We start from the raw sequence: 56,173 nt of genomic DNA, 5'->3' as shown, positions 1-56,173 counted from the left end.
CTGGAGCGCATCGTGGTGATCGACACAGTGGGAAAACGCTTCGGGGTGTTGCCGCGCCGTTGAGGCGATCGGCAACGATTTGACGCGACGCGAGCAAGGTCGCGTCGCTATGGTTGGCGCGGCTATGGTTGAAGCGGCTATCGCACGACGTTGTCACGCCGGCGAGAATCGCCACACACCTTTTTCGTCGCGCGCGCGCTTGAGTTCGCCCTTGCGCCAGAGCATGTGCAAATGCGCCAGCGCCTCGCCCATGGCAAACGTGGTCTGGTGCGCATCGAGCTTGCGGTGGAACATGATCGGCACGATGTCGCCCGCGCTTTGCGGCGACTTGGCGCACGCCTCGCGCACTTCCTGCAAACGGGCATCGTGGTGATCGCGCAATTGCCGGATACGCGTATGCAAACCGGTGAACGGGCGGCCATGCGACGGCAGCACCAAGCAGTCTTCCGGCAGATCGAGATACACGCCCAGCGAATCGAGGAACAGTTGCAGCGAGTTGGCCTCGGGCTCGATGTCGAACACGCTGACGTTGGTCGAGATGCGCGGCAGCACCATGTCGCCGGAAATCAGCACGTTGTGCTGTTCGCTGTACAACGCCATGTGTTCCGGAGAATGACCGAAGCCGGCAATCATGCACCAGTCGCTGCCGCCGATGCGCAACGTGTCGCCATCGCGCAAACGGTAGAAGCGTGACGGCACTTCGGGCACGAGATCGCTGAAATAGGTCTTGCGATGGCGAATCTGGTCGATCATCGCTTCGTCGGCGAGGCCATGCGCGATGAAGTGCGCCACGGCGAATTCGCCACCGGCGTTCGAGCTGTTGTTGTTATCGCCTGACGACATCAACCGGCCCCACGCGTAGTCGCCCTGCGACATCGCGAGGCGGGCGTCCCAGCGCTGCTTGTCGCCGCCCTTGCAGATCCAGTGGGCGAGGCCGAGGTGATCGGGGTGGCAATGCGTGACGAGCACACGCAGCACCGGCTCGCCGCCGAGCGCGGTGTCGAACACCTGCTCCCAGTACGCCTTGATTTGCGGATGCGTAATGCCGCAGTCGACAACTGTCCAGCCTTTGACGCCGTCCACTTCGTCGCGCAGCAGCCACAGATTGATGTGATCGAGCACGAACGGTAGCGGCATGCGCACCCAGAAGACGCCCGGCACGACTTCGTGCACGGTGCCGCCGTCGGGCAGGAGTTCACCAAAGGGGTAATTCAGTTGTTGTTCGAGGGCATTCACGGGGGCCACGCTCCAGATGGGCTTGTGCTGTTGTTCTTGAAGTAGACGCCGTCACCGATTGCATACGATGCAACTTGACGCTAACGTAAACGGCAATTCTATCTGCAATGGTAAGCGCCCGCTTAAACGCGGCAGCGCCGCAGCCGCGCCATCGTCATGCATAGCCACGCTTAGTTGCGCTCAGTCACGCTTAGCCACGCCTAGCCACGGATAGCCCCGCCCACACCATGTCTGCCAACCCGATGCTGACTTACACGATTACCGACCTCGCGCGCGAGTTCGACATTACGCCCCGGGCGATCCGCTTCTACGAAGATCAGGGGCTGCTCACACCCGCCCGCGAAGGCCCCGGCGGACGCCATCGGGTCTACACCGGCCAAGACCGCACACGCCTGAAGCTCACGCTGCGCGGCAAGCGGCTCGGCCTGACGCTCTCCGAGATCAAGACGATTCTCGATCTCTACGAATCGCCCAAAGACACCGTGCCGCAGCTCAAGGTGTTTCTGGAAACGCTCGCTCAGCACCGCGAAGTGCTCGAACAACAGCTCGAAGACCTCCACGCCACGCTCGATGAAGTCTCGCAGCACGAGGCGCAATGTCTGGCACTGCTCGAGGCGGCCGGAGAATCGGCACCGCCCGCCCTCTCGCGCCGTGTGAAGGTGCCTGCAACCTCGCATTAATCTGGAAAGTCCCTACTTTACGTTTACGTTAACGTAAAGTAGTATTTGCCGATCTGTGGTCTTGAAGCCGCCTATCGCCATGAACGTTTCCGTCTCCCATGCCGCGCCGCTCGACGACGCCATCGCCGCGAAAATTCGCGCCAGTTTCGACGTGCAAGGCGTCATGACCCACTGGGGCGCACAAATCACGCATCTGGCGGACGGTCACTGCGAGATCACCCTGCCTTTCTCGGACAAGGTCAACCAGCAGCACGGTTTCTTCCACGGCGGCGTCATCGGCGCGATTGCCGACTCGGCAGGCGGCTACGCCGGTTACACGCGCATTTCGCCCGAACACGAGCTGGTCACCGCGGAATACAAGCTGAACATTCTCGCGCCGGGCAAGGGCGATACACTGGTCGGACGCGGTCAGGTTGTCAAAGCCGGACGCTCGCTTATCGTCGCGACCGCCGAGCTCTTCGCCATCGACGGCGGCAAATGGACGCTGTGCGCACTTATGCAGCAAACGCTGTTCGTGCTGCCGCCCACGCGCTGATGCCGGCTCGGGCGGCCCTGCTGAACGTGGCTTAAGTCGCTTAGGTCGATTACGTCGATTACGTCGCACCCACGCTGCCGCGCCCAGCCGAATACTGCTTTAGACGCTACCCAACACCACCCCGAACATAAGCGCGAGCCACGAGCCACGCGCCCCCTCAGGAGACTGCCTCATGACTATGCTGCCCGGCCTCAACTTCATGCTCGGCGAAGACTTGGACATGCTGCGCGATTCGGTCGCGAACTTCGCGGCGAAAGAAATCGCACCGCGTGCCGCCGAAGTCGACCGCACCGACCAATTCCCGATGGACCTCTGGCGCAAGATGGGCGACCTCGGCGTGCTCGGCATGACGGTCTCGGAAGAATACGGCGGTGCCAACATGGGCTACGTCGCGCACATGATCGCGATGGAAGAAATCTCGCGCGCCTCGGCCTCGGTCGGCCTGTCGTACGGCGCCCACTCGAATCTGTGCGTGAACCAGATTCACCGCAACGGCACGGCCGCCCAAAAGGCGAAGTACCTGCCGAAGCTGGTCTCGGGCGAACACGTCGGCGCACTCGCCATGAGCGAGCCGAATGCCGGCTCGGACGTGGTGAGCATGAAGCTGCGCGCCGAAAAACGCGGCGACCGCTACGTGCTCAACGGCACCAAGATGTGGATCACCAACGGCCCGGATTGCGACACGCTGGTGGTCTACGGCAAGACCGATCCGGAAGCGGGCGCACGCGGCATGACGGCGTTTATCGTCGAAAAGGGCATGAAGGGCTTCTCGGTCGCGCAAAAGCTCGACAAGCTCGGCATGCGCGGCTCGCACACGGGCGAACTGGTCTTCGAGAACGTGGAAGTGCCGGAAGAGAACGTGCTGGGTCAGGTCGGCGGCGGCGTGAAGGTGCTGATGAGCGGTCTGGACTATGAACGCGCCGTGCTCGCCGGTGGCCCGCTGGGCATCATGCAGGCCGCCATGGACGTGGTGGTGCCTTACATCCACGACCGCAAGCAGTTCGGCCAGTCGATCGGTGAATTCCAGCTCATTCAGGGCAAGGTCGCCGACATGTACACGATTCTGCAAGCCAGCCGTGCGTATCTCTACGCGGTGGGCCGTCAGCTCGATTCGCTGGGCAGCGATCACGTGCGTCAGGTCCGCAAAGACTGCGCCGGCGTGATTCTCTACACGGCAGAAAAGGCCACTTGGATGGCCGGCGAAGCGATCCAGATTCTGGGCGGCAACGGCTACATCAACGAGTATCCGGTCGGGCGCCTGTGGCGCGACGCGAAGCTCTATGAGATCGGCGCCGGCACGTCGGAGATCCGCCGCATGCTGATCGGCCGCGAGCTGTTCGCGGAAACCATGTAAAGGGCGGATGTAAAACCCGGATGTAACACGCGGCTGTAACGCGCGGAAATTCACGCAATATCAGGGAGATAGCAGGGGCGACGCGATATCGATACGGGGGCAGACCGGAAGGCTACAATCAGCCGGAGATCGCCCCCTGCGCCCTTCCCGACCGGTATGAATCACTTTCCGAAACTCCTGTCGTCGCAGATCGCTTACGACGTCGCCCGCACGATGCTGGACGGCTTCGACAAGCACTACCGCATCTTTCGCGAGGTGTGCGTGTCGGCACAGGCATGTTTCGAAGCGGGTGACTTCACCGGCATTCAGAAGCTCCAGCGCAATCGCATCGCCTATTACGACGAACGCGTGCGCGAATGCGTCGAGACGCTGTCGAGCCGCTTCGATGCGCAAGCGCTCGACGACGATGTCTGGCAGCAGGTGAAGCTGCACTACATCGGGCTGCTCACGGAGCATCGTCAGCCGGAACTGGCCGAAACGTTTTTCAACTCGGTCTGCTGCAAGATCCTGCACCGCTCGTACTTCAACAATCGCTTCATTTTCGTGCGGCCCGCCATCGCGACGGAATACATCGAGAACGATGCGCCGGCTGCGAAGCCCACGTACCGGGTCTACTACCCGGCGCAGGACGGCATGGCCGCCACGCTCTCGCGCATCGTCACGAACTTTCAGCTCACGCGCCCGTTCGCCGATCTGCCGCGCGACGTGGCCTATGTGATGCGTGCCATCGACGAAGCGTTCGGTGAATTCGAACAGGCCCCGAATTTCCAGATTCACGTACTCGCGTCGCTGTTTTTCCGGAACAAGGCGGCGTACGTCGTCGGCCGGATCGTCAACGGCGATGTGACCACGCCGTTCGCGATGCCGATCGTGCACGACGCCGACGGGTATCTGGCAATCGACACCGTGCTGCTGCGCCGCGACGAGTTGCGTGTGGTGTTCAGCTTCACGCACGCGTACTTCATGGTCGACATGGAAGTGCCGTCGGCCTACGTGCAGTTTCTGCGCACGATCATGCCGAGCAAGCCGAAGGCGGAGATCTACACCTCGGTCGGCCTGCAAAAGCACGGCAAGAATCTGTTCTACCGCGATTTTCTGCATCACCTGAAGCATTCGAGCGACAAATTCGTCACCGCCCCCGGCATTCGCGGGCTGGTGATGCTGGTCTTCACGCTGCCCTCTTACCCGTACGTCTTCAAAGTCATCCGCGAGCGCTTTGCGCCGCCCAAGGAGACGACGCGCGAGCAGGTGAAGGCGAAGTATCTGATGGTCAAACAGCATGATCGCGTCGGCCGCATGGCCGATACGCTGGAGTTCTCGAGCGTGGCGTTTCCGCTCGCGCGTTTCGACGACGCGCTGCTCGCCGAGCTTCAATCGGAAGTGCCGTCGCTGCTGGAGGTCGACGGCGACGCGCTGGTGATTCGCCATTGCTATATCGAGCGCCGCATGACGCCGCTCAATCTCTGGCTGCACCAAGGCGCGTCGGACGCCGAGATCGATCACGCCATGCGCGAGTACGGCAATGCGGTCAAGGAACTGATGGCGGCGAACATCTTCCCGGGCGACATGCTGTACAAGAATTTCGGTGTGACGCGCCACGGCCGGGTGGTCTTCTACGATTACGACGAACTGGAATATCTGACGGATTGCCACATCCGTCGAGTACCAGAACCCCGTAACGAAGAAGAGGCGATGTCGGGGGAAGTCTGGTACCGTGTAGGCCCGCACGACGTGTTTCCGCAGACGTTTGAGACGTTTTTGACCGGCGACCCGCGCGTGCGGCACTCTCTGAGCCAGCATCATCCGGACTTCTTCGACCCGGCCCTGTGGCAAAGCCATCAGGAACGGGTACAAGCCGGACAGATGCACGACTTCTATCCGTACGATGTCTCGCTGCGTTTCGTCAATCGCTACGGCACCGGCAGCGGTGCCACGCACGCTACAGTCCGCCCCGCCCGGGCGGCCGTGGCTTGAGCGAATGACGCTGCCTAGCGCACGACACGCCCACCGGATGACACGATCATGACTGAAGACAAAGACCAACCCCTGATCCATCTGCTCGACAACAACCGCGCCTGGGTGGCCAGCGTGAACGCGGAAGATCCCGCATTTTTCGAGCGCTTGGCCAAACAACAAGCCCCGGAATATCTGTGGATCGGCTGCTCGGACTCCCGCGTCCCGGCCAACCAGATCACGGGGCTCGCACCGGGCGAGGTGTTCGTTCACCGCAACATCGCCAACGTGGTGGTGCACAGCGATCTGAACTGCCTCTCGGTGCTGCAATTCGCCATCGAAGTGCTCAAGGTGCGCCACATCATGGTGGTGGGCCACTACGGCTGCGGCGGCGTGGGTGCAGCGCTCGACGGCGCCAAGATGGGTCTCGTCGACAACTGGCTGCGCCATGTGCGCGACGTCTACGAGCGCCACCTCGACCAGATCGACGCCCTGCCCTCGCGCGACGCGCGCCACGACCGCCTGTGCGAACTCAACGCCATTGAGCAGGTAGTGAACATCTGCCACACGACGGTATTGCGCGACGCGTGGGCCCGCAACCAGCCGGTCACGGTGCATGGCTGGGTGTACGGCCTGCGCGACGGTCTGGTGCGCGACCTGCGCATGTCGGTCAACAGCCTTGAAGCCCTGCCGCGCGTGTATGAACGCTGCGTCGCGGCATTTGCAGAACTGCGTAATCCGCGCGCGTAATTCAAGCGCATTAGCCTCACTCGCGAGTGCCTTCGGGCACTCGCCAGCCCTTGCAGCGCTCGCGGACGACGGAACGACTGAAGCATTGGATATCCCGGTGCCGGCGGCAAACGCCGACGGCACCGGTCACCGATTACAGGAGAACTGCCATGCAAGACCCGATCGTTATCGTTTCCGCTGCCCGTACCCCGATGGGTGGCCTGCAAGGGGTGTTCGGCGACGTCGCCGCCCCGCAACTGGGCGCTGCCGCCATTCGTGCGGCCGTTGAGCGCGCCGGACTCAAACCCGAACAAATCGACGAAGTCGTGATGGGCTGCGTGCTGCCCGCTGGTCAGGGCCAAGCACCGGCCCGTCAGGCCACGCTCGGCGCCGGCCTGCCGCTCGCTGCCGGTGCCACGACGGTCAACAAGATGTGCGGCTCAGGTATGCGCGCTGCGATGTTCGCGCACGACATGCTCGTTGCCGGCAGCGCCGACGTGATCGTCGCCGGCGGCATGGAGAGCATGAGCAACGCGCCGTATCTGCTGCCCAAGGCCCGTGCCGGCATGCGCATGGGACACGGTCAGGTCATCGACCACATGTTCTTCGACGGTCTGGAAGACGCCTACGACAAGGGCCGACTGATGGGCACGTTTGCCGAAGAATGCGCCGACCGCTACGCCTTCACGCGCGAAGCACAAGACGCCTTCGCCATCGCCTCGCTGGAGCGCGCACAGAACGCCACCAAGGACGGCTCCTTCGCGTGGGAAATCACCGCCGTGACCGTGCCGGGCCGCAAGGGCGACACCGTGGTCGAGCACGACGAACAGCCGTTCAAAGCCAACCCCGAGAAGATTCCGACGCTCAAGGGCGCCTTCCGCAAGGACGGCACCGTGACGGCCGCCAACTCGTCGTCGATCTCCGACGGCGCCGCCGCACTCGTGCTCATGCGCGAGTCCACCGCCAAGCGCCTCGGCCTGACGCCGCTCGCACGCATCGCCGGGCACAGCACGTTCGCCCAAGCCCCGGGCCTGTTCACGACGGCCCCGGTCGGCGCGATTCGCAAGCTGTTCGAGAAAACCGGCTGGTCGGCAAGCAACGTCGACCTGTACGAAATCAACGAAGCCTTTGCCGTCGTCACGATGGCCGCCATGCACGAATTCGATCTGCCGCACGACAAGGTGAACATTCACGGCGGCGCCTGCGCCCTCGGCCACCCCATCGGCGCCTCGGGTGCGCGTATTCTGGTCACCTTGATCGGCGCGCTGCGCAAGACCGGTGGCAAGCGCGGCGTCGCCAGCCTGTGTATCGGCGGCGGCGAAGCGACGGCCATGGCGATCGAGCTCGTCTGATCATTTCCGGCTGCCGTTCGTTGTGGGCCACCAAGCTCACCAACCCACGGCAGCCCTCCAACTTAGGACTCACGCGTCATGAAAACTGCCCTCATCATCGGTGCTTCCCGCGGTATCGGTCTCGAATTCGTGCGGCAATACCGGGAAGACGGCTGGCGCGTGATCGGCACGGCCCGCAATGACGAGGGTCTGGCCGCGTTGCGCGATCTCGGCGCCCAACCGCTCAAACTCGACGTCACCCGTATCGAGTCGGTTGCCGGCCTCACGTGGCAGCTCGACGGCGAAGCACTCGATGTCGCGATCTACAACGCCGGTGTGAATTCAGAACGCACGACCGGCCTCGCACCGATTACCCGCGAGGAGTTCGACCGTGTGTTTCACACGAACGTGCTCGGGGCGATGCAGGTCGCGCCGCTCGTGTTGCCGTTCGTCGAAGAGGCCAAGGGGTCGTTCGGTTTTCTGTCGAGCCGCATGGGCAGCGTCGCCTTGATGGATTCGAACGGCAGCTGGTTGTACCGCGCCAGCAAGGCCGCCGTGAACTCGGTGGTCAAGGCTGCTTCGCTCGAAGCGCAGCAGGCGACGTGCGTAGCGATGCACCCGGGCTGGGTGCGCACGGACATGGGTGGCGAGAACGCCGACATCGACGTGCAGACGAGCGTTGCCGGCATGCGCCGCGTGCTGGCCCGCGCCCCGGGCGAGCGCGCCACGCACAACGGCGGGTTCTTCAATTACGACGGCAACGCGCTCACTTGGTAAGCCAGCACGTTGCAGAGCAGCACCGGAATCACTGTAGTCAACGTAGTCAACGAATAACAAGCTGTACGCCCTACCGCCGTATCTTTTGATAAGCGGGCCAGAAACGTCATTCTGAAACGGAGCCACCATGACGTCCGCCATCGACTTTTATTTCGACTTCGCATCCCCGTACGGGTATTTTGCGAGCACCTGCATCGACGAGATTGCCAACAAGTACGGACGCGGTGTCGCCTGGCATCCGATTCTGCTCGACATTGTCTACAAGGTGAACGGCACAGGCGCGCCGGTGCAGCATCCGATCAAGACCGAGTACATGCGTCGCGACGTCGAACGCACGGCCCGCTTCAAGGGCATCGCGTACAAGCGTCCGTCGCACTTCCCCATTCCGACGCAATGCGCCGAGCGCGCCGTGCTCTGGGTGGCGGACCATCGCGGCGGCGATCTCGCCGCAGAATTCGCCAAACTGATCTACCGCGCGCTCTACGTCGACGACGTGAACATCGGTGAGCCCGCCGAACTCGTCAGACTCGGCGAGACCCTCGGCATCGACGGCGCAGCACTCGACAAGGGCATGCACTCGCCCGCAGCCAAGGACCACCTCAAGGCGGAAATCGATCTGGCGATGGCGCGCGGCGTGTTCGGCTCGCCCTTCGTGATCGTGGACGGCGAGCCGTTCTGGGGCTACGACCGTTTCGGTCAGGTGGAAGCCTGCCTGCAAAACGGCAAGGTCTGACGGGGCACGACGACATGGCAAGCCCCAAATCGCCCCGTCCGAATGCCGCATCGGCGGCATCGACCACGGCGCCGGACCTCGATCGCGAAGGCTGCCCCTGTGGCGGCCTCGCGTTCGATTCGTGCTGCGGCCGCTACATCGACGGCGGTGAGCTGCCGCCGACGGCAGAGGCACTGATGCGCTCGCGATACACCGCGTTCGTGCGTCAGAACGCCCCCTACCTGATCGACACGTGGGCTGCGCGCACGCGCCCTGCGACGCTCGATTTCGACGACGCGCCGCAGTGGCTGGGCCTGCAAGTCAAAGCGCATTTGCAACGCGACGACGCGCACGCCGAAGTGGAATTCGTCGCGCGCTACAAAGTGGGTGGCCGCGCACACCGGCTGCATGAGCGCAGCCGCTTCGAGCGCACCGACGACGGCCGCTGGCGCTATATCGACGGCGATCTGTTCGACTGACCACAAGTCACGTTCGCACGCTCGCCGCCGACAAGTTTCTGATCCGAACCTAACGACAACTCACTCTCCACCGGATTTCGTCACATGCCGATTCTCGAAAGCAAGCTCAACCCGCGCGGCGAGGAATTTGCCCGCAACGCGGCCACGATGCAGACGCTGGTCGACGACCTGCGCGAGCGCATTGCGCAACTCTCGGGCGGCGGCGGCGAAGCCGCCCGCAAGAAGCATGTGGCCCGTGGCAAGTTGCTGCCGCGCGAGCGTGTGCAGCAACTGCTCGATCCGGGCTCGCCGTTTCTCGAACTCTCGCAACTCGCCGCGATCGGCATGTATCACGACGACGCCCCGGGTGCAGGCATCATCACCGGCATCGGCCGCGTGTCGGGTCAGGAGTGCGTGATTGTCTGCAACGACGCCACGGTCAAGGGCGGCACCTACTACCCGATGACGGTCAAGAAGCACCTGCGCGCGCAGGAGATCGCCGAGCAGAACCATCTGCCGTGCATCTATCTGGTCGACTCGGGCGGTGCCAACCTGCCGAATCAGGACGACGTCTTCCCCGATCGCGATCACTTCGGCCGCATCTTCTACAACCAGGCGACGATGTCGGCGCAGGGCATCCCGCAGATCGCCGTGGTGATGGGCTCGTGCACGGCCGGTGGCGCCTATGTGCCCGCGATGAGCGACGAGTCGATCATCGTGAAAGATCAGGGCACGATCTTCCTTGGCGGCCCGCCGCTGGTGAAAGCCGCCACGGGTGAAGAAGTCAGCGCCGAAGACCTCGGCGGTGCCGATGTGCACACGCGTCTGTCGGGCGTCGTCGATCACTTTGCACAGAACGATGCCCACGCGCTGTCGATCGCGCGCAGCATCGCCGCGAACCTGAATCGCCGCAAGCCGGCCACCGTCGCCGTGAAGACGCCGGTCGAGCCGAAGTACGACCCGCGCGAAGTGTATGGCGTGATTCCCGCCGACACAAAAAAGCCGTTCGACGTGCGCGAAGTCATCGCGCGTCTGGTCGACGGCTCGGAATTCGACGAATTCAAGGCGCGCTACGGCACCACGCTCGTGTGCGGCTTCGCGCACCTGTGGGGCTATCCGGTCGGTATCGTCGCGAACAACGGCATTCTGTTCTCGGAGTCGGCGCAAAAAGGCGCGCACTTCATCGAACTGTGCTGCCAGCGCAAGATTCCGCTGATCTTCCTGCAAAACATCACCGGCTTCATGGTCGGGCGCAAATACGAAAACGAAGGCATCGCCAAGCACGGCGCCAAGATGGTGACGGCCGTCGCCACGGCCAACGTGCCGAAGTTCACCGTCATCATCGGTGGCTCGTTCGGTGCCGGTAATTACGGCATGTGCGGGCGCGCGTATTCACCGCGCTTCCTGTGGATGTGGCCGAATTCGCGCATCTCCGTGATGGGCGGCGAGCAGGCGGCGTCGGTGCTGGCGACCGTCAAGCGCGACGGTATCGAAAGCAAGGGCGGTCAGTGGAGCGCCGCCGAAGAAGACGCGTTCAAGCAGCCGATTCGCGATCAGTACGAGCGCCAAGGCCATCCGTACTACGCCAGCGCCCGCTTGTGGGACGACGGCGTGATCGACCCTGCCGATACGCGCACGGTGCTCGGGCTCGGCCTGTCAGCCGCGCTCAATGCGCCGATTCCGGAAACGCGCTTCGGCCTGTTCCGCATGTAACGAAGACACCGGCCCCTTCCCTATATCGCTTGTTGCGTGAAAGGGGCCGTCAAGGATTTGCCGCCATGAACCTTGCCACGCTCAAACTCAGCGTCGACGCCCACGTCGCCACGGTCACGCTCAACCGTCCCGACGTTCGCAATGCTTTCAACGAAACGGTCATCGAAGAGCTGACCGGCACGTTCCGCGCGCTCGCCGATAACGACGACGTACGCGTGATCGTGCTGGCCGCCGAGGGCGTCGCCTTCTGCGCCGGTGCCGATCTGAACTGGATGAAGAAGATGGCCGGTTACTCGGACACCGAGAACCGTGCCGACGCGATGACGCTCGCCGTCATGCTCAACACCATCTACCGTTGCCCGAAGCCGATCATCGCGCGCGTGCAAGGCGATACGTATGCCGGTGGCGTGGGCCTCGCGGCCGTGGCCGACATCGTGGTGGCCGTCGACACGGCGCACTTCTGTCTGTCGGAAGCGCGCCTCGGGCTGATTCCCGCGACCATCGGCCCGTATGTGATTCGCGCGCTTGGCGAGCCCGCCTCGCGCCGCTACTTCCTCACCGCAGAGCGCTTTACAGCAGCCACCGCGCAGCGTCACGGTCTGGTGCATGAAGTGGTGAGCGCCGACGCGCTCGACGCCACCGTGCAAGCCCTCGCCAAAGCGCTGGCCGATAACAGCCCGAATGCCGTGAAGGAATGCAAACGCCTCGTGCAGGACTTCGCCAGCCGCACCATCGACGACGAGGCCATTGCCGAGACGGCTGACCGTATCGCCACGATCCGGGCGTCCGACGAAGGCCGCGAAGGGGTGCGCTCGTTCCTAGAGAAGCGCTCGCCGTCGTGGCGCGACGCGTCCTGAGCCTGAAAAAACCGGCAATTTCGTCGCGGAAAGTCGAAGTGAAGTCGAAGTGAAGTCGAAGTGAAGTCGAAGTGAAGTCGAAACATCGCGACATTGCCCGCAACACGGTTACAAATTTATTTTGGGAGGGGTGACGGCGGAGATGCCGCAACGTTATCGACAGGTTTTAAGAATTTATCGATAACGTCGAGCTATAGCTCGCAAGAGCACGATATTTCACGCCATTTCCGCCTATTGCCCTGCCAAATTGCTTTGCCTACCATGCGCCCATCCCCCACCTCCGGCCCCGTCCAGCAACGCACCTTGCGTATGCCTGACGACGGCCAGCCGGGCGAATCGACAACGGTGCATCCGCACCTGCGTCGCCCGCCCCGGCGCATGAAGGAGTCAATGATGGACGCCCCTATCCGGCAAGCTCAAGGGCACCCCCCCGCCATCGCCGAACCCACTGCACGCGTTGACGCGTCAGGCCCCGGCAATCTCGCGGCACGCAGTCAGCGGCAGGTCTGGCACCCCTGCACGCAGATGAAGCAGCAAGCGAAGCTTCCCCTCGTCGCGCTCTCGCATGGCGAGGGCCCGTGGCTGGTCGATACCGACGGCCAGCGCTACCTCGACGCGATCAGCTCGTGGTGGGTCAATCTGTTCGGTCACGCGAATCCGCGCATCAACGCGGCGCTGATCGACCAGCTCGGCCGTCTGGAGCACGCCATGCTCGCGGGTTTCACGCACGAGCCCGTTGTCTCGCTCGCCGAGCGCCTGTCGGCACTCACCGGCGGCGTGCTCGGCCATGCGTTCTTCGCGAGTGATGGCGCGTCTGCCGTCGAAATCGCACTCAAGATGAGCTTTCATGCGTGGCGCAATCAGGGCCACAGCGACAAGCGCGAATTCGTGTGCGTGAAAAACGGTTATCACGGCGAGACGCTCGGCGCACTGGCCGTCACCGATGTCGCCCTCTTCCGCGACGCGTATGACCCGCTGCTGCGCCACGCTCACGTGGTGGCATCGCCCGACGCACGTCTCGCCCGTGACGGCGAAACGGCGGAGGACGTGGCCTATCGCGCGGCGGCCGAACTCGATTCGCTGCTCACGCAGTGCGAGGGCCGAGTCGCCGCCGTCATCGTGGAGCCGTTGGTGCAGTGCGCCGCCGGCATGGCGATGCACGACCCGGCGTATCTGCGCGAAGTGCGCGCGCTGTGCGATCGCCACGGCGCACACATGATCGCCGATGAAATCGCCGTCGGCTGTGGCCGCACCGGCACCTTCTTCGCGTGCGAACAAGCCGATGTCTGGCCCGACCTGCTCACGCTCTCGAAGGGCATCAGCGGCGGTTATCTGCCGCTCTCGCTGGTGCTCTCGCGCGATGCCATCTACGACGCGTTCTACGACGACGACACCGCGCGCGGCTTTTTGCATTCGCACTCGTACACGGGCAATCCGCTCGCGTGCCGCGCGGCACTCGCCACGCTCGATATATTTGCCGACGACGACGTGCTGGCACGTAATGGCGCACGCGCCGAGCGCCTGACACAAGCCCTCGCGCCACTGGCCGACGATGCGCGCGCCATGCACTTCCGCCAACGCGGGATGATCTGGGCCTTCGATGCGAAGCTGCCAGAGACTCCCGGCGCCGCCGGTGCATTCACCAAGCAGTTCTACAGCGAAGCGCGGGCCCGTGGCGTGTTGCTGCGTCCGCTCGGCGCAACGGTGTATTTGATGCCGCCGTACGTGCTCGACGACAGCACCAGCGACTGGCTGGCGGAACAAACCATCGCCGCGTTCGATGCCACGATGCGTCAGGGCTTCGACAGCATGGGGAGGGCCGCATGAGCGCACATCCCTTGCTTGAACGCCTTGAAGCCGGTCTCGCCGAGATCGACCGCGCGCATCTGCGACGCACGCATCGCGTGGTCTCCACGCCGTGCCAGCCGCATTTGTGCGCAGATGGCCGCGACGTACTCGCCTTTGCCAGCAACGACTATCTCGGTCTCGCAGCACACCCGAAGATCGTGGAAGCGCTGATCGACGGGGCACGGCGCTACGGCGCAGGCAGCGGCGCCTCGCACCTGATCAGCGGTCACTCGCAGGCGCATGCGGAACTCGAAGCCGCGCTCGCCGACTTCATGTCGCCGCATCTGGTCGAAGGCCGCGCGCTGTACTTCTGCACCGGCTACATGGCCAATCTGGCGACGATCTCCACGCTCGCCACCAAGGGCGCCGAGATCTTCTCCGAGGAACTCAATCACGCCTCGCTCATCGATGGTGCGCGTCTCTCGCGCGCTCGCACGCATGTCTACCCGCACGGTGACGTGCAGGCGCTCGCCGCGCTGCTCGAAGCCAGCGAGGCCGAGACGAAGCTGATCGTGACCGACGGCGTGTTCTCGATGGACGGCGACATCGCACCGCTGCCGCAGTTGCTGGCACTCGCCGAGAAGCACAACGCGTGGCTCATCGTCGACGATGCGCACGGCTTTGGCGTGGTCGGAGAGAACGGTCGCGGGGTGTTCGAGCCCTTCGATCTGCGCTCGCCGAACCTCGTCATCATCGGCACGCTCGGCAAAGCGGCGGGTGTCGCGGGTGCTTACGTGGCCGCGCACAAGAGCGTGATCGAATGGCTCGTCAATCGCGCGCGGCCATACATCTTCACCACGGCCGCCGCCCCCGCGCAAGCGCAGGCACTGCTCACCAGCCTCGCGCTGATTCGTGGCGACGAAGGCCGTGAGCGACGTGCAACGTTGCAAGCCCGCATCTTCCAACTGCGCAGTTCGCTCAGGCTCAAGCACTGGCGGCATATCCCGTCGCCGACGGGTGTGCAGCCGATCATCCTTGGCGAAAATGCGGCGGCCCTGCATGCGCAGGCCGGGCTGGCGGAAGCCGGCCTGTGGGTGCCGGCCATCCGGCCACCGACCGTGGCCCCGGGAACCTCGCGCCTGCGCGTGACGCTCTCGGCCGCTCATACGCAGGACGACGTCGCACGGCTCGTGACGGCGATCAACCAACTCGACCGCGACTGGACCGCTCACGCCCATGGCTAATCAAGACCTCATGACGCCGGTCACCGAGCGCCCGACGCCCGCACGCCACGCCTTTTTCGTCACCGGCACCGACACCGAAATCGGTAAGACGCTTGTCTCGTCGGCGCTGCTGCACGCGTCCGCGCGCCGTGGCCTCGTCTGCGCCGGACTGAAGTCGGTGGCCGCAGGTGCCATCGAAAGCGACGGCCGTTACGTCAACGACGATGTCGAGCAGTTGCACGACGCGAGCAACCTCAAGCTGCCCGACGACTGGTACTGCCCGTACGTGCTCAAGGACGCCACGGCGCCGCACATCGCCGCCGCCGAGGAAGGTATCGACCTCGACTGCGAAGTGATTCGCGCCGGTTACGCCCGCGTGGCCGCACGCGCCGATCTGGTGATCGTCGAAGGCGTGGGTGGCTTCCGGGTGCCGCTGGGCGCCGGCAGCAACGCGCTCGATACTGCCGATCTGGCCCGTCAACTCGGCTTGCCGGTGATTCTCGTGGTCGGCCTGCGGCTCGGCTGTATCAACCACGCGTTGCTCACGGCCGAAGCCATTGCTGCGCGGGGGCTGACGCTGGCCGGCTGGGTCGCCAATCACGTCGATCCGGAGATGCGCCACGCGGAAGCCAACATCGACGCCATTGCGCAACGACTGCCGGCACCGCTGCTCGGCCGCATTCCGCATCTGTCGCACCCCGACGCGGCCACCGCCTCCGGATATCTCGACATCACGCCGCTGCTCGATCACACGCCCGCGCCGCGCTAATGCGCTAGCGCGCGAATGATCGAACCGACAGAAATTACACAGAATTCAAGGAAACACACCATGCAAGTTCATGCCCACACCGCCGCTCACGGTCACGACGAAGCCCTGCGCCAAAACGACAAACCTTGGCGCGTCGACGAGATCGAGGCGTTGTTCGCGCTGCCGTTCAACGACCTGATCTTCCGCGCCCAGCAAGTGCATCGCGAACACTTCGATGCCAACGCGGTGCAGCTCTCGTCGCTGCTCTCGATCAAGACCGGCGGCTGCCCGGAAGACTGCGCGTACTGCCCGCAGTCGGCCAAGTACGATACCGGCGTGGACGCCGAAAAGCTCATGCCCATCGCCGAAGTGCTGTCCGCCGCGCAAGCCGCCAAGGACGCCGGTGCGACGCGCTTCTGCATGGGCGCCGCATGGCGCAGCCCGAAGCCGCATCAGGTCGATGCCGTGGGCGAGATGGTGCGCAGCGTGAAGGCGCTCGGTCTGGAAACGTGCGTCACGCTCGGCATGCTGCGCGACGGTCAGGCCGAACAACTGCGCGAAGCCGGTCTCGACTACTACAACCACAACCTCGATACGTCGCCTGAGTTTTACGGCCAGATCATCACCACGCGCACCTATCAGGACCGTCTGGACACGCTGGCTCGCGTGCGTGAAGCCGGTCTGAAGGTGTGCTGCGGCGGCATCGTCGGTCTGGGCGAGACGCGTCGCGAACGCGCCGGTTTGATCGCGCAGCTGGCGAACATGTCGCCGTACCCGGAGTCGGTGCCGATCAACAACCTGATCAAGATCGACGGCACGCCGCTTGAGAACAACGAGAGCGTCGATCCGTTCGATTTCGTGCGCATGATCGCCGTGGCGCGTATCACCATGCCGCGCGCGATGGTGCGCCTGTCGGCCGGCCGCGAAGAGATGGACGAAGCGCTGCAATCGCTGTGTTTCCTCGCGGGCGCGAATTCGATGTTCTACGGCGACAAGCTGCTGGTCACGCAGAACCCGCAGGCCGAAGCCGACCGTCAGTTGCTCGCGCGTCTGGGCATGCGCACGTCGACCGAGGCGAAGCTGGGTGCCGACGCCGCCGTTGGTTGCGGCGAGGCCGAGGGCACGTTGTCGGCTTGCAAGACACACTGACGCACTGAAGCATTGACGCAGCGCGTTGCTGACGGCAGCAATGGCCGCGATGACAGTGATGGCTTCGACGTAAGGACGAAACGCCGGTGACGCGGCAAGCATCGCAGCAGACGATGCGGCGGCACCGGCGGTGATGGATAGCAAGAAAGTAGCGATATAGCAGCAGGACAGAAGCAGGCGCGAGTGCGCCGGCGGTTCGCCACAAGCGAGCCTGCCGGGTGCGAACGTCGCCCCAATCGATCATTATCCGGAGGCAATATGTTCGACAAGATCCTCATCGCCAACCGCGGCGAAATCGCCTGCCGAGTGGCAGCCACTGCCGCACGTCTGGGCATTCGCACGGTCGCCGTCTATTCCGACGCTGACGCGCAGGCCAAGCACGTTGCCGTGTGCGACGAGGCCGTTCACGTGGGCGGTGCGGCCGCACGCGACAGCTATCTGCGCGTCGACGCCATCATCGCCGCTGCCAAGGCCACGGGCGCCCAAGCGATCCACCCGGGGTATGGCTTTCTGTCCGAGAACGAAGCGTTCGCGAAGGCCTGCGACGACGCCGGTATCGTCTTCATCGGCCCGCCGGTCGGAGCCATCCACGCCATGGGCAGCAAGAGCGCGGCAAAAACGCTGATGGAAGGCGCTGCCGTGCCGCTCGTGCCGGGCTATCACGGCGAGAATCAGGACGCCGCCTTCCTGCACGCCCGCGCCGACGAGATCGGCTACCCGGTACTGCTCAAGGCCAGCGCCGGGGGCGGCGGCAAGGGCATGCGCGTGGTCGAGCGCAGCGACGACTTCCGCAGCGCACTGGCGTCGTGCCAGCGCGAAGCGGCCAGCAGCTTCGGCGACGAGCGCGTGCTTGTCGAGAAGTACCTGACGCGTCCGCGTCACATTGAAATTCAGGTGTTTGCCGACACGCACGGCAACTGCGTCTATCTGTTCGAGCGCGACTGCTCCGTGCAGCGCCGCCACCAGAAGGTGCTGGAAGAAGCCCCCGCACCGGGCATGAGCGCCGAGCGCCGTCAGGCCATGGGCGACGCCGCGTGCAACGCCGCGCGTGCGGTCGGTTACGTGGGGGCGGGCACGGTCGAGTTCATCGCCAATCAGGACGGCTCGTTCTACTTCATGGAGATGAACACGCGCTTGCAGGTCGAGCACCCGGTCACCGAAATGATCACCGGCCTCGATCTGGTCGAATGGCAACTGCGCGTGGCCGCTGGCGAAGTGCTGCCGCGCAAGCAGGACGAACTGCGCATTCATGGCCATGCGCTCGAAGCGCGTATCTACGCCGAGAACCCCGACAACAACTTCCTGCCGTCCACGGGCACGCTCTCGACGCTGCGCCCGCCCGCGGCCGTGCAGTTCGAAATCGGCAGTGGTGCGACGCCGGCCGCCGTGCGTATCGATTCCGGTGTGCGCGAAGGCGACACGATCTCGCCGTTCTACGACCCGATGATCGCCAAGCTGATCGTGTGGGGACAAGACCGCGACGAAGCCCTCGCCCGCATGCGCCGCGCACTGGGCCAATACCGTGTGGTGGGCGTGCAGACCAACATCGCGTTCCTCGGACGGCTGGTCGCGAGCGAGCCGTTTGCCGGTGCCGATCTCGACACGGGCCTGATCGAGCGCCATCGCGACACGCTGTTCCCGGGGGCTGCCCCCGTGCCCGCCACGACGCTGGCGCTGGCCGTGGCCGCACAACTGGCTCGCGAGGCCATCGTCGGCCGTCGCAAGTATCAGGACAGCATCGATCATCACTCGCCGTGGCAACTCGCCACCGGCTGGCGTCTGAACGGCGACTACCGCCGCACGCTGTCGTTCGATCAGGGCGAAACGCGTCACGACGTTGTGCTCACGAGCGGCGCACAGGCCAGCACGCTCACGGTCGATGGCGAAACGTATCCGTATCGCTATACCCATGACGGCGGCGTCTATCGCGTGACGCTCGGTGAGCGCCGTGTGCAGGGGCACGTCGACTTCGAACACGCGCTCGCTCACGTGTTTGCCGACGGTCAGTCGTGGGCATTGCGTTGGCACGACCCGCTCGCGCAGGCCGGGGCACAGGAAGGCGGCGAAGGCCGTCTGACGGCGCCGATGCCGGGCAAGGTCATTGCGGTGCTCGCACCGGCCGGCACGAAGGTCGAGAAGGGCGCGCCGCTGCTCGTGATGGAGGCGATGAAGATGGAACACACCATCAGCGCCCCCGCCGACGGCGAGATCGAGGAAGTGCTGTACGCCGTGGGTGATCAGGTGCCCGAAGGCGCGCAGTTGCTGGCGTTCAAGCGGTAATCAAGCGGCATCAAGCAGCATCAAGCGGTAAGTGAAATGGTAAGCCGGGGGCGGGTTCGGGGCGGTATCAGACTGCCCCGCCGTGCCCCTCGCCCAGAATCGTCTGACGCCGGAATTGCTCCGGCGTCAGCCCCGACTGGCGGGTGAACATTTCGATGAACGCCGACGGCGTGGCGTAGCCCAGATCGAACGCGATCGACTTGACCGTGTGTCCGGCTTCCAGCCTTTCGATGGCGCGCAGAAAGCGCAACCGCTGCCGCCATTGTCCCAGCGTCATCCCCAATTCCACCAGACAGTGCCGCGCCAGCGTGCGTTCGGTCAGCGATGCCGTCTGCGCCCATTGCGCAAGCGTGCGGTTGTCGCCGGGTTCGCTTTGCAACGCCTGCAAGATGTGCACGAGTGCCGGTGAATTCGCCTGCGGCAGAAAGCGCGGTTCGGCAGGCGCGAGGGCCAGTTGATCGACGAGCACCTGCGCCAGACGTTTGTCGGCATCGGTACGGGGGGAGGCCACGCCCCGCTCGGCAAAGTCCGACAGAATCGCCCGCAGCAGGCCGCTGATACGTAAGGTGGCCGCATGCGACGGCAGGACGTTCGCCAGCGACGCATCGATGTACACCGACCGGTAGATCACCGCGTGCGCGTTGAAGCTGGCGTGCGCCGCTTTCGGCGGAATCCAGACGGCGTACTGCGGCGGCGAGAGATAACGCGCGCCTTCGATTTCGAGCTGCATCACCCCATTCGCCACGTAGTTGAGCGTGCCCCAGTCATGACGATGCGGCACCCACGCCGTCTGTGCGTCGAACTCGTCGTAGCGGAAGTACACCGGATACGGCAGCGTCTTGAAGGTGGGCCAGTTGTAACGTACGGTCATGGCGCGGCGAAAGGATGTTCGGGTCGGTCGAGACGGCAACGGCAAGTGACAACTTGAATGCCGCGGTTCGACGGTTCGGTCAGGCAAACGTGTGCGGCGCGTGAGACATCCGTGCCACTGCATCGCACGTCGGTGCATCTTACCCGCTCCGTGCGGGTGTTCCGCCCGGACCGGACGCGTGCGCTGCATCGACCTGCGTTCGGTGTCATGCTCCCGGTTGATACGTGGCCAAAGCGGTTTCGGACGCCACGTTGCACGTACATGGAGAACATATGACTATCGGATTTCTCGGTCTCGGCACGATGGGCGCGCCCATGGCGATCAATCTCATCAAGGCGGGCTTTTCGCTGCAAGTCTGGAATCGCTCGCGCGGCCCGGTCGACACCGTCGCCAAGGCCGGGGCACAAGCCTGCGACACCCCGGCAGACGCGGCACGCGGTGCCGACGTGCTCATTGCCATGCTGGCCGACGACGAGACGAGCCGCGTCGTGCTGAACGACGGCGGCGCACTCGCGGCGCTGGCGCGCGGCGCCATCGTCGTGAACATGGCCACCGTGTCGCTCGACTTCGCGCGCGAGATGCAGGCGAAATGCGACGCGCTCGGCTTGCGCTACGTCGCCGCCCCGGTGCTCGGCCGCGTGAACGTGGCGGAAGCCGGCAAGCTCAACATTCTCGCCGCCGGTGCCCCCGATACCCTCGCGCAGGTGCAGCCGCTCTTCGACGTGCTCGGTCAGCGCACATGGCGCTTCGGCGACGTGCCGGAGCAAGCCAACGTCGTGAAGCTCGCGTCGAACTTCATGATCGCGAGCGCCATCGAGACGATGAGCGAAGCCGCCGCCCTCACGCAAGGCCATGGCGTGCCCGGTGCCGACTTCCTCGACATGATCACGACGGCCGTGTTTGCGGTGCCGGCCTATACCGGTTACGGCGGGGCGATTGCCAAACAGGTTTTCGAGCCGGCTGGCTTCAAGCTCTCGCTCGGCGCCAAGGACGTGCGCCTTGCGTTGCTCGCCGGCGAAGCGGCCAACGTACCGATGCCATTTGGCACGGTGCTGCGCGATAACCATCTCGACAGCCTCGCGCACGGCGAGGGACATCTGGACTGGGCAGCCCTCTCGAAGGTGGCAGCGCGCCGTGCCGGGCAGGACGACACCACGGACTGACCTCCGTGCCTCTCGTCCTTGTCTCTGGCCACCTCAACGACAGGGAATTCGAAACGCCGCAGATAGCGGCGTTTTTTATTTTATTTGGGGATCGTTCTTAGAAACGCGATAGGTGTTCGCGTGATGTCGTCGCAGCGACGGGCTTTTGACGACAATGGGAATTTTCATCAGGATTCCGAACCGCTGTTCAACAATATTCTCGGTGTCGATATCAACCACGCGCAGCCACGCTGCCCGACACCATGACACAACGTCTCCCTCTGCTTACCGGTCCGCGTGCCCTTGCGCTCGCGGCCAGCCTCGCTCTGTCCACGCTGCCGGCCGGCGTTCATGCGCAGAGCAACGTCACCCTCTACGGCACCCTCGACTCCGGTTTTGTTCACGCCAATCACGTCGCCAGCAACAACGGCCCGGTCGGTTTATCGCAAATCACCAGCAACATCATGTCGGGCAGCCGCTGGGGCCTGCGCGGCACCGAGTCGCTCGGCAACGGCCTCACGGCACTCTTCCAGATCGAAAGCGGCTTCGATGCCGTCAACGGTAAACAAGGCAATGGCGGCCTCGCGTTCGGCCGTAAGGCCATCGTCGGCCTGAAGGCGAATCAATGGGGCGAGGTCACGATCGGCCGCCAGTACGACCCGGTCGTCAACCTTGTGCAAGGCCTCACCGCCGACGGCTATTTCGGTGGCTTCTTCGCGACGCCGGGCGACGTCGACAACTACGACAACAGCGCGCGCATCAACAACTCGATTCGCTATGCCACGCCGAACTACGGCGGCCTGCAATTCGAAGGCATGTATGCGCTCGGCAACGTCGCAGGCAAGACGGGTTCCGGCCGCTCGTATGGTCTGGCTGGCGCGTACAGCAACGGGCCGCTCGCCCTCGGCGCGGGCTTCTTCTTCGCCGACGGTGGTGGAAAAATCGACGAAAAGGCCGATTCGGCGAGTCGAGGCTTTCGCGAATGGTCCGGCAGCGCCGGTTCGCTGTTCAACTCGCCGATCAATCGCGGCTTGAGCACGGCAAGCAAGGTGCGAATCGCGCGCGTCGGCGGCAAGTACGCCATCGGGCCGGCCATTCTGGGGGTGTCGTATTCGCACGCCCAATACGCCAGCGACGGGCTGTCGGCTTTCAGCGGAACGGCCAAGTTCGACACGATCAATTTGTTCACCAGCTATGCACTGACGCCTGCCCTGAGCACTGGCCTCGGCTATAGCTACACGCGTCTGCGCGGACCGAACCAAACGGCGGCGCATTACAACCAGTTCAATGCCGGCGTGAGCTACGCGCTGTCGAAGCGTACGGCCACGTATGTCATCGGCGGCTATCAACAGGCGACCGGCAAGACGCTCGACGCATCGGGATCGAAGACGGTCGCAGCGAACGCCTCCGTCGGTTCGTATGGCATCGATGCGGGCGCACGCACGCAACTGTTGCTTGGTATGGGTCTGAAGCACAGCTTCTGACCCCACGTTGCACGATCGGCCCAACCTCGTTTATTCATGCGGGTTTGGGCCGATTTTCCTAATGAAATAAGCTACTTATCATTCAAACGATCGTTTGGATGTTTTCAACTTAATAGCTAATGAAAATTCATTATTTCGAATTTTCAGGGTTTACCCTATTCGGGAAAGTATTTAGAATTCGTCTCTATCAAAAGTTGATGCAGACGCAACCGGCAGTCCCTTGCTTTCGAAGTGCTTTCGGAATCGATTCGCGGCGGTGGGTCTTGCCGCGAGTGAGCGAGTGAATTCGGGAGAAGGGTTGTGAGTTTCGTCAGTTGGTCGTTGATTGCCTTCGTCGCCATTGCTATTTCGGCGGCGCGTGTGAATCAACTGCATCGCAAAGCCACACGTCTGGCGGCATCGGCGCATATCGATCGCGTCTTGCGTTACCGCCGTAGTCATCGCCGCACGCCGTGCACACGCATTCAGTTCAAGGACGCCGCGTAAAACGCTTTTCGCGCAGTGTCCGGAAGCAGTAGCAGTAGCAGTAGCAGTAGCAGTCTTTGGTAATTCAGTAGTTGGCAGTTCGGCTTTATCGCTGTACTCGCATCACCCGCAGTCCTGTCGTTCAGAAGGTCTTGCATCAATGCAGTCCCCGTCGCAGTCCGGCGGCTTCAGCAGTCGTAGTGAAATCAAGCTTTACCCGCAGTGGTAGTCCGCAGTACTTATTGCTGTTTTCCGGCGCTCGTGTCATGGCCGGATGGAGAGTCATCCCTCCCTGCTGTTACGAGGCATCGCTCTCACGCGTCGAAGCCGTACCGCCGCCAGTCTTTCGGGCGGCGGAGCGCGCGCCCACAGCCTCGTATTGCCCACGCGTTGCAACAGACAACCCGACGCCCCGATTTCCGAGTCTCAACTCCCGGATTGCGCGTGCGTTTGTGGTCACGCACGCCCTCGTTATCGCGTGGGCGCCCGGCATGTGCCTACCCGCGCAACATGCCCGACGTATTCGAAAAAGAGAAGATTGTTGTCATGAACACCGACCCAGAGCGCATTACCGTCACCCTCAAGCTGCACCCGAACGATTTGAAGCAACTCGACAAGGCCTGCCAACGCGTGGGCATGAAGCGCGAAGATTTCTGCGTGCTCGCCACGCATCTGGAAGGCTCGCGCGTCCTCAACGGTGAAGGGCTGGCGACGCTGGCACGCCCGTTCGGCTTTGCCGCCGCCATTCCGGCCGTCCTGCGCTCGGCGTTCTCGCGCCTGTGCGTGCGCTGATCGAACCCGTCAGCCGAACCTGTCAGCATCCCCTCGCGCGTCTGTCACCGGTCCGGCGAGCTCGCCTCGAAGACCACCATGCCGTCGCGCCCGTCACGTTTGGCGCGATAGAGCGCGCGGTCTGCCTGTTGCAGCCACGCCTGCGGACTGTCGAAGCTCACCGAGAACGGCACCAGTCCGATGCTGACGGTGCATTCGGCCAGCGATAGCGACTGGCCGTCCGTGTCCGGCATTTGCAGCTGTAACTGGGCTTCGGCCTGCGCCACCCGCGCGCGCAGGTCCGCCAGTAGGTGGTGCATCAGGTCCTGCCCGGCGACGCCACCGGTGTTCACCAGCACCGCACCAAACTCTTCCCCGCCATATCGGCCCACGGCATCGATGTCGCGCAGCCGTTGCCGCAGCAAGCCCGAAAAGCGCCGCAACGCCGTGTCGCCGGCAGCGTGACCCAGCGTGTCGTTGATGCGCTTGAAATGGTCGAGATCCATCAGCACCAGACAAGCCGGTTGCCCCGTGGCTGCGCAATGCGTGTAGATGTCTGCAAGACGTTGCTCCCACGCGCGGCGATTGAGCAAGCCCGTGAGGCCGTCGTGCTGCGACAGATATTCCATCTCGCGCGACCGATTGGCGAGTTTCTGCGCGAGATCGTAGGTGACCTTACCGAGCGCAATCGGATACAGGATGATCATCGGCAGACACGTGATCACGTTGAACGTGTCCGACGCCGGCGCCCACGCAAAGCCCAGTAGCGCAATGCCGACCAGCACCCCCGCCACGTTGGCGAGTACCCCCTGCCAGAACAGCCGCACCCCGCCGGCACTGATGTTGTCCATCGACATCATCGCCAGCACGACCACACTCGGCAGCAAGTTGAAATGCATGGCGGCGACCCAGAAGCCGCCGAATGCCGAGTCGGTCAGCAGATTCCACCGCTCGGCGCGATACGGCACCGGGCGCGAAAGCGCCAGCAGACAGGCCACATGGGGCCACACGAAACCATTGAAGATGAGCAGCGCCCAGAGCCACGACGCAATGGCCGGGTCATGACGGTAGAAGACACCGGCAACACAGAAGAAGCCGATCGCGAGGCCGATGGTGCGCAGGCGGTAGATGCGGCGCACAAAGCGCTTGCCCTTGCCTGCGACGGCAGAATCAACCCCGAAAGACGACGCCGCGGTGCGACGCTGTGGCGAGCCGTCGGCTTGCGCCGGACGGCCTTGTGGACTTGCTGACACCATGCTGCTCCGATCACCTGTCACGAAACGCGCACGATGCGAGTGCACCGTGGGGCTGCCGATGGCCATGCGTTGCGCCGCTACTGCCCGGCGACGGCACGCCAATCCCCGCCTCGCGCCATTCTACCCGCGGCCGATGGTCTCCCGGCAATAGCCACGCGACGCTGTTTGCGGTAGCGAGCGCGTGACAGCAATCAAACGCGGCATCGACGACACGTCTGAAACCCCGCATCGTTTGTCTTAAATTCGCTATGTCGAAATCACACATCGGGCGGACAATTCGTCCCGTACCCTGCCGCGTGATGGTGTCGCGCCAACGCCGGGCCACGTCTCCCGGCGCTTCGGGGACACCCCGGCGAGTCCTCACGGCACCGCACACGGCATCGCAAGACTTCGTTCAACGCCCCACGCCGCCAGCGCTTCCGGCCGGCCGGGCAACCGGCTACCCGCCATCGACTCATGTTCAATTTCATCCTGCCGTTGACTGCCGTCCTGATCTGGTCGGTCAACGTGATCGTCAACAAGCTCTCCGTCGGTCATATCTTTCCCGCTGAAATCGCGTTTCTGCGCTGGTTCGCCGCCGGGCTGATCCTCACGCCGTTCGCGTTGCCGGCACTCTGGCGTCACCGCACGCAGTTACGGCCCCATCTCGCGCAATACGCCGCACTTGGCGTGCTCGGCATGGCGATCTATCAGGGCCTCGCCTACTCGGCGGCGCACTACACCAGCGCCACCAACATGGGGATCATTCTCTCGCTGCTGCCTCTCACCACGCTCACGCTGGCCGTCGTGGTACTGGGCGACGTACTCACCGCCGGCGCCGTCGCGGGCGGCCTGCTGTCGATCTTCGGTGTGCTGTTTGTGGTGGGTCACGGCTCGATCACCCATCTGGCCGATCAGGGCATCGGCGTCGGCGACGCCATGATGTTCGCCGCCATGCTCGCCTACGCGATCTACTGCGTGCTGCTTCGCAAGTGGCACCTCCCGCTCGCGCCGTTGCCGTCGCTGTACGCGCAGATCGTCTTCGCAATCGTGGCGTTGCTGCCCTTCTACCTCGCGTCGCAGAAGACCGGCATCTCGATGGACAATCTGCCGCAACTGGCCTTCGCCACCATTCCGGTGTCGATTCTCGCTCCCTTCATCTGGATGATCGGCGTCGCCCGTATCGGACCGCGACGCGCCACGGTCGTCATCAATCTGGTGCCGATTTTCACGGCGCTGATTGCGGCCTTCGGTCTCGGCGAACAGCTCGCGATCTATCACCTCGCAGGCGGCGCCCTCATTTTGGCCGGCGTCGCCTTGGGCGAGTTCTGGCACCTGCCGATCCGGAAATCCCGAGAGTTGGCGCCGAAATTGCAATAAGACTTGGGAAGCGTCCGATAAATTTTGTGCGCATAAAGTGGCCCACTCTTTATAGAGGGCCACGTGTCACGCATGGGGAGGAGAGCGATATAACGTCGCAAGACGCGGGGGGATTGATTAGGCTGTGTGACTCGTCAACGGAGTTCCGCCATGCAAACGAATCCACTCGCGCTGTTTGGAGACCATCTGGCGCACTTGCGTAAAGCACGTGGCTGGTCGCAGGAAAAGCTTGCGCTCGAGAGCGGTCTGGCCCGCTCGTACGTCAGCGGCATCGAACGCGGCCGGCGCAACGTCGCGCTTGTGAATATCTGCGTACTCGCCGACACGCTCGGTGTGCCCACATCGGAGATGTTGCGCTTCTCGCAAGCGATCACCGGCACCGACACCGCCGCCATCGGCGCGGGGCGCACGCCGCTGCCGCAGATCAGCCGTTCGCTCGGGCGGCTCGAAAACCGCGATCAGGTCTGGCTCGCGGAAATCATTCGCAGCTTGAGTTCGCGGTTGAGTCACGCTAACGCGCCGGCCGGCCCGTCAAGCATCGATCAACGCGTCGACGGACATTTCGACGGCGACAGCGATGCAGATGACGATGGTGATGACGATATCGATGACGATGTCGACAGCGAGTGCCGCGAACTCAACCACGACACGCTCGATACCCTCGATAGGCTCGATACCCTCGACAAACTCAATACGCGTCCTTCGCCAGTGATCGAACCACGCTTCGACCATCACCCACCGGCACCGCATCCGTCTACAGCGACAGCGCAAGACTTTCGCGCGTCAGGTGACATTTCACCGCCCGTTCGCGAGCCCGACGCGGATCGCTCGTTAGCGCGCGACGCCGCACGTGATATCGACCGCGACGATGTGCAACGCTCCCCCGTCGTCGACGAGGAATGACCCAGCGCACGGCAAGCGTCATCTAGGACATCGCGCAAAGTCCGATCACACTGCGACGACTTTGCGTGATGGTTCGTCTTATTGACGTGTCGCCGCGACGTGGAAATTCGTCTCTCATCCGCACCCGAACGTCACGCCGATCATGTCAATCGACATCGATACGCTGCAACGCCGTCCGTCGGGAATACCCCGGACAGCACGGGACTTCGGCGAATATCTTGCCTGCGATCCCGTCGTATCGAAACCCATTCTCATTGCCCGTCATCACACGCCGCGCGCCGACACTGAGTGACATCCCGAAAGGAAATAAAGAGAGTCATCTCCCGGCGTCACGCGCGTCTCGCAATGTCACACTTCGCGTTTTTCATTGACTGGAAGCGCGACTACGCACGTCACAGCGTCAACTTGACCAACGTGACCACCGCAACACTACGCAGCGTAGCGTGACCCCATCCTTCGGAACCCCGCACTGCTTGTGCCTTCTCCGAAAGTCAGTTCAGAGGCGACGTTGCACACTATGCAGTCCGTGCCTCGCGAACGGGTATACCCAAGAGGCCGTCCCCGATGCCGGTTTTTTGCTTCAATCTTCCTGTCCCCAACAAGGAAATTTTTAGTATGGACTCCAATTTATTCAGATTCGGCAGGCACCTTGCCGGCTTACGTAAGAAATATAACTGGGCGCAGGACAAGCTCGCACTGGAGAGCGGGCTCGCCCGTTCGTATCTCAGCGGCGTGGAACGCGGCAAGCGCAACATCTCGCTACGCAATATCTGCATTCTGGCCGACACGCTTGGGTTGCCGCCGCATGAATTGCTCGCGTTCGACGGCGCACACGCGAGCGCGGCCGACGGCACGATGTCGATTCCTTGCGACCCGTATCCGTCCCTCAACCGGGCCATGCAGAAATTATCGGATCGCGATCAGGCGTGGATGGCCGATCTCGTGCGCACGTTGAGCCTGCGACTGGGGCATGGCCTGTTGCGCGAAGAGTGAGTACTGGCGATGACAGCAGCGCGTGGGCGCGTGCGCCGATCCGGTCGCGTCAGTCGTTCCCGAGGAACGCCTCCACGGCACGATGAAACGCGATCGGATTGGCCAGATTCATGCCGTGCGAGGCATCCTGAATCAACATGCGGCGCGCTTCCGGCATGGCATAGGCCAGCGCATTGAGCACATCGGGATAGGGAGCCGGGCTCTCCGCCCCACCCATAAGCAGCACCGGGGCGTGCAACGCGCCCAGCGCATCGATGGGCAGCGGCGTGCGCGGCTCGGCCACTTGCCCGATCAACGTCCGGGCGTTGTCCCGCACCATCTGCTTGAACCACGGCACCATGCGCCGCCACGTGTCCGGGCCACTGACCGTGTCAATGAAGATGGCGAGTCCGCCATCGATATCGCCGGCTTCAATGGCGCTCAGCGCCTGTTCACGGAAGTTGCCGCGTTCGCTGTCGAGCGGCACCTGAACGGGGCCGCCGCTGATTTCCACGCCGGGGTCGGCCAGAATCAACGATCGCACCGTATCGGGCGCCAGCAGTGCCGTGCGCAGCGCAACATAGCCGCCGCGCGAGTGACCGAGCACGTGCACCGGGCCGACGCCGAGCGCCGTGATGAAGGCCGCGAGGTCTTCGGCGTGTTGCTCGCCGGAGAACGTGCCTTCGTGACCGTCCCATGCTTCCGGCCAGTAGTGGCGCAGGCTCACCGAAATGACGCGCCGGCGTTGCCCCAGCGGCGCCATGTTCGGCTTGAAATAGCGCAGATCGCAAAGCGAGCCGTGCACCAGCACGAGGGGTGCGCCGACGGCGTCGTCGGGGGCTGGCGTTTCGACATACGCCATCGGGTAGCCGTTGACGTCGATCGTTTGCGGGGTAGGGGCCGGCATGGGGGTGGCACTTCTGGTGAGACAGGGCCGCCAGTATACCGAGCTTGCCGGGGCCTTGCCGGCGGGGGCGCTGGTGTATCCTTGCGGCTCTCCTCATTCCTGCGGCACGACGTCATGGCACTCAAAGCCACCATTTATAAGGCCGAGGTGCAAATCACCGACCTCGATCGCCATTACTACGCCACACACAACCTGACGCTGGCGCGCCACCCGTCGGAAACCGACGAGCGCATGATGGTGCGCCTGCTCGCCTTCATGCTCTATGCGGCGGAACGCCTGTCGTTCGGCAAGGGCATTTCGACGGCGGACGAACCCGATCTGTGGGAACTCGATTACGGCGACGACATCGTGCGCTGGATCGACGTCGGCCAACCCGACGCGCGACGCCTCATCAAAGCTGCCGGCCGGGCGGAACACGTCGACGTCATCGCCTACGGCGGCAAACCCGCCGCCATCTGGTGGCAAGCGACCGAAACCCAGATCACGCGTCTCTCGAACCTGACCGTGCGCATGCTCGACGAAGCCTCCGCCGAAGCCCTGACCGCGCTTGCCGCCCGCAGCATGCGTCTGCAATGCACGATTCAGGACGGAGAAGTCTGGATCGCGGACGACAGCCACAACTTCGCCGTGAACCTCACCACGCTGCGCGAAGCCAAGCGCGACTGAGCCCGGACCGGGGGCTCTCCCGACTACGCGGGGTACCACAAGCTGCGTTACACTTGACGTTAACGTAAATCGAGTGAACCCGCCCGCACGCGGCGGCGTGGCTACCACGCTGCCTCGGGCTTGCCCCGCTAGCCGCTGCTCATGGATATCCTGATCTTTTCGCCCGACGGCAAGACTGCCCCGTATGAAACGGGCATCGCCGAACACCTGCCGCACGCCAACATCCGTAGCTGGCAACCGGGCGACAGCGCCCCGGCCGACTATCTGGTGCTTTGGAAGCCGAACGCCGAGGTGTTGCAACCCCGCGCCAACCTGAAAGCCATCTTCAACATGGGGGCCGGTGTCGACGGCGTGCTCGGTACGCGCGGCGAAGGCGCCGAGCGTCTGCCCGCCGGTGTGCCGCTCGTGCGGCTCGAAGACGCCGGCATGGCCGATCAGATGGCGCAATACGTCAGCGCCGCCGCGCTGCGTTATTTCCGCCGCCTCGACGAGTTCGATGCGTTTCAGGCGCAAGGTCAGTGGAAGTTTCTCAAGCCAAACCGCCTCGCCGATTTTCCCGTCGCCGTCCTCGGCTACGGCACGCTCGGCGCGCACGTGGCGAAGGCCCTCGCGAGCTTCGGCTTCCCGGTGCGCGCATGGAGCCGCAGCCAGCGTGACGACGCCAGCGGTATCGCCCTGCATCATGGCGACGCGGGCTTCGATGCCTGCGTCTCGGGCGCGCGCGTTCTCGTCAATCTGCTGCCGCTCACGCCGCAAACCGTCGACGTACTGAACGCCGGCCTGTTCGCCAAACTGGCAACCGGCGCGTTTCTCATCAACGTCGCGCGCGGTGCGCATCTGGTGGACGACGACCTGCTCGCCGCCCTCGACAGCGGGCAGATTGCCGGCGCCACGCTCGACGTGTTCCGCACCGAACCGCTGCCGGCCGAGCATCCGTTCTGGCGTGCGCCGCGCGTGACGGTCACGCCCCACATTTCCGCCCTCACGCTGCGCGACGAAACGGTGGCACAGATCGCCGGCAAGATCGCCGCGCTCGAGCGTGGTGAAGCCATTACAGGCATCGTCGACCTGACGCGCGGCTACTGACGCACTGAACGCCGCTCGCTGCTAGCGCCAAGCCTTGCCGGGACAACACCGAGGAGACACCCCCATGACACAACCTCAGCAACCTCAAGCGTCTCAACTGCCGCGACGCGTGAAAGTGGTCGAAGTCGGCCCGCGCGACGGTCTTCAGAACGAGAAGCAACTCGTCCCGGCCGATGTGAAGATTGCGCTGGTCGATCAACTCTCGGCAGCCGGTTTCGCCAACGTGGAAACGACCTCGTTCGTCTCGCCGAAGTGGGTGCCGCAGATGGCCGACGGCGCCGAGGTGATGGCCGGCATCCAGCGCCGCCCGGGCACGATCTACTCGGTACTGACGCCGAACATGCGCGGCTTTGAAGGCGCGGTCGCCGCCAAGGCCGACGAAGTGGTGATCTTCGGCGCCGCGAGCGAAGCGTTCTCGCAGCGCAACATCAATTGTTCGATCGAAGAAAGCATCGAGCGCTTCGCGCCGGTGGCCCGTGCCGCAAAAGACGCCGGGCTGCGACTGCGCGGCAGCATCTCGTGCGCGCTCGGTTGCCCGTATCAGGGCGAAGTGCCGATCGCCAGCGTGGTCGACGTGGTGAAGCGCATGGCGGCCCTCGGCTGCGACGAGATCGACATTGCCGACACCATCGGCGTGGGCACGCCGACGCGCACCCGTGAAGTCATGGAAGCCTGCGCGCGCGCGTTCGCGATCGAGCGCCTGTCCGGCCATTTCCACGACACCTACGGACAAGCCACCGCGAACATCTACGCCGCGCTGCTCTCGGGCATCTCGATCTTCCACTCGTCCGTCGCCGGCCTCGGCGGCTGCCCGTATGCGAAGGGCGCCACCGGCAACGTCGCCACCGAAGACGTGCTCTACCTGCTGCACGGACTGGGGATCGAGACAGGGATCGACCTCGAAGCCGTTGTGCGCACGGGCGACTTCATTTCGAAGTCCATCGGCCGCACCAACGCTTCGCGCGTTGGCCGGGCGATGCTCGCCAAGATGCAAGACGCCGCGACAGCTGCGGCCTGACCCTCACGAGCCACCGACGCCGATCATGAGCCAGACGCCTCACCAGACGCCGCAAATTGCTGCCCCTGCCGACGAGCAGGATCTCCCCGACGGTGCCCGCCACGTCGCCCGCCTGCTGGCCGGCATGGGACACGATCAGTCGATCGTGCTGCTGCCGGCCACCGGCAAGACATCTGCCGAAGCCGCCGCAGGGCTGGGCTGCGAAGTGGCGCAGATCGCCAAATCGATCATCTTCCGCCGTGCCGCGGACGATACGCCCGTGCTGGTGATTGCCAGCGGCGTCAATCGCGTGGACGAGAAGAAAGTCGCCGCGCAAGTCGGTGCGCTCGCGCGTGCCGACGCCAAATTCGTCAAAGAAAAGACGGGCTACTCGATTGGTGGCGTGAGCCCGATCGGTCACGTGGTCTCACCGGTCACGCTGATCGACGAAGACTTGCTCAAGCTGGCCAGCCTCTGGGCCGCCGCCGGCCACCCGCACGCCGTGTTCAACTTGACACCGAAACAACTCGTCGCCATGACGGGCGCACCGGTCGTGGATGTGGCGCTGCGGGACTGAACACCGCGCAAGTTGCACACGCGCTGCACGTGCGCTATCTGCGCGTGCAGTGCGACACAACCCTATGAGAAACGGAGACCTGCCATGCCGAGTCCGGAACTTGTCCCCGGTCTGACATTCGAGTGGACTTACCGGGTACCCAAGAAGGCCGTGGTGCCCGAGCTCTACGACGACGTGGAATTGTGTCGCGACATGCCCGCCGTGCTCGCCACCGGCTATCTCGCGGGCATTCTCGAATGTGCGTGTCTTCAGGCGATTCGGCCGTATCTCGACTGGCCGCGCGAACAATCGCTCGGCACGCTCGTGTCGTTCTCCCATCTCGCCGCCACCCCGGCAGGCGACACGCTACGCATTCACGGCAAGCTGGTCGATGTCACCGGGCGGACGCTGCGCTTCGAAGTCGCCGCGTGGGATGGCCTCGACAAGGTGAGCGCCGGCATCCATGAGCGCGTGATCGTCGATCAGGCCCGTTTTCAGACCAAGCTGCGCGAGAAAGCCGACAAGCTCGGCTTACCGCTATAGGAATGCCAATGCCCCTCCCGCACGCGATCACCGCGTCGGATGACGTGCCGTCCCCTTGCACCAACATCTGCCGCATGAACCCGGCGACCGGCTGGTGTTCGGGTTGCTGGCGCACGCTCGCGGAGATTGCCGCGTGGTCGACCATGGCCCCCGACGACAAGCGTCACGTGTGGTCGCTGCTACCGGCGCGCCGTGCCGAGCACACCGAGCCGCCCGTCGTGCATCGCCGTGTCCGGGCCAACGAAGACGACGACCGCAACGCCGGCCCCCGTTAGCACGCGCGCCCCCTATTCACTACGCCCGACCCTCTTCATCACCGCACATGGGAAAAATCGTTACTGTCGGCGAAACGTTCAGCGCCACGCACGCGTTCACGCCAGCATCGATCCGCGAGTTCTCGACACTCGCTCACGACCTGAACCCGCTGCATCACGACGCCGAATACGCCGCGGCCGATCCGCGCTTTGGCGGCCTGATCTCGTCGGGTACGCAGCAAATGTCGTATCTCGCAGCGCTGCTCGCCACGCATTATTCGAAAACGGCGCAGCCGCTCGGACTGGAATTCGATATGAAACTGCGCCGCGCCGTGCGGGCGGGTGACGACATCACCGTGCGCTGGACGGTCACCGAGAGCCAATGGAAGGAGAAGCTCGCCGGCGACATCGTCTCGCTCGACGGCGAGGCGGTGAATCAACGCGGTGAGACCGTGATTGCCGCCACGGCGAAGATTCTCGTGTGCGCAAAACCAGAGATACGTTCATGACCCCGCGCTCACAGCCTCCTCAGCCCTCTCCACCCTCCCGGAGCGCTCAGTCCAGCCTTCCCGGACTTCCGAACGAGATGCGCGTCTTCGAGCGCGGCTGGCTCTCCTCGAACAACATTCTGTTTCTCGGCGACGAACCTGCGCTGGTCGACAGTGGCTATGTCTCGCATGCCGCGCAGACGATTGCCCTTGTCCAACACGCGCTGCCGGCCGGTCAGCCGCTCGCACGCCTGATCAACACACATCTGCACTCGGACCATTGCGGTGGTAATGCGGCCTTGCAGGCGCAATACGGTTGCCGCACGTGGGTCCCCGCTGCCGAGGCCGATCCGGTCCGGCACTGGGATGAAGCGCGTCTGTCCTACCGCGCCACGGGTCAGCAATGCGACCGCTTCGCGTTTGACGACACGCTCTCGCCGGGTGACGCCCTGACACTCGGCGAGCGTGAATGGCTCGTGCTCGGCGCGCCCGGACACGATCCGCACGCGCTCATGCTGTACAGCGCCGCCGACGGCATCCTGATCTCGGCCGACGCCTTGTGGGAACGCGGCTTCGGCGTGATCTTTCCCGAACTCGACGGTGAGTCGGGATTCGCCGAACAAGCGGCGGTGCTCGATCTCATCGAACAACTCGACGTGTCGCTGGTCATTCCGGGCCACGGCAAGCCGTTCGACGATATCGACGGGGCACTCGGCGCCGCGCGCAGCCGGCTCGACTACCTGCGTAGCGACCCGGCGCGTAACGCACGCAATGCCCTCAAGGTGTTGATCGTGTTCCGGCTGATGGCCGAGACAGAAATGACGTGCGACGCGCTTAAGACAACGCTCGATACGGCGCGCGCGTGGCGAGGGGCGGCGGCGATGCTGGCACCGCCGTCAGCGTGGCCGGAATTGCTCGACACACTCATCGCGGAGCTGGCCAAGGCCGGTGCGCTGCGCCACGACGCGGCGCAGGGCAAGTTGTATTCGGTGTGATGAAATGTGCGGGTACGCCGAAACGCGTTACCCGAAAAAAACAACGCCGAGTGCCGGTGAAGGCAAACGGCGTTTGAGGACGTGACGTGCCGGCCGAATGCCGCGGTCGCTAACGCGGCGCCCGTCCTGCGGCGCCGTGTTACCGGCACTGCGTGGCACGCGAATTCATACTAGTCGGGTCGCGAAGTCGCTCCAAGAGGACTTTCCCTGATGCCGGCCCGAACAGCCTTCGGCGCACCATCCATCCGCCACCAATCCGAAGCTTTCTTCGAGTCTGTTCACCCCGGGTGACAAACGAATCCCCCTATAATCGAACGATCGTTCGCGAAAGCGGCGAACGCACGTTGCGAACTCACATAGCCACCGGCATTCCCAGCCAATGTGCCACTCCGCTCCTGCACAGGAGCGTCCCGCACAAGGAGACTTCATGGCGCTTCCCAAGATTCTGCAAAACCTGGCGTTGCCCGTGGTGGCCTCGCCGATGTTCATCGTGAGCTATCCGGAACTGGTGCTCGCGCAGTGCAAGGCCGGCATCGTCGGTTCGTTCCCCGCGCTCAACGCGCGCGAACCGCAGATCCTCGAAGACTGGCTCGCCCGCATTACCGAAGAACTCGCGACGTACAAAGCCGCCAATCCGGATGCCGTGGTCGGCCCGCTCGCCGTCAACCAGATCGTGCATCAGTCGAACCAACGGCTGGAACACGATGTGCGCGTTTGCGTCGAACACCGCGTGCCGATCTTCATCACGAGTCTGCGCGCGCCGCCCAAAGAAGTCCTCGACGCCGTGCACAGCTACGGCGGCATCGTGCTGCACGACGTCATTAATCTGCGCCACGCCAACAAAGCCCTCGAAGCAGGCGTCGACGGACTGATTCTCGTCGCGGCCGGAGCCGGCGGTCACGCGGGCACGCTCTCGCCGTTCGCGCTCGTCGGTGAAGTGCGCAAGATTTTCGACGGCCCGCTCGTGCTTTCCGGTTCCATTGCCAACGGCGGTTCGATTCTGGCGGCGCAGGCGATGGGCGCCGACCTCGCCTATATCGGCACGCGCTTCATCGCATCGAGCGAAGCCAATGCGAGCGACAGCTACAAGCAGGCGATTGTCGACGCGAGCGCCAACGACATTGTCTACACGAATCTCTTCACCGGCGTGTCCGGCAACTACATCCGCCAGAGCATCGTGAATGCCGGGCTCGACCCCGATGACCTGCCCACGGCCGACAAGACCGCGATGAACTTCGCCAAAGCGAAAGCGTGGAAAGACATCTGGGGTGCAGGCCAAGGCGTGGGCCTGATGGACGATGTGCGCCCGGCCGCCGAGATCGTCGCGCGACTCAAACAGGAATACGACGAGACCCGCCAACGCCTCGCGCGCTGAGCGCACAAGCCACACGGACGATCCGGCCGAAAACCACAGTGCGTCCTTCGGGCACACAAGCCTGATCGTCACATCGGGCTGAGTCTCTCCGATCCGGGCCGTGCATTGCGCGAGTGCCGCCGGCAACGCAACAAGCTGGTGTGCACCGCGCGTGCGCGGCTCTTCTTTCGGAGAGCCCACCATGCCGCATGTCCCGCATCGACGTGCCATTGTCGTAACGCCGCACTACGGATTGCCCGCCAACACGCGGCGGCGCCCGCCACTGCCTGCCAGACACCCGCCCACGCCGCCTCGCCCAATACACGCGAACGCAGGTGCTCGGGCCGTCAAACCGTCGCAAGCGTCCGAAAGGTCCAAAACAAACGCGGCGGCACCGAAAGCGACACCCACGACACCCCCGACCTCCGCCAACGCGGCATGGCAAATGGCATGGACACTGCTGCTCGTCGCCAACGTTGCCACCCTCGCGCTCCCCACACATGCGGCAGTCCCGCGGCCGGCACCCGAGGCCCCGTCACCGCCCGACACCGGCCCGGCGCTGGCATGGCGTGCGGCATCCGTGGGCACCGCATTGCCCCCATTTCACGCCACCGAGATCGCCACGACGTCATGGCCCGATGTCGTGATCAGGCCGTTGATTCCCGACGCCGTAAAGACCGATTACAGCGTCGACGACATCCTGAAGGCCATTGCGTCAGGCAACGCGCCGTTCCGTAATCTTGGCGAATCGATTGCCGACGCCTACACGGCGCTCACGGGCAACGACGTCAGCACCGAAGTGCGCGAGAAATTTCGAAAGGGCACCCTCACCGCCGATCTGCTCACCGGCATGCTGCCCAGCGCGGCGCTCTCACGACTGAGCGCCGAAGTCGCGCAAATTCTTGCCGATCAGCACGCGGGCAAGCCCGTCGAGAGCAGTCGTCTCATCGCTGTCTTGCTGAACACCAACCTGCGTGGCATGGAGTCGCCTTCGCGTCAGGGCACGGTAAGACACACGCCCGCGAACAACGTACGCCCCCTTGCAGCGCGCGAGCTGGCCCACGACCCCGCGGGCGAACCTGCACCGGTCCTCACGTCCGAGACGTTGCAAACGCCCATCGACACCCCGGCGTTCGCTTTGCCGGAGATCGTGACAGGAGAGCGCGAACACCTCACGGGCTACGCGCAACCGCTTCCCGAGAACGTGCTTCACAGTCCCATGCCCGCTGGTCCGGAAGGACCGGACACGTTGCACGGCATCGTCGTCGCGGATGGCAACTACTTCATACGCGGCACAGGCGGTTACTACCGCATGCAGCGCCAGAAGACGGGCGACCACTGGCTCATCGATACCCACGAGGCCGGCAAACCGCAAATCCCGGTGATCTACGACACCGCGACAGGAAAATGGCGGGCCCACGCCCCCTTGCGTCTGTGCGGGGGCGGCTGCGGATCGAGCAAGTCGTCACAAGTGGCCAGCAACAGCGACAGCATGCTCGGCATGGTTTTCGATCTCTCCAGTATTCGCGAGCCCGAGGTACGCCGAGCTATTCAGGAGTCCTACGACGACCTGAGCGAGCTGCGCCTGCTGCGTACCAATCGTGACGATCTGCGGCCACGGCGCGACAACTCGATCGTCGAGATCCGGGAGAGCTTATCGAACGCCATGCGCCGCATCGATCGTCATGCGCCACTGCTTGAGCAACAGCGGCAGGCCGCCAGATGCACCGCGCTCTACTATCTGGAACATCCCGATTCCGAGGCGTTCTGCCAAGAGAACGCCGAAGTGCTCTTCCACTTCATGCTCGCCAATCAGGTGCCGGCGAGCCGAATCCGCATGATTACGCTGCGCCCGCGCAACCGGCCGCCGCACGTCATGGTGCTCTACACGGAATCGAAGAATGTCATTCAGATGCTTCACTGGGCGACGCCGCAGCCTGCGGTAGACGGACGCATCGACGGCATCACCGACCTGACCTTCGCACAGGAGATTTACGCCACGCGCGCCAGCACACGGCTGCTCGACCCATGGGGGCGAATCAAGATGCAGTTGTTCGAGCGCGCGCGGTGCGAGCACGAGGTGCTCGACACCTTGCGCGTCATGCTCGAAGACGCGGGAGCACGTAACCGCGAGCCCTTCTTCGTGTCGATCACCCGTCCGCTGGGTACACCGCGCACCAGTTCCACCAGTCTGTCGTCGCCGGGCGGGTCGTCACCGCGCAGCGAACGAATTCCCCAAGATGCGAAGGATTCGTCATGATGAAGCGCGCACAGCGGCACGCGGATCCTGTCGCACTTCGGTACGGTTTGCCATCGGCCGTGGCGCGACAACCGCCACGTCGCTCCTCGGAGACGAGTGCCGCGGTGGAGATTCGGCGCGTTCATCGACGATGCAGGCCGGCAGCGCAAACGACGAATCGATCTTCCTCTATCTCGGACAACCGTTCGTCCGCCCGCGCATCGCGGCTCGGGTGGCCGATGGCCGGTGCATTGCTGCTCGTCGCGAACATTGCGTTGCCGGTCGCCATCGCACGGCCACGCGACGCGGCCGGAACGCGTGATACCGAAGCGCGTGACACCGACGCGCCATCTTCCGACGTGCTCATCGAGCCCATCACTCACGCTCCGATCAAGACCGACTACAGCAGGAACGATGTCTTGAAAGCGTTGGCCTCGGGGGGCTCGCCATTCGCAAACTTCGCCGAGTCGGTCAGCGATGCCTATGTCGTTTCGACAGGACACGACATGCCTGCGACGACACGCAAACAACTGCGCGGCCGCATGCGCGTGCTGGACTACGCCACCGGCCTGATCCCGGGCGTGCAACTCCTTCGTGTGCCCGGCGACGTCGCGCAGCTCATGTCGTAAACCCTCGCCGGGCGCGCGCCGGAGGTTCGCCGGGTCGCGGCGGTACTCTCGAATTCCGATTTGCGCGGCATGGATATCGTGGATATGCCGGGTGAACCGCACCGGCTGACGGGCACATCGAAACGCCTCGCCGAGGCAACGGCACCGCACCGCGTTGCGCAGCGCAAAGGAGCGGCCGACACTGCCCCGCCGCCGCCCGATTTCGAGGAATCGACACAGTGGCGCTCCGTAGTGAAGCCGTCGCCTGCGCGCCGTGCCGGCGCCCGATCGGCGATGCCCATCCACGGCGAAAGCGAGTTCTTGCGCGGCTACGCACAGTCGCTGCCGCGCACAGCACCGCTCACGCGACTGCTGCCCGGACTTGTCCTGCGAGGGAGCCGTTTCTTCCTGCGAGGCACCGGCGGCCACTATCGCGTACAGCGATCCAAAGTCGGTGATTACTGGTACGTCGATGCCCCGCACGCCGGCAAGCCGCAAGTGCCGGTGAGATTCGATCCGGCCACCGGCCAGTGGTATGCCTACGCGCCTCTGCGGTTGTGCGGTGGCGGCTGCGCGCAAAGCCGAATGGACACGCCGCGCAGCGTCACGGACAGCATTCGCGGGTACGTGCTCAATCTTGTCGGCATTGCCGATCAGCGGGTGCGCGATGCGATTCAGGAGGCCTTCGATACGCTTGGCGAGTTGCGTCTGCTCCGCAGCAATCGCCACGATCTCCGGCTGTTTCGCGACAACTCGATTACCGACATCCGCGAAGTCCTCATGGAGGGGCTGCGCGATATCGATCCGACGGCGCCGTTGTCCCGGCAACAACGGCGCGCCGCCGAGCTGACCGCGATGTACTACCTCGAGCGGCCGGGTCTCGAAGCGTTCTGCCACGAGAACGCCGAGATGTTACTTCACTTCATGCTGGCGCGCGGTGTGCCGAAATCGCGACTGCGCATGGTCACCCTGCGCCCGCAAAACAGGCCGGCGCACGTCATGCTGCTTTATACGGAGTCGCCCGTGCTCATCCGGATGCTGGAGATGGCAACACCGCAGCCGCCGGTCGAGGGGCTGGAGGATGGTTTGACACATCTGGAGTTTGCCCGGGCCATCTTGTCGTCGCGCTATCGCAGCCGGCTCTTCGACCCGTGGAGCCGAATCAAGATGGTGACGTTCGAGCAGGCGCGCAGCGAACGGGAAGTGAGCGACATGCTCGCGCCGACGCTCGAAGACGCCGGTTACCGGCGCGGCGAGCCCTATCGCATTTCGGTGACGCGTCCGCTGGGCAAACCGCCTCAGAAGCCGGCTGCCCAGGCGAACCCGTGAAGCGCGCTCAGTTCGCTCAGTACGTGTAGACGCCGCGGCCGGTCTTGCGGCCGAGATAACCGGCCGCCACCATTTCCTTGAGCAGCGGGCACGCACGGTACTTCGAGTCCTCGAACTCTTCGTAGAACACGTTCATCACCGAGAGGCAGACGTCGAGCCCGATCATGTCGGCCAGTGCGAGCGGGCCAATCGGGTGATTGCAGCCGAGCTTCATGCCTTCGTCGATCTCTTCGGGCGTCGCGAGGTTCTCCGCCAGCACGAAGAAAGCTTCGTTGATCATCGGCACGAGAATGCGGTTCACCACGAAGCCCGGCGCATTCTTCACGGAGATCGGCGACTTGCCGAGTTGGCGGGCGAGCGCATCGACGCGGGCGTGCGTTTCGTCACTCGTTTGCAGGCCGCGAATGATTTCCACCAGCGCCATCAGCGGCACCGGGTTGAAGAAGTGCATGCCGATGAACTGCGACGGGTTCGCGACGACGGCGGCCAGCTTGGTAATCGAGATCGACGACGTGTTCGACGCGAGAATGGCATCGGCCTTGGCCACGCCCTGAAGCTGCTTGAGGATCTTCACCTTCAGGTCGAAGTTCTCGGTGGCCGCTTCGATCACGATGTCGGCACCGGCGAGTGCTGCGTAATCGGTCGACGTCGAAATGCGCGCCAGCGCGGCTTCTTTTTCCGCCGTCGTGAGCTTGTCTTTCTTGATCAGGCGATCGAGGCTGCCGGCGATGGTGGCGAGCCCCTTGTTCACGGCGGCGTCGCTGATGTCGACCATCGTGACCGGCAGTCCGGCCACCGCACAGGCCTGCGCAATGCCGTTACCCATCGTGCCCGCGCCAATGATGCCTACGTGTTGAATCGTCATGTCGTCTCTGCTCCGTGTCTGGTGGATTTTCGGTGCACAAATCATAGCGCGGACACGTCGGATCAGTGACACAGGAAACCGCTGTGCGGAACTCACAAGCCGTGTCTCGGCTAACGCGGGGTGCAGAAACGACAAAGGGGCAGACGCACCCCAAATTGGCGTCTGCCCCTCTGCCGGACACGAGCGGTGCGGGCATCGCTGCCGCACCGCGCGACATCAGAACTTCATGCGAATACCGCCGCCCGCCGTGTTACCCGTCGAGAGCGTACTCACCTTGTCCATCATGTAAGCCGCGTAGATGTCGGTGCGCTTGGACAGCGGATAGTCGTAACCCAGTGCCCACGTCTTGCGGTTGACGTTGGTCGCGCCCGAGCTCTTCGTGTACGCGTACGACGCGAGCACGCTGCCGTTGCCCAGCGGCACCGACACGCCGAGCTGGCCGCCGTTTTCCGACACGCCGCCACCCGTCACGTTGTTGCGAATGTATTGGTACTGGCCGAACAGCTTCACGATCTGGAAGTCGTACGTCGCGCCCAGTTGCAGCGCCTGCTGGCTGCGGAAGCCCGGCATGCCGGCCATATCGTCGGGGACCGAGTCGAACTTCACTTGCTGATAAGCCACGGTCGCAGCAAACGGACCGTTGAAGTACAGCGCCGAGGCGCTCCACTTGTTCTGGCCGGCTTCACCCGCCTTGTTGCCGAACGCGTACGACACGCTGCCCGACAGGCCCTTGAAGTTGGGCGTGGTGTACATCACGCCGTTGCTCCAGCCCGAGTCGCCGACGATACCTTGCCCGGCCTGACCGATGAAGGTGTGGAACACCATCGGGCTGAACGTGTACGAATCGACGAACGGGTTGAACAGGATCGTCGAGACGAAGTACGACGTGGTCAGGCGGCCGATCGTGACGGTACCGGCGGTGTCCGACGACAGGCCGACGTACGCGTTACGGGAGAACATCGAGTCGCCTTGGAAGCGGCCGTACTGACCGTTCTGCGGACGGAAGAAGTCTTCGAGCACGAACACGGCTTTCAGGCCGCCACCGAGGTCTTCGCTACCCTTCATGCCCCAGTACGACGTCGACATCCCGCCGCCGCCCTGCGTCCATGCCGTATTGCCGCCCGGGTTCTTCACCGCGCCCACAAAGGCATCCACCTGACCGTACAGCGTGACGTTCGATTGTGCGAACGCCGACGTGCTCATGCACGCGCCCAGAATGATTGCCCCGCCCAGGCCCTTGGCCATGCTCCGCTTCATTGACTTCTCCTTGGTTTGAGTATTTTGTGTGCCTGCTCCCGCCCCTGCGCGGGCCCTGCCGGCGCCTGCTTGCGAAGCGCCTCCCTGTTGAACGGCCGTGATTCTCGCACAGCCCCCGCGGCCTCGGTACGCCGAAACCGCGTAGAAAAATCACCACATGAGGTGGCCGGGAAATGGTGGAGAGACAAAATTCGGACGACCACCTGCGCCACAATTAACCTCGGTATAACAGGATCGATATATCCCTTATATTGCCGGGTTAGCAAACACTCACATTCGCTGTGATGTGCGCGATTGATGGAGGGTCATGAAGCGCGACCTGAAGTCGGCATTGCGGACTGACGAGCGCATCCAATGTTGCACATATGCAACATTCGGTTCACTCAGAGAAAATAATCAGGGGGACTGACGCTGGCGCGGACAGCGCCGCGCGGGATTAACGCTCGCGACGGCCACCGCCGCCTTGCGGGCCACGCGGACCACCTTGGGGGGTGTACTGCCGCTCGCGCGGTTCGGCCGGTGCGGCCCAGTTCGGGTAGGCAGACTGACCGCGACCGCGGTCGGCGCTGAAGCGGCTGATGTCCTCGCGCAACGACGCCTTGTTGACGTCGAGCGGGTCGCGTCCACGCCCGCCTTCTGCAAAGGCAGGATAGGCGCACACGAGCAGCAAGAGGAGACAGCAGCGGATACGGGCACTCATTTCGATATCGCCGGCTTTCGACCGACATCGGCCGGCCCGAGGGTGGGGCCGGTTGGCACGAGGCGCCAGTCACGCAACCTTCGCGTGCGCAGGTCTTGCCCGCGCCATACGCCTCAAGAATGAATGTACCGGGTCAGCCGAATGAGCGTCGACCGAAAAGATGTTAACGCGCGGGGCGGTGTGCAACCGTTTGTAACTGCGCGTTGTAGCTACGCAATTCGCTTGGGCGAGCGCCTGAATTCTGCCGGCTGATGACCTGCTTTTTGTCCGCCCTATACCTGCTTACTGCTTCTCGACCGACAGCGAAATCTCGCGCATGCGCTCGCCGCGCGGCGTCACCAGGTCTTGCGCCGTGACCGTGAAGTTGACCGGACGCGCGTACTTCTTGCTCGCGCTCTGCCATTCCGCGGGCAAACCGGCGGAGTTGGTCGTGGTCGTGCGCAACGTCGTCACGCCACGGGTGCAGCGCGAGACCTGTGTGGCAAAGCCTTGTGCCTGCGTGCGCAGATCCATCGGCGTGATCTTCTGGTAATCCCAGACGCACTCATAGGTCGGTGCCAGCCCGGTCGCCCGGAACACCTTGCAATCGCCGCCCGGCACCGAATAGGTCGCCTGATAGCTTTCGCCGCGATCGTTCTTGGCCGCGAGCGGGCCGGTGATGTCTTCAAAGCCGTTCTGCGCGCTCTTGGCCAGCAGGAGGATGCCCTCGCACTGGTCGGCCGCAAAGGCCGTCTGCGCTGCGCACAGACAGGCCAGCAAGGCCCATTGTTTTAGTGAATTCGTTGCCATCATAGGAATGTTTGACTGTCCTGCATCGGGCACATCCGCGGAATAACGCGGGAATATGGCGTCATTAGAACGCAAACCGGGCCCGGACGAAACCACGGTGACAGGGGAAATGGTGCGCCAATTCGAGTGCTGACGGGCGGGTTAGTTCGCGCTGGCCCCGCACTGGTCCCGCGCGCATTCCCGTGCACGTCCCCATTCGCGTCCCCATGCGCGCCCCCATGCTCATCCAAAAGGCCGATTCACTCGTCAGTCTTGCGACCTATACTCGGAGGGCAGTCAAACTGCATGGGCGCGGCCGGAACCGGCGACGGTTCAATGCATTGTGGCAGTGCCCCCTGGTGCCAAGTCTTCTTGGCCCTTACCATGCCGCGCCGGTACACGCGGCTGGCGATGCCCCGATGGGGCCTCAACCGGCGGCTTAGTCCGCCGGTTTCCATTGGTGCCTGCGAAACGCTCCCACTTGCGCTGTCGCCTCATGACGACGGATTAGGCGAAAGTGCGGATATCGCTGCCCGCAGCCGTCTGCAACTATCAAAGCACAAGAGCAATATTCACCGGGCACTCAACTTCGGGAAGTCAACGGAGTGTTTGTGGATACCTGTCTGTCGTTGGCAGTGCACCCGTTCGGGTGTGCTCGTGTCTGCACGCGTCGCGCGGGGTGACATCATGGGCTACCCCACGATTCCCGGCGACATCTGCTCTGTTGGTCCCATTGGTCCCCTTGGTCCCGTTGGCGCGGCGGGGTCTGTTCACGCGATCGGTCCGATCGCCGCCATCGCCCCCGATCTCTCCCAAGCCACCTATTACCTGCGGGGACATGGCGGCACGCTCGCGCATGTGCTCGCGGCCCTCGGCAAGTTTCGCCGGCGTCATGGGCATTGGCCGCGCCGCCTCTATCTCTACCCCGAGACCTTGGCTGCGCTGGTGCAGGACCTCACGCCGATCGGCTTCTACCGTTTTCAGCAGCGGCTCGAGATCATTGCCGACCTCGAGCGCGACCTCTTCTGCTCGGACGATGCCGGCAATGTGACCGTCTACCGGATGCAAGCCGCGCAAGACCCTGCCGCGATCGATGCCGCCACGGGCTGGCTCGACCTGTGCTCGCCCGGGGGGCTGCCGCCGTCGAACGCAGCGCCCTCTTCTGCGTCACCCCCGTCACCCCACGAGCCGTCGCGCTGACGGCGGCGCGCCGGGCACCTTAGCCTCCACCGTACTGTCTGACTGCTACCGGCCCCCGCACCTGTCGTGCGGGGCGATATGACCTCCGCCTTCCCCCTGTCGGAGAGATGTCATGAACCGACTCGCGATCATTCTTGATGGTCTGATGTTGCTCTATCTCGCTGCGGCCACCGTAGTGGGCGTGCAAGCGAGCGCCGCCGACGGGCACGAAATGCTCGCCAGCGTGCTCGGCGTACTCCTCGCCGTGTTCACGCTGGCGCTGCTGGCTGCGCCGTTCTACGTCTCGCTGGTCGTGCTGGTCGCACAGTCGGAGCGGCATCTGCGGCTGGCCGCGTGTCTGCAATGGGTATTGCTCGGGTTGATGGTGGCGCTCACGCTCGTCTCGTTTCTCGCCAGCGATACGATCGAAGTCTCCGCGCCGCTGTTCGTACTCGTGGCAGTGGTGTGTGTGGTCAATCTGGTCGCGCTCTCGCGGCGGCGCACGCACTTCGAGTCGTTCCATCTGTTCGAGCACTGACGCAGGCGGCTCATGCCGCGCATACCCGGCATGGCCTTCGAACTCGATGCGTTCGTATGTCCGTATTTCCGTACATTTGCGAGCGGCATACCGGCAATGCTAGACTGCGCGGCATGAATCGCTGGCGCAAACTCCTCGTGCTGTGGCTGTTGTGCGTGACCTTGCCGTTACAGGCACTGGCCGCGCTGCGCACGCATTGCGCGCCGGGTTCGCCCGTGCAAAGCGTGGCGCAACTCGCCATGCCCATGGTCGCGATGGCGCACAACGATGCCGTCATGGCTGATGGCACCGCTCAACACACGATGCATCACGCGATGGGTGACATGTCGCATGACACCGTGTCGGCCAGCGACGGCACCCACGACGCAACGATTCACGCTGCGGGCCACGACACCTCATCTGACACCGCTACACAACACTCGCATCACGCCAGTTGCTCGGCATGCGCCGCGTGCGTCGTGTGCACGGCACTGCCGCAAAGTCTGGCGCTCCGCACGCCGGACGCCCAGCCTTCCACCGCCATTCCGTTCCTGCGCACGTCCGCCGCCAGCGCGTTCGTTGCCGCGCTGGAGCGTCCTCCTAAAGCCACCCTCGTCTGAGTTTCTGATGGTGTGACGTTTGCGCTAAATTTGCGCACCGCTCGCCGTCACTGTTCCCGTTCGAACCGACGTCTGCCCCGCCACGCGCGCTTTCAGCGATCGCTGGCGGTGCGCTCGACACGTCCGTTCGTCAGATGAACTTGCGATGTCCGCTGCCTCGTCGTGAACCGATGAGCGCGACCATCGTCATGCTCGACGAGTCTTTCGATGATGCTTCTTTCTTTGCGACGGCACGCGCTCACCGTGCCAGCCGCGCTATCGGTGGCGTATGCGTTCAGCGCGCCACCGGTACACGCGGCGACCGATCCCGCTGGGGCGTCGCAGGCTTCTGCTGCGATTGCAACTTACGATCCCGCCAATCCGGACGCGCCTGTGGGGCAATCCACGGCCCCCGGTGTGCTGCATGATTTTGCCCGCCCGGCACTCTCCGTCCCGCCCGGCAACTGGCGAGCGGTGAATGCCAGCGTGTCCGGCGGTGGCCAGATGGATCATGGTGCAATGAATCACGCCATGCCGATGCCGGCAACGCCGGCGGCGTCCGGCGCCCACGCCGGGCATGGGGCGATGACACCGTCATCAGCCACACCTCCTGCTGCACCCAGCCACACGGGGCACGCCACGATGGACGCAACATCACCGGCAGCCGCAGCAGACCCGCACGCCGGGCATTCCATGAGCGGAGGCACGCGATGACGCCCACCATTCGCCTTCACCGCCGCACTCAAGGTGCGCTCATCTCACTCGCCGCGTTAGCCCTTACCGGTTGCGCCACCTTCAGCGACGATGGTGGCTTCACGCCGGTCGCGCAGGCAGCACAACAGCGGCTGGGGAAATCGGCCGTCTGGGCGCGCGACGACGCCACCACGCAAGCGCTCGCCGAACAGCGCGATGCCCTGCTCGCCAAGCCGCTCGACATCGACACGGCGGTGCAACTCACGCTCATCAACCATCGCGGCTTGCAGGCCACGTATGCAGAGCTCGGCATCGCCGAAGCCTCGCTGGTGCAAGCGGGCCGTCTGCCCAACCCGCGCTTTGCCTTTCAGCGCGTGCAAGGCGGTGGCGACATCTCGATCGAGCGCACGTGGGGTATCGACTTCGTGCGCGTGCTGACGATGCCGCTTGCGTCGCGTGTCGAAGCGCGACGGTTCGCGCAAGTGCAGGCACAAGTGACGCAAGCCATCATCGAGCAGGCCACGCTTACCCGGCGGGCATGGGTCGAGGCGGTCGCCGCTCAAGAGCGCGTGCAGATTCTCGAACAGACGAGTCTCGCCACGCAGACCGCCAGCGAACTGGCCGACGGCATGGCGCGTGCGGGCAATTTCAGCGCGATGCGCCGTACGCAGGAGAATCTCGTCTACGCCGATACCGCTGCACGGCTGGCACGGGCCCGCGAGCAGGCCAACACGGCACGCGAGCAACTTGCGCGCCAGATGGGGCTATGGGGTCAGCAGCTCACGTTCACGTTGCCTGCCCGCCTGCCGACATTGCCTCGCACGCGGCCGGCGTGGCCCGATGCCGAAGCGCAGGCGATGCGTGAGCGCCCCGACATCAATGCGGCGCGCGCCGCACTGGACGCCACGGCCAGCGATCTCGGCCTCACGCAGGCGACACGCTTCATCAATGTGCTCGACACGTCCTATCGCGACAACAGCGCCACGGGCTCACCCAACGAGCGCGGCTACGAGATTTCGCTCGAAGTGCCGCTCTTCGACTGGGGCACCGCTCGCGTTGCCGGCGCGGAGGCGCGCTATCGACAGCGCATCGATCGTTTGGCCGATACCGCCGTCGCTGCGCGTGCGGATGTCCGTACCCGCCGCGCGCAAACCCTCGCCGCGTGGGACATCGCCGAGCACTATCGCGTGACGGTCTTGCCGCTGCGCCAGCGTGTCTCCGACGAAATGCTGCTGCGCTACAACGGCATGCTGTCCAGCGTGTTCGACTTACTCACGGACGCTCGCGAACAACGCGACACCGTGCTCGCCTACATCGACGCCACCGCAGACTTCTGGCTGGCCGATGCGGCGTTGCGTGAAAGCTTGGGAGGTGGCGCATGACTTCACGTCGACGATTCCTGCGTGACGCGAGTCTGGCGGTGATGGGCACGGCCGCCGTCGAGCGCACCAGTCTCGCAGCTATCCCCGAAGCGGCCACACGCAGCGACGCCAGCACCGCGACGCCGCACGCGCCGCCCAACGGGCGCCCATACCGGCCCGTCGTCACGCTCAACGGCTGGACCTTGCCATGGCGCATGCGCAATGGCGTGAAGGAATTCCATCTGATTGCCGAGCCCGTCGTGCGCGAGATTGCGCCCGGCATGCAGGCGAATCTGTGGGGTTACAACGGCCAGAGTCCGGGGCCGACCATCGAAGTCGTGGAAGGCGACCGCGTGCGGCTCTACGTCACCAATCGTCTGCCCGAAGCGACGAGCGTGCATTGGCATGGCCAGCGCTTGCCCAATGGCATGGATGGTGTGGCGGGCCTCAACCAGCGTGCGATTGCTCCGGGGCAGACCTACGTCTACGAGTTCGAAGCCAAGCGCGCGGGCACGTTCATGTATCACCCGCACGCCGACGAGATGATGCAGATGGCCATGGGGTTGATGGGCTTCTGGGTCACGCACCCGAAAGATCCGGCGGCGATGCCCGTCGACCGCGATTACGTGTTTCTCATCAACGCGTATGCGATCGACCCGGGCACCCGCACGCCGCGCGTGAACGAGATGACCGACTTCAACCTGTGGACGTGGAACAGCCGTGCGTTTCCGGGCATCGACCCGATGGTGGCGCGTCAGGGAGACCGCGTGCGCATTCGCGTGGGCAACCTGACCATGACCAACCACCCGATTCATCTGCACGGTCACGAGTTCAAGGTGACGGGGACGGACGGCGGTTGGGTGCCACCCTCCGCGCAGTGGCCCGAAGTGACGACCGATGTCGCGGTCGGCCAGATGCGCGCCATCGAGTTCGAGGCGACAGAGCTGGGCGACTGGGCCTTCCATTGCCACAAATCGCACCATACGATGAACCCTATGGGACACGAAGTGCCCACCATGCTTGGCGTGAATCAACGTGACATCGCCGGCAAGATTGCGCGCATCATTCCCGACTATATGGCGATGGGAGAAACCGGAGGCTCGATGAACGGCATGGAGATGCCACTGCCCGAGAACACGCTGCCGATGATGACCGGCACCGGTCCGTATGGGCCGATCGAAATGGGCGGCATGTTCACCACCGTAAAAGTGCGGCGCGACCAGCCGCGCGACAGTTATCGCGATCCCGGCTGGTATGCCCAGAAGCCCGGCGCGCCACGCGGCTCGGTCGCGCGCGCGTGGCAAGGCGATGCGTCAACGCTACCCTCGGCTTCACCTTCTTCTCAACGTCCGCCCGTTACCGGAGGCAAATCATGATTCGCTCGTTCAACTTCCGTCAGATCCGCCGTCAGCTTGCCCGTCTGCCGCAATCGCCCTTGTCCGCACGCATGCCGTCGCGCCATGTCATTCGCTTGCTGATTCCAGTGGCTGCGCTAGGGCTGAGTGTCTCAGCAGCCCCGGCGTTTGCCGACGATCCGCACGCGATGCACAACATGCAGCACGCGCACGGCGACGGTGCCGCGACCAATATCGGTGAAGCGGGCGACGCGGCGCAAGCTACGCGCACGGTCGAAGTCGACATGCGCGACTCTATGCGTTTCTCGCCGGGCACCCTCACCGTGCGCCGTGGCGACACAGTGCGTTTCGTCGTTACCAACAGCGGCAAGATTCGTCACGAGATGATGTTGGGCACTGCAGCGTCGCTCACCGAACACGCGAAGATGATGCAGCAGATGCCCGGCATGTCGCACGCCGAGCCCAATGCGGTCACCGTCGATCCGGGTCAGCAAAAGACGCTCGTATGGCATTTCACGCAAGCCGGCACGGTGGACTTCGCGTGTCTGGAACCGGGCCATTACGAAGCCGGCATGCGCGGCGTCATCAACGTTCGGTAATTGGGAGGCATGTGCGGTGTGCGGGCGTCGGCCACCGTGATGTCGGCCATTCGGCGAAGACCTGTTTGCCGACGTCTCGCAGCGTAGATCGCGCCTTGCCTAGACCCGTTCGAGTCCGCCGCTGAGCGCTTCGGTAGCGTCGGCCTCGAACGCGTCGACATCGCGCGCCTTGAGACTCAGCCGCAGGGTTACGCCGTCGTCGTAGCTGACATCGAGTACGGTGGCCGCGTGACGCTCGGCAATCCGGCGCAGCGGCGCTTCGTGCGCGAAGCTGCACCGGTAACTCGGCTCCGCCATCGGTTCGACGGCGGTCAGCGTCGCCAGCTTCAGCGCTTCGCTCACCGCCTGTCCGTACGCGCGGGTCAGGCCGCCCGCACCGAGTTTGATACCGCCGTAGTAGCGCACCACCACGGCCAGCACATTGGCCAGCTCCTTGTGCATCAGCACGTTGTACATTGGCTTGGCCGCTGTGCCACCGGGCTCGCCGTCATCGTCGAAACCCGACGCGCCTTCGCACAACAACACCCAGCAGTAATGCGTCGCGTTGGGATAACGCACGCGCAGCGCGTCGAGTTCGCGCATTGCTGCCTCGCGGGATGCCACGGGCATGACAATGCCGATAAACCGGCTCTTCTTGATTTCCAGCTCGGTCTCGACCGGCGCTGCCAATGCGTACATCCGTTGAACTCTCCCTCGCGCTTACGGGCTGGCTTTCAGGCTGACTTACAGGCTGACTTCGCCGCGCGCGAGTTCGATCACATTACCGCCGACGCGAATCTGGCGATCGGCCGTCACTTCGAGCGTCAGGCGGCACGGACGCTCGATCGCGTCGCCTTGCGACACGCGTGCACGCACCGGCAACGGATAGCCCTGCCCGATCAACCAGCCGCCCAGATTCGCGCAGGCCGAACCGGTGCCCGGATCTTCGCTCACGCCACCGCCTTGCGTCGTGAAGAAGTAGCGCGCGGTCACTTCCAGCTCGCCGCCATGATTCGCATCGATGGAAAACACGTAGCCCGTCTTGCGCTCGAGGCTGGAGAGCGGCCAGCGTTCCAGCCGCGCGCTGTCCGGCGTGGCACGGGCCACTGCGTCGGCGTTCTTCAGCGGAATCAGCAACTGATCGGCGCCGGTATCGACCCACTGCGGCGATTGCGCCAGATCGTCACGCGTCAGACGCACGAGTGCCGCGATATCGGCATCGGCTTCCTGCGCCTTCACGATCTTAGGTTCGCCGTGCGACGGCGCCGTGAGCGTCCAATGATCGCCTTCGGCCTGCACCGGCACGAGACCGGCTGCGAATTGCAGCGTCAACGAGTCGCCAAGGTTGCGCATCGAACGCAGCACATGCGCGGTACCCAGCGTCGGGTGACCGGCAAAACGCATTTCATACCCGGGCGTGAAGATACGCACGTGCGCGTCGGCGGTCTCCGACGGCAGGATGAATGTCGTCTCGGACAGATTGAACTGTCGCGCCAGCGCTCGCATTTCGTCGTCGCTCATGCCGCGCGCATCTTCGAAAACACACAGCGGATTGCCGCCGAACGTGGTTTCGGCAAAAACGTTGACGATACGAAAGGCAAAGGTGCGGCTCATGACGAATCTCCAGAGTGGGGGCGGTCAGGCTGAGAGGCACGGCAGGTCCGGTGGCTGCGAGACCCGTGGCCTCACAACGCGGCCAGCATGCGGTGCGAAAGAAGGCTCGTAGTCTCGCACATCGTGCGTCAACGCGCGCATCGGCCGCACGTCTTTGCCGTTTTCACGCGACTTTTCGGCAAATCTCACCGCTCGACTCGGATTTATCCGGCCTTCGCACGGAAATCCCGTCAATCCATGGCACAACAATTGTCACCTATCACATGACAATCATTCGCCATTCAGGCGGATTGTAGTTCTCGTTGGGGACCCTAAAATGTGAGTCATCGAGGCAATCAACACCGCATCACCGCCTCTCACTGATTCGAACCGAATCGACGAACATCAAGGAGCCCAACATGCTGGACATCAGACAAGCTGCCGACCGGGGCGTTGCCAATCACGGCTGGCTCAACTCGCATCACACGTTCTCGTTCGCCAACTATTACGATCCGAAGCAAGTCGGCTTCTCCGACCTGCTCGTGATCAACGACGACCGCGTGGCCCCGGCGCAAGGTTTCGGCAAGCACCCGCACCGCGACATGGAAATCTTTTCGTACGTGCTCGAAGGCGCGCTCGAACACAAGGACACCATGGGCACGGGCTCCGTGATCGAGCCGGGTGACGTGCAGTTGATGAGTGCCGGACGCGGCGTGGCGCACAGCGAGTTCAATCATTCGCCGACCTCGCCGGTGCACTTCCTGCAAATCTGGATCGTGCCGAACCAGAAAGGCATCACGCCGGAGTATCAGCAACAGCGTTTCTCGCCGGAAGAAAAGCGCGGCCGTCTGCGCCTGATCATGTCGCCGGACGGCGCCGACAACTCGCTGCACATCCATCAGGATGCGCGCGTGTACGCCGGACTGTTCGACGGTGACGAATCGGCCACGCTGGCGATTGCGCCCAACCGCTACGCCTACGTGCATGTCGCACGCGGCAGTGTGGAACTGAACGGTGTCGCGCTGGGTGAAGGCGACGGCGTGCGGGTGCGCGAAGAAACCGCGCTCACGCTCGCGAAGGGCAAGGACGCCGAAGTGCTGGTGTTCGATCTGCGCCCGGTGGAAACGCCTGACTTCTAAGTCGCAGGGGCATGACGTACGGCGATCAACCGCCGCGCGTCATGCGTCATGCAAAGCGGACGGTACCTTAGGGACCGTCCGCTTTTTCATGCGTCCTGTTGGCGCTCATGCAGGGCCGATCACAAGTGAACATGCGTCGCCGCGCGCATCGCGGCTCACGGTCACGCGTGAGAGTCCGACAAGACGCGGTGCCAGCGTGCGCCAGATGAAACTGCACAGGTTCTCGAGCGTGGCGGGCCCAAGCCCGGCGACATCGTCGAGCAGCCGGTGATCGAGGCGCTCGCACACCTGCGCCAACGCCGCGTCGAAGACGGCGAGGTCGAGCACCATGCCCGTCTCGCCCTGCGGCTTGCCCGTCACTTCTACCGTCGCACGGTAGCTGTGCCCATGAATGCGGCGGCTCGCGTCGATGCTCGGCGGATCGATGTCGCGCCGGGCCAGCGTGTGCGCCGCTTCAAACACGAAGCTGCGCGAGAGCGTGAACTGCGCGCGATCGGCGCTGCCGTTCATGTCGTTGCTGCCACTCACACGCCCCATCCCCATTCCTTTCAAGCCGCCAATCAAGCCCACACGACTCATGCAGTGCCGCCCGGCAAGTCGAGCGCCAGCGCGTCCTGCGAGTCGCGCCATGCGGCGTCACCCTGCGCCAGTTCGACCACACCCAGACGGCACTCGGCGAACGCGAACTCGATGGCGGTGCGATCCATTTCACGCCCGATGAAGACGACTTCGTTGATGCGGTCGCCCCACGGTGCTTCCCAATTGGCTTCGATCGCGTCGCGCTGCGGGTCGCCAAGCGCCGGCCAATGATCGGGGTCTGCGGCGGCCCACCACTGGCCGACGGCCTCCAGCGTCGCCGTATTGCCTGCACGCGAGTAGGCAAGCGCCCACGCGGGCCGGTTCGCCACCCATACGTAGCCCTTCGCCCGCATCAACCCCGGCAGCGGCATCCCCATGAACGCGGCAAAGCGCGCGGGGTGCAGCGGCTCGCGATGGCGCAGCACGAAGCTCGTCACGCCAAAGGTGTCGGCTTCCGACGCGTGATCGCCCACGAGTGCCTGCGCCCAACCGGCCATCTGCTCCGCACGCTCCGGGTCGAAGCGTCCCGTGCCCAGCACTTCGGTCAGCGGCACCTGCCCGCGCTCGCCGAGCACGATGCGTGCCGACGGATTGAGGCCGGTGATCAGTGCCTTCACGGCGTCGAGTCGCGCCGCGTCGACACAATCGACCTTGCTCACCACCACCACGTCGGCAAATTCGATTTGTTCGGTCAGCAGTTCCGCCAGACGGCGTTCATCTTCTTCGCCCGCGACTTCGCCACGTTGCGCGAGCGTGTCCAGACCATGGAAGTCTTCAAGCACGTGCAGCGCGTCGACCACGGTCACCATCGTGTCGAGACGGGCCACGTCGGCGAGCGACTGGCCGGCTTCATCGCGAAACTCGAAGGTCGCGGCCACCGGCATCGGTTCGGCAATACCGGTCGATTCGATCAGCAGATAGTCGAAGCGGCCGTCCTGCGCCAACTCCCGCACGGCGATCAGCAGGTCTTCGCGCAACGTGCAGCAGATGCAGCCGTTGCTCATTTCGACCAGCTTCTCTTCCGTGCGCGACAGCGCCGCACCGGCGTTGGCGGCGCCCCGTTCGACGAACGAGGCGTCGATGTTGACTTCACTCATGTCGTTGACGAGCACCGCGACGCGCAGGCCTTCGCGATTGCCCAGCACGTGATTGAGCAGCGTGGTCTTGCCGGCCCCGAGGAAGCCGGAGAGGACGGTGACGGGCAGACGGCGGTCGGCACTGCCGGCGGCAGTGGCGTTGAGAGGAGGTGTCATGGCGGATGGATCCTGTTTGCGTGGGGGGCGATCAATGGCTGGCAACGCCCGCTGCCTTTCGAACCTTTCACGGATGTGGCCGGCCACGCGTGAGCGCGACGCGGCCCCGTAGGGATGCGCGCCGACGACGCTCGCGAGGGGTGTCGCCATGCCGGAGCCTGGGAAAAGCCGGCAGGGCGTGGGCGTGACGCCGGTGGCGCGCGCCGTCGGGGGGACCGGTGCAACGTCAAGCCAGATCGAACGCGTCGGCGCGCATACGGGGCTGCGACGAACGGTCGCCGCAAAAATGCAATTGAGTTGCAATATGACGCGATGATACGGAGAGATTCCCGAACTTGCAACTGAGTTGCAAATATCAGACAAACACCGAACAGGGCATACCCAGCCGCGGACGGCGCGACACCGCGTCGCACCGCCTGTCGCGGAACCGCCGGGCGGCTGCATCGGTCTGCAAGGTCTGCGATACTGCGCGAGCGGTGCAGGTCGCGCATAGTGAGGCGCCCGATACGCCACATTGCCGTTCCCAATCCCTTTTTCATCAAACTCAATATGCGTATGTCCAAGACCTCTTACGCCACACGCGCCCCGGGCGCTCCGAGCCGTCGTTCCCACCCGTTGCGCCGCGCCACGCGAGCGCTTGCGCTTGTTGCCACCCTCGGCTTGGCAGGGCTTTCCCAAGGCGCGTGGGCCCATGCGCATCCGGTATCGAGCGAGCCTGCGGCGCAAGCCACGGTCGACGCGCCGAAGTCGGCACGCGTCACGTTCGACTCGGCCCTCGAAGGTGCGCTCTCGAAGCTCACCGTCGTCGATGCGAAGGGCAAGCCCGTCACCGAGGCGAAGGCCGAACTCGACGCCGCCCGCAAGACGCTCACGCTGGCGTTGCCGGCGCTCGCCGCCGGTGACTATCAGGCGAACTGGGTCGCCGTGGCGAACGACGGGCACCGCACGCAAGGCAGCTTCAAGTTCACC

The 56,173-nt window shown here is 64.2% G+C and carries 57 protein-coding genes (2 of these 57 running past the window's edge); 45 read left to right on the top strand and 12 right to left on the bottom strand.

Features of this window, described 5'->3' with window-relative positions:
- Nucleotides 1-63, top strand: the 3' portion of a protein-coding gene (locus tag PIN31009_RS02745) for a hypothetical protein (protein ID WP_150789226.1). The gene continues 810 nt to the left of window position 1, outside the view; 63 of the gene's 873 nt are visible here — the last part of the coding sequence; its start codon lies beyond the left edge, outside the window; it ends in the stop codon at nt 61-63.
- A gap of 90 nt (nt 64-153) precedes the next feature.
- Here the strand turns inward: PIN31009_RS02745 and PIN31009_RS02740 are convergent, their stop codons facing one another.
- Nucleotides 154-1,236 (bottom strand): MBL fold metallo-hydrolase, encoded by a 1,083-nt coding sequence (locus PIN31009_RS02740; RefSeq protein WP_150789225.1) that lies wholly within the window; start codon nt 1,234-1,236, stop codon nt 154-156.
- 227 nt (nt 1,237-1,463) lie between these two features.
- On the opposite strand from PIN31009_RS02740, the gene PIN31009_RS02735 reads away from it, so the two are divergent.
- The 16 genes from PIN31009_RS02735 (at nt 1,464) to PIN31009_RS02660 (ending at nt 19,523) form a co-directional block, all read left to right on the top strand.
- Nucleotides 1,464-1,916 (top strand): MerR family transcriptional regulator, encoded by a 453-nt coding sequence (locus tag PIN31009_RS02735; RefSeq protein ID WP_150789224.1) that lies wholly within the window; start codon nt 1,464-1,466, stop codon nt 1,914-1,916.
- Nucleotides 1,917-1,995: 79 nt separating this feature from the next.
- Entirely contained in the window at nt 1,996-2,451 is a 456-nt protein-coding gene (locus tag PIN31009_RS02730; RefSeq protein ID WP_150789223.1) for a PaaI family thioesterase, read from the top strand.
- Nucleotides 2,452-2,623: 172 nt separating this feature from the next.
- A complete protein-coding gene (locus PIN31009_RS02725; protein ID WP_058377009.1) occupies nt 2,624-3,805 on the top strand; it encodes an isovaleryl-CoA dehydrogenase in 1,182 nt (393 codons plus the stop codon).
- 156 nt (nt 3,806-3,961) lie between these two features.
- On the top strand, nt 3,962-5,779 hold the full coding sequence (gene aceK, locus PIN31009_RS02720) for a bifunctional isocitrate dehydrogenase kinase/phosphatase (protein ID WP_150789222.1): 1,818 nt from the start codon (nt 3,962-3,964) through the stop codon (nt 5,777-5,779).
- 48 nt (nt 5,780-5,827) lie between these two features.
- The gene (gene can / locus PIN31009_RS02715; protein ID WP_058377007.1) at nt 5,828-6,508 is read left to right on the top strand and encodes a carbonate dehydratase; all 681 of its coding nucleotides are present in this window, start codon (nt 5,828-5,830) and stop codon (nt 6,506-6,508) included.
- A gap of 149 nt (nt 6,509-6,657) precedes the next feature.
- On the top strand, nt 6,658-7,839 hold the full coding sequence (locus PIN31009_RS02710; RefSeq protein ID WP_087690046.1) for an acetyl-CoA C-acetyltransferase: 1,182 nt from the start codon (nt 6,658-6,660) through the stop codon (nt 7,837-7,839).
- Nucleotides 7,840-7,917: 78 nt separating this feature from the next.
- A complete protein-coding gene (locus PIN31009_RS02705; protein WP_150682902.1) occupies nt 7,918-8,595 on the top strand; it encodes an SDR family oxidoreductase in 678 nt (225 codons plus the stop codon).
- A 127-nt stretch (nt 8,596-8,722) separates the two neighbouring features.
- The gene (locus tag PIN31009_RS02700) at nt 8,723-9,328 is read left to right on the top strand and encodes a 2-hydroxychromene-2-carboxylate isomerase (RefSeq protein ID WP_058377004.1); all 606 of its coding nucleotides are present in this window, start codon (nt 8,723-8,725) and stop codon (nt 9,326-9,328) included.
- A gap of 14 nt (nt 9,329-9,342) precedes the next feature.
- Entirely contained in the window at nt 9,343-9,786 is a 444-nt protein-coding gene (locus tag PIN31009_RS02695) for a YchJ family protein (RefSeq protein ID WP_150789221.1), read from the top strand.
- Nucleotides 9,787-9,870: 84 nt separating this feature from the next.
- On the top strand, nt 9,871-11,478 hold the full coding sequence (locus PIN31009_RS02690; RefSeq protein WP_087690050.1) for a carboxyl transferase domain-containing protein: 1,608 nt from the start codon (nt 9,871-9,873) through the stop codon (nt 11,476-11,478).
- Nucleotides 11,479-11,543: 65 nt separating this feature from the next.
- Nucleotides 11,544-12,335: an enoyl-CoA hydratase/isomerase family protein gene (locus tag PIN31009_RS02685; RefSeq protein ID WP_150789220.1), complete on the top strand. Its 792-nt coding sequence runs from the start codon at nt 11,544-11,546 to the stop codon at nt 12,333-12,335.
- Nucleotides 12,336-12,728: 393 nt separating this feature from the next.
- The gene (gene bioA, locus PIN31009_RS02680; protein WP_150789219.1) at nt 12,729-14,162 is read left to right on the top strand and encodes an adenosylmethionine--8-amino-7-oxononanoate transaminase; all 1,434 of its coding nucleotides are present in this window, start codon (nt 12,729-12,731) and stop codon (nt 14,160-14,162) included.
- Nucleotides 14,159-15,367: an 8-amino-7-oxononanoate synthase gene (gene bioF, locus PIN31009_RS02675; protein WP_150682898.1), complete on the top strand. Its 1,209-nt coding sequence runs from the start codon at nt 14,159-14,161 to the stop codon at nt 15,365-15,367. The genes bioA and bioF overlap by 4 nt, the downstream gene beginning before the upstream one ends.
- On the top strand, nt 15,360-16,115 hold the full coding sequence (gene bioD / locus PIN31009_RS02670; protein WP_058376999.1) for a dethiobiotin synthase: 756 nt from the start codon (nt 15,360-15,362) through the stop codon (nt 16,113-16,115). The genes bioF and bioD overlap by 8 nt, the downstream gene beginning before the upstream one ends.
- Nucleotides 16,116-16,175: 60 nt before the next feature.
- On the top strand, nt 16,176-17,243 hold the full coding sequence (gene bioB / locus PIN31009_RS02665) for a biotin synthase BioB (RefSeq protein WP_150789218.1): 1,068 nt from the start codon (nt 16,176-16,178) through the stop codon (nt 17,241-17,243).
- Nucleotides 17,244-17,501: 258 nt separating this feature from the next.
- Complete coding sequence (locus PIN31009_RS02660) at nt 17,502-19,523, top strand: acetyl/propionyl/methylcrotonyl-CoA carboxylase subunit alpha (protein ID WP_150789217.1); 2,022 nt, start codon at nt 17,502-17,504, stop codon at nt 19,521-19,523.
- 67 nt (nt 19,524-19,590) lie between these two features.
- Here the strand turns inward: PIN31009_RS02660 and PIN31009_RS02655 are convergent, their stop codons facing one another.
- Complete coding sequence (locus tag PIN31009_RS02655; protein ID WP_150789216.1) at nt 19,591-20,394, bottom strand: AraC family transcriptional regulator; 804 nt, start codon at nt 20,392-20,394, stop codon at nt 19,591-19,593.
- Nucleotides 20,395-20,666: 272 nt separating this feature from the next.
- Between PIN31009_RS02655 and PIN31009_RS02650 the strand changes: the two genes are divergently transcribed.
- The 4 genes from PIN31009_RS02650 (at nt 20,667) to PIN31009_RS02635 (ending at nt 24,277) form a co-directional block, all read left to right on the top strand.
- Nucleotides 20,667-21,557 (top strand): NAD(P)-dependent oxidoreductase, encoded by an 891-nt coding sequence (locus PIN31009_RS02650; RefSeq protein WP_150789215.1) that lies wholly within the window; start codon nt 20,667-20,669, stop codon nt 21,555-21,557.
- A 242-nt stretch (nt 21,558-21,799) separates the two neighbouring features.
- Nucleotides 21,800-23,020 carry a porin gene (locus PIN31009_RS02645; protein ID WP_150789214.1) on the top strand — a complete coding sequence of 407 codons (1,221 nt, stop codon included), beginning with the start codon at nt 21,800-21,802 and terminating at the stop codon, nt 23,018-23,020.
- Between the two features lie 300 nt (nt 23,021-23,320).
- On the top strand, nt 23,321-23,506 hold the full coding sequence (locus PIN31009_RS02640; RefSeq protein WP_150789213.1) for a hypothetical protein: 186 nt from the start codon (nt 23,321-23,323) through the stop codon (nt 23,504-23,506).
- A gap of 525 nt (nt 23,507-24,031) precedes the next feature.
- Nucleotides 24,032-24,277, top strand: coding sequence for a hypothetical protein (locus PIN31009_RS02635; RefSeq protein WP_058376993.1), 246 nt, complete (start codon nt 24,032-24,034; stop codon nt 24,275-24,277).
- 44 nt (nt 24,278-24,321) lie between these two features.
- On the opposite strand, the gene PIN31009_RS02630 is transcribed toward PIN31009_RS02635, so the two are convergent.
- Entirely contained in the window at nt 24,322-25,512 is a 1,191-nt protein-coding gene (locus PIN31009_RS02630; protein WP_150789212.1) for a diguanylate cyclase, read from the bottom strand.
- A gap of 456 nt (nt 25,513-25,968) precedes the next feature.
- Between PIN31009_RS02630 and PIN31009_RS02625 the strand changes: the two genes are divergently transcribed.
- The 3 genes from PIN31009_RS02625 (at nt 25,969) to PIN31009_RS02615 (ending at nt 28,767) form a co-directional block, all read left to right on the top strand.
- Nucleotides 25,969-26,871 (top strand): DMT family transporter, encoded by a 903-nt coding sequence (locus PIN31009_RS02625; RefSeq protein ID WP_150789211.1) that lies wholly within the window; start codon nt 25,969-25,971, stop codon nt 26,869-26,871.
- A gap of 150 nt (nt 26,872-27,021) precedes the next feature.
- Nucleotides 27,022-27,774 carry a helix-turn-helix domain-containing protein gene (locus tag PIN31009_RS28140; protein ID WP_246185484.1) on the top strand — a complete coding sequence of 251 codons (753 nt, stop codon included), beginning with the start codon at nt 27,022-27,024 and terminating at the stop codon, nt 27,772-27,774.
- 615 nt (nt 27,775-28,389) lie between these two features.
- On the top strand, nt 28,390-28,767 hold the full coding sequence (locus PIN31009_RS02615) for a helix-turn-helix domain-containing protein (RefSeq protein WP_150789210.1): 378 nt from the start codon (nt 28,390-28,392) through the stop codon (nt 28,765-28,767).
- 49 nt (nt 28,768-28,816) lie between these two features.
- On the opposite strand, the gene PIN31009_RS02610 is transcribed toward PIN31009_RS02615, so the two are convergent.
- Entirely contained in the window at nt 28,817-29,653 is an 837-nt protein-coding gene (locus tag PIN31009_RS02610) for an alpha/beta fold hydrolase (RefSeq protein ID WP_150789209.1), read from the bottom strand.
- Nucleotides 29,654-29,767: 114 nt separating this feature from the next.
- On the opposite strand from PIN31009_RS02610, the gene PIN31009_RS02605 reads away from it, so the two are divergent.
- The 12 genes from PIN31009_RS02605 (at nt 29,768) to PIN31009_RS02550 (ending at nt 40,768) form a co-directional block, all read left to right on the top strand.
- Nucleotides 29,768-30,319 carry a YaeQ family protein gene (locus tag PIN31009_RS02605; RefSeq protein ID WP_150789208.1) on the top strand — a complete coding sequence of 184 codons (552 nt, stop codon included), beginning with the start codon at nt 29,768-29,770 and terminating at the stop codon, nt 30,317-30,319.
- A gap of 141 nt (nt 30,320-30,460) precedes the next feature.
- The gene (locus PIN31009_RS02600; protein ID WP_150789207.1) at nt 30,461-31,405 is read left to right on the top strand and encodes a 2-hydroxyacid dehydrogenase; all 945 of its coding nucleotides are present in this window, start codon (nt 30,461-30,463) and stop codon (nt 31,403-31,405) included.
- Nucleotides 31,406-31,469: 64 nt separating this feature from the next.
- Nucleotides 31,470-32,423: a hydroxymethylglutaryl-CoA lyase gene (locus tag PIN31009_RS02595; RefSeq protein ID WP_150682885.1), complete on the top strand. Its 954-nt coding sequence runs from the start codon at nt 31,470-31,472 to the stop codon at nt 32,421-32,423.
- A 25-nt stretch (nt 32,424-32,448) separates the two neighbouring features.
- Complete coding sequence (locus tag PIN31009_RS02590) at nt 32,449-32,979, top strand: YbaK/EbsC family protein (RefSeq protein ID WP_058376987.1); 531 nt, start codon at nt 32,449-32,451, stop codon at nt 32,977-32,979.
- Nucleotides 32,980-33,063: 84 nt separating this feature from the next.
- Entirely contained in the window at nt 33,064-33,501 is a 438-nt protein-coding gene (locus tag PIN31009_RS02585) for a thioesterase family protein (RefSeq protein ID WP_150682884.1), read from the top strand.
- A gap of 8 nt (nt 33,502-33,509) precedes the next feature.
- On the top strand, nt 33,510-33,776 hold the full coding sequence (locus tag PIN31009_RS02580; RefSeq protein ID WP_174996903.1) for a DUF1289 domain-containing protein: 267 nt from the start codon (nt 33,510-33,512) through the stop codon (nt 33,774-33,776).
- A gap of 47 nt (nt 33,777-33,823) precedes the next feature.
- Nucleotides 33,824-34,264, top strand: a complete 441-nt coding sequence (locus PIN31009_RS02575; RefSeq protein WP_150789205.1) for a MaoC family dehydratase — start codon at nt 33,824-33,826, stop codon at nt 34,262-34,264.
- Nucleotides 34,265-34,341: 77 nt separating this feature from the next.
- Nucleotides 34,342-35,238: an MBL fold metallo-hydrolase gene (locus tag PIN31009_RS02570; RefSeq protein ID WP_246185483.1), complete on the top strand. Its 897-nt coding sequence runs from the start codon at nt 34,342-34,344 to the stop codon at nt 35,236-35,238.
- 427 nt (nt 35,239-35,665) lie between these two features.
- The gene (locus PIN31009_RS02565) at nt 35,666-36,613 is read left to right on the top strand and encodes an NAD(P)H-dependent flavin oxidoreductase (RefSeq protein ID WP_150682880.1); all 948 of its coding nucleotides are present in this window, start codon (nt 35,666-35,668) and stop codon (nt 36,611-36,613) included.
- Nucleotides 36,614-37,037: 424 nt separating this feature from the next.
- The gene (locus tag PIN31009_RS02560; RefSeq protein ID WP_150789203.1) at nt 37,038-38,852 is read left to right on the top strand and encodes a hypothetical protein; all 1,815 of its coding nucleotides are present in this window, start codon (nt 37,038-37,040) and stop codon (nt 38,850-38,852) included.
- 218 nt (nt 38,853-39,070) lie between these two features.
- The gene (locus PIN31009_RS02555) at nt 39,071-39,460 is read left to right on the top strand and encodes a hypothetical protein (protein ID WP_150789202.1); all 390 of its coding nucleotides are present in this window, start codon (nt 39,071-39,073) and stop codon (nt 39,458-39,460) included.
- A gap of 69 nt (nt 39,461-39,529) precedes the next feature.
- Nucleotides 39,530-40,768, top strand: coding sequence for a hypothetical protein (locus tag PIN31009_RS02550; protein WP_150789201.1), 1,239 nt, complete (start codon nt 39,530-39,532; stop codon nt 40,766-40,768).
- Nucleotides 40,769-40,784: 16 nt separating this feature from the next.
- Here the strand turns inward: PIN31009_RS02550 and PIN31009_RS02545 are convergent, their stop codons facing one another.
- From PIN31009_RS02545 to PIN31009_RS02530, 4 genes are all read right to left on the bottom strand, one after another.
- On the bottom strand, nt 40,785-41,633 hold the full coding sequence (locus tag PIN31009_RS02545; RefSeq protein WP_150789200.1) for a 3-hydroxybutyryl-CoA dehydrogenase: 849 nt from the start codon (nt 41,631-41,633) through the stop codon (nt 40,785-40,787).
- A 216-nt stretch (nt 41,634-41,849) separates the two neighbouring features.
- Entirely contained in the window at nt 41,850-42,890 is a 1,041-nt protein-coding gene (locus PIN31009_RS02540) for a porin (protein WP_150682876.1), read from the bottom strand.
- Nucleotides 42,891-43,326: 436 nt separating this feature from the next.
- The gene (locus PIN31009_RS02535) at nt 43,327-43,590 is read right to left on the bottom strand and encodes a hypothetical protein (RefSeq protein WP_150682875.1); all 264 of its coding nucleotides are present in this window, start codon (nt 43,588-43,590) and stop codon (nt 43,327-43,329) included.
- Between the two features lie 282 nt (nt 43,591-43,872).
- Nucleotides 43,873-44,382 carry a hypothetical protein gene (locus tag PIN31009_RS02530; protein WP_150682874.1) on the bottom strand — a complete coding sequence of 170 codons (510 nt, stop codon included), beginning with the start codon at nt 44,380-44,382 and terminating at the stop codon, nt 43,873-43,875.
- A gap of 663 nt (nt 44,383-45,045) precedes the next feature.
- Between PIN31009_RS02530 and PIN31009_RS02525 the strand changes: the two genes are divergently transcribed.
- The 7 genes from PIN31009_RS02525 to PIN31009_RS02495 all read left to right on the top strand — a co-directional run bounded on the left by PIN31009_RS02525 (nt 45,046) and on the right by PIN31009_RS02495 (nt 50,661).
- Entirely contained in the window at nt 45,046-45,558 is a 513-nt protein-coding gene (locus tag PIN31009_RS02525) for a hypothetical protein (protein ID WP_150789199.1), read from the top strand.
- Between the two features lie 112 nt (nt 45,559-45,670).
- Nucleotides 45,671-46,075: a hypothetical protein gene (locus PIN31009_RS02520; RefSeq protein WP_150682872.1), complete on the top strand. Its 405-nt coding sequence runs from the start codon at nt 45,671-45,673 to the stop codon at nt 46,073-46,075.
- Nucleotides 46,076-46,188: 113 nt separating this feature from the next.
- A complete protein-coding gene (locus tag PIN31009_RS02515; RefSeq protein WP_150789198.1) occupies nt 46,189-46,674 on the top strand; it encodes a hypothetical protein in 486 nt (161 codons plus the stop codon).
- 207 nt (nt 46,675-46,881) lie between these two features.
- Nucleotides 46,882-47,367, top strand: coding sequence for a hypothetical protein (locus PIN31009_RS27810; protein ID WP_174996901.1), 486 nt, complete (start codon nt 46,882-46,884; stop codon nt 47,365-47,367).
- Nucleotides 47,364-48,728 (top strand): TolC family protein, encoded by a 1,365-nt coding sequence (locus PIN31009_RS02505; RefSeq protein WP_150789197.1) that lies wholly within the window; start codon nt 47,364-47,366, stop codon nt 48,726-48,728. The genes PIN31009_RS27810 and PIN31009_RS02505 overlap by 4 nt, the downstream gene beginning before the upstream one ends.
- Nucleotides 48,725-50,083 (top strand): multicopper oxidase family protein, encoded by a 1,359-nt coding sequence (locus tag PIN31009_RS02500; RefSeq protein ID WP_150789196.1) that lies wholly within the window; start codon nt 48,725-48,727, stop codon nt 50,081-50,083. Before PIN31009_RS02505 ends, PIN31009_RS02500 begins: the two co-directional genes overlap by 4 nt.
- A 71-nt stretch (nt 50,084-50,154) precedes the next feature.
- The gene (locus PIN31009_RS02495) at nt 50,155-50,661 is read left to right on the top strand and encodes a cupredoxin domain-containing protein (RefSeq protein WP_150789624.1); all 507 of its coding nucleotides are present in this window, start codon (nt 50,155-50,157) and stop codon (nt 50,659-50,661) included.
- 99 nt (nt 50,662-50,760) lie between these two features.
- On the opposite strand, the gene PIN31009_RS02490 is transcribed toward PIN31009_RS02495, so the two are convergent.
- Together PIN31009_RS02490 and PIN31009_RS02485 are read right to left on the bottom strand one after the other, a co-directional pair.
- Complete coding sequence (locus PIN31009_RS02490) at nt 50,761-51,339, bottom strand: IMPACT family protein (RefSeq protein WP_150789195.1); 579 nt, start codon at nt 51,337-51,339, stop codon at nt 50,761-50,763.
- A 45-nt stretch (nt 51,340-51,384) separates the two neighbouring features.
- Nucleotides 51,385-52,254: a PhzF family phenazine biosynthesis protein gene (locus PIN31009_RS02485; RefSeq protein ID WP_150789194.1), complete on the bottom strand. Its 870-nt coding sequence runs from the start codon at nt 52,252-52,254 to the stop codon at nt 51,385-51,387.
- 398 nt (nt 52,255-52,652) lie between these two features.
- On the opposite strand from PIN31009_RS02485, the gene PIN31009_RS02480 reads away from it, so the two are divergent.
- Nucleotides 52,653-53,372 carry a pirin family protein gene (locus PIN31009_RS02480; protein WP_150682866.1) on the top strand — a complete coding sequence of 240 codons (720 nt, stop codon included), beginning with the start codon at nt 52,653-52,655 and terminating at the stop codon, nt 53,370-53,372.
- A 105-nt stretch (nt 53,373-53,477) separates the two neighbouring features.
- Here the strand turns inward: PIN31009_RS02480 and PIN31009_RS02475 are convergent, their stop codons facing one another.
- Both PIN31009_RS02475 and PIN31009_RS02470 read right to left on the bottom strand, forming a co-directional pair.
- Entirely contained in the window at nt 53,478-53,951 is a 474-nt protein-coding gene (locus PIN31009_RS02475; protein ID WP_343039021.1) for a 6-pyruvoyl trahydropterin synthase family protein, read from the bottom strand.
- Nucleotides 53,948-55,204 (bottom strand): GTP-binding protein, encoded by a 1,257-nt coding sequence (locus PIN31009_RS02470; protein WP_150789193.1) that lies wholly within the window; start codon nt 55,202-55,204, stop codon nt 53,948-53,950. The genes PIN31009_RS02475 and PIN31009_RS02470 overlap by 4 nt, the downstream gene beginning before the upstream one ends.
- A 555-nt stretch (nt 55,205-55,759) precedes the next feature.
- On the opposite strand from PIN31009_RS02470, the gene PIN31009_RS02465 reads away from it, so the two are divergent.
- Nucleotides 55,760-56,173, top strand: the 5' portion of a protein-coding gene (locus tag PIN31009_RS02465) for a copper resistance CopC family protein (protein ID WP_150682864.1). The gene runs 9 nt beyond the window's last position; 414 of the gene's 423 nt are visible here — the first part of the coding sequence; its start codon is at nt 55,760-55,762; its stop codon lies beyond the right edge, outside the window.

It is taken from the genome of Pandoraea iniqua (assembly GCF_902459685.1).
Classification (GTDB): domain Bacteria; phylum Pseudomonadota; class Gammaproteobacteria; order Burkholderiales; family Burkholderiaceae; genus Pandoraea; species Pandoraea iniqua.
This window is presented reverse-complemented; position numbering and strand designations above follow the sequence as displayed.

Bases quoted from the DNA above. Each gene is read 5' to 3' on its own strand.
- PIN31009_RS02610 (WP_150789209.1), bottom strand. From the start codon at position 29,653: ATGCCGGCCCCTACCCCGCAAACGATCGACGTCAACGGCTACCCGATG.
- PIN31009_RS02615 (WP_150789210.1), top strand. From the start codon at position 28,390: ATGGACTCCAATTTATTCAGATTCGGCAGGCACCTTGCCGGCTTACGT.
- PIN31009_RS02645 (WP_150789214.1), top strand. From the start codon at position 21,800: ATGACACAACGTCTCCCTCTGCTTACCGGTCCGCGTGCCCTTGCGCTC.
- bioA (WP_150789219.1), top strand. From the start codon at position 12,729: ATGGACGCCCCTATCCGGCAAGCTCAAGGGCACCCCCCCGCCATCGCC.
- PIN31009_RS02700 (WP_058377004.1), top strand. From the start codon at position 8,723: ATGACGTCCGCCATCGACTTTTATTTCGACTTCGCATCCCCGTACGGG.
- PIN31009_RS02575 (WP_150789205.1), top strand. From the start codon at position 33,824: ATGGGAAAAATCGTTACTGTCGGCGAAACGTTCAGCGCCACGCACGCG.
- PIN31009_RS02580 (WP_174996903.1), top strand. From the start codon at position 33,510: ATGCCCCTCCCGCACGCGATCACCGCGTCGGATGACGTGCCGTCCCCT.
- PIN31009_RS02625 (WP_150789211.1), top strand. From the start codon at position 25,969: ATGTTCAATTTCATCCTGCCGTTGACTGCCGTCCTGATCTGGTCGGTC.
- PIN31009_RS02695 (WP_150789221.1), top strand. From the start codon at position 9,343: ATGGCAAGCCCCAAATCGCCCCGTCCGAATGCCGCATCGGCGGCATCG.
- bioD (WP_058376999.1), top strand. From the start codon at position 15,360: ATGGCTAATCAAGACCTCATGACGCCGGTCACCGAGCGCCCGACGCCC.
- PIN31009_RS02655 (WP_150789216.1), bottom strand. From the start codon at position 20,394: ATGACCGTACGTTACAACTGGCCCACCTTCAAGACGCTGCCGTATCCG.
- PIN31009_RS27810 (WP_174996901.1), top strand. From the start codon at position 46,882: ATGATGCTTCTTTCTTTGCGACGGCACGCGCTCACCGTGCCAGCCGCG.
- PIN31009_RS02590 (WP_058376987.1), top strand. From the start codon at position 32,449: ATGAGCCAGACGCCTCACCAGACGCCGCAAATTGCTGCCCCTGCCGAC.
- PIN31009_RS02545 (WP_150789200.1), bottom strand. From the start codon at position 41,633: ATGACGATTCAACACGTAGGCATCATTGGCGCGGGCACGATGGGTAAC.
- PIN31009_RS02500 (WP_150789196.1), top strand. From the start codon at position 48,725: ATGACTTCACGTCGACGATTCCTGCGTGACGCGAGTCTGGCGGTGATG.
- PIN31009_RS02710 (WP_087690046.1), top strand. From the start codon at position 6,658: ATGCAAGACCCGATCGTTATCGTTTCCGCTGCCCGTACCCCGATGGGT.
- PIN31009_RS02725 (WP_058377009.1), top strand. From the start codon at position 2,624: ATGACTATGCTGCCCGGCCTCAACTTCATGCTCGGCGAAGACTTGGAC.
- PIN31009_RS02515 (WP_150789198.1), top strand. From the start codon at position 46,189: ATGAATCGCTGGCGCAAACTCCTCGTGCTGTGGCTGTTGTGCGTGACC.
- PIN31009_RS02470 (WP_150789193.1), bottom strand. From the start codon at position 55,204: ATGACACCTCCTCTCAACGCCACTGCCGCCGGCAGTGCCGACCGCCGT.
- PIN31009_RS02650 (WP_150789215.1), top strand. From the start codon at position 20,667: ATGACTATCGGATTTCTCGGTCTCGGCACGATGGGCGCGCCCATGGCG.
- PIN31009_RS02565 (WP_150682880.1), top strand. From the start codon at position 35,666: ATGGCGCTTCCCAAGATTCTGCAAAACCTGGCGTTGCCCGTGGTGGCC.
- bioF (WP_150682898.1), top strand. From the start codon at position 14,159: ATGAGCGCACATCCCTTGCTTGAACGCCTTGAAGCCGGTCTCGCCGAG.
- PIN31009_RS02685 (WP_150789220.1), top strand. From the start codon at position 11,544: ATGAACCTTGCCACGCTCAAACTCAGCGTCGACGCCCACGTCGCCACG.
- PIN31009_RS02485 (WP_150789194.1), bottom strand. From the start codon at position 52,254: ATGAGCCGCACCTTTGCCTTTCGTATCGTCAACGTTTTTGCCGAAACC.
- PIN31009_RS02570 (WP_246185483.1), top strand. From the start codon at position 34,342: ATGCGCGTCTTCGAGCGCGGCTGGCTCTCCTCGAACAACATTCTGTTT.
- PIN31009_RS02480 (WP_150682866.1), top strand. From the start codon at position 52,653: ATGCTGGACATCAGACAAGCTGCCGACCGGGGCGTTGCCAATCACGGC.
- PIN31009_RS02635 (WP_058376993.1), top strand. From the start codon at position 24,032: ATGAACACCGACCCAGAGCGCATTACCGTCACCCTCAAGCTGCACCCG.
- PIN31009_RS02535 (WP_150682875.1), bottom strand. From the start codon at position 43,590: ATGAGTGCCCGTATCCGCTGCTGTCTCCTCTTGCTGCTCGTGTGCGCC.
- PIN31009_RS02550 (WP_150789201.1), top strand. From the start codon at position 39,530: ATGGATATCGTGGATATGCCGGGTGAACCGCACCGGCTGACGGGCACA.
- PIN31009_RS02585 (WP_150682884.1), top strand. From the start codon at position 33,064: ATGCCGAGTCCGGAACTTGTCCCCGGTCTGACATTCGAGTGGACTTAC.
- can (WP_058377007.1), top strand. From the start codon at position 5,828: ATGACTGAAGACAAAGACCAACCCCTGATCCATCTGCTCGACAACAAC.
- PIN31009_RS02605 (WP_150789208.1), top strand. From the start codon at position 29,768: ATGGCACTCAAAGCCACCATTTATAAGGCCGAGGTGCAAATCACCGAC.
- PIN31009_RS02705 (WP_150682902.1), top strand. From the start codon at position 7,918: ATGAAAACTGCCCTCATCATCGGTGCTTCCCGCGGTATCGGTCTCGAA.
- PIN31009_RS02560 (WP_150789203.1), top strand. From the start codon at position 37,038: ATGGCATGGACACTGCTGCTCGTCGCCAACGTTGCCACCCTCGCGCTC.
- PIN31009_RS02600 (WP_150789207.1), top strand. From the start codon at position 30,461: ATGGATATCCTGATCTTTTCGCCCGACGGCAAGACTGCCCCGTATGAA.
- PIN31009_RS02530 (WP_150682874.1), bottom strand. From the start codon at position 44,382: ATGATGGCAACGAATTCACTAAAACAATGGGCCTTGCTGGCCTGTCTG.
- PIN31009_RS02490 (WP_150789195.1), bottom strand. From the start codon at position 51,339: ATGTACGCATTGGCAGCGCCGGTCGAGACCGAGCTGGAAATCAAGAAG.
- PIN31009_RS02690 (WP_087690050.1), top strand. From the start codon at position 9,871: ATGCCGATTCTCGAAAGCAAGCTCAACCCGCGCGGCGAGGAATTTGCC.
- bioB (WP_150789218.1), top strand. From the start codon at position 16,176: ATGCAAGTTCATGCCCACACCGCCGCTCACGGTCACGACGAAGCCCTG.
- PIN31009_RS02630 (WP_150789212.1), bottom strand. From the start codon at position 25,512: ATGGTGTCAGCAAGTCCACAAGGCCGTCCGGCGCAAGCCGACGGCTCG.
- PIN31009_RS02505 (WP_150789197.1), top strand. From the start codon at position 47,364: ATGACGCCCACCATTCGCCTTCACCGCCGCACTCAAGGTGCGCTCATC.
- PIN31009_RS02735 (WP_150789224.1), top strand. From the start codon at position 1,464: ATGTCTGCCAACCCGATGCTGACTTACACGATTACCGACCTCGCGCGC.
- PIN31009_RS02660 (WP_150789217.1), top strand. From the start codon at position 17,502: ATGTTCGACAAGATCCTCATCGCCAACCGCGGCGAAATCGCCTGCCGA.
- PIN31009_RS02540 (WP_150682876.1), bottom strand. From the start codon at position 42,890: ATGAAGCGGAGCATGGCCAAGGGCCTGGGCGGGGCAATCATTCTGGGC.
- PIN31009_RS02555 (WP_150789202.1), top strand. From the start codon at position 39,071: ATGGCCGGTGCATTGCTGCTCGTCGCGAACATTGCGTTGCCGGTCGCC.
- PIN31009_RS02495 (WP_150789624.1), top strand. From the start codon at position 50,155: ATGCCGTCGCGCCATGTCATTCGCTTGCTGATTCCAGTGGCTGCGCTA.
- aceK (WP_150789222.1), top strand. From the start codon at position 3,962: ATGAATCACTTTCCGAAACTCCTGTCGTCGCAGATCGCTTACGACGTC.
- PIN31009_RS02520 (WP_150682872.1), top strand. From the start codon at position 45,671: ATGAACCGACTCGCGATCATTCTTGATGGTCTGATGTTGCTCTATCTC.
- PIN31009_RS02525 (WP_150789199.1), top strand. From the start codon at position 45,046: ATGGGCTACCCCACGATTCCCGGCGACATCTGCTCTGTTGGTCCCATT.
- PIN31009_RS02475 (WP_343039021.1), bottom strand. From the start codon at position 53,951: ATGAGTCGTGTGGGCTTGATTGGCGGCTTGAAAGGAATGGGGATGGGG.
- PIN31009_RS02730 (WP_150789223.1), top strand. From the start codon at position 1,996: ATGAACGTTTCCGTCTCCCATGCCGCGCCGCTCGACGACGCCATCGCC.
- PIN31009_RS28140 (WP_246185484.1), top strand. From the start codon at position 27,022: ATGCAAACGAATCCACTCGCGCTGTTTGGAGACCATCTGGCGCACTTG.
- PIN31009_RS02595 (WP_150682885.1), top strand. From the start codon at position 31,470: ATGACACAACCTCAGCAACCTCAAGCGTCTCAACTGCCGCGACGCGTG.